At 48.4% G+C, this 57,671-nt stretch carries 50 protein-coding genes and 2 pseudogenes (1 of these 52 running past the window's edge); 20 read left to right on the top strand and 32 right to left on the bottom strand.

Translation table 11 applies throughout. From position 1 onward, the window contains the following. Window positions 1-562: the 5' end (the start) of a heme anaerobic degradation radical SAM methyltransferase ChuW/HutW gene (gene hutW / locus ACO6UY_RS05680; protein ID WP_422489341.1), read on the bottom strand. It extends 818 nt beyond the left edge of the window; 562 of the gene's 1,380 nt are visible here — the first part of the coding sequence; the start codon lies at window positions 560-562; its stop codon lies off the left edge, out of view. A gap of 273 nt (window positions 563-835) precedes the next feature. Between hutW and ACO6UY_RS05675 the strand changes: the two genes are divergently transcribed. After that, window positions 836-2,386 carry an AAA family ATPase gene (locus ACO6UY_RS05675; RefSeq protein ID WP_422489339.1) on the top strand — a complete coding sequence of 517 codons (1,551 nt, stop codon included), beginning with the start codon at window positions 836-838 and terminating at the stop codon, window positions 2,384-2,386. Between the two features lie 55 nt (window positions 2,387-2,441). Here ACO6UY_RS05675 and ACO6UY_RS05670 read toward each other — a convergent pair whose 3' ends face one another. The 6 genes from ACO6UY_RS05670 to ACO6UY_RS05645 are packed head-to-tail and all read right to left on the bottom strand — an operon-like array spanning window position 2,442 to window position 7,102. Continuing rightward, complete coding sequence (locus ACO6UY_RS05670) at window positions 2,442-3,242, bottom strand: heme ABC transporter ATP-binding protein (protein WP_422443822.1); 801 nt, start codon at window positions 3,240-3,242, stop codon at window positions 2,442-2,444. Between the two features lies 1 nt (window position 3,243). Further along, window positions 3,244-4,290, bottom strand: coding sequence for a FecCD family ABC transporter permease (locus ACO6UY_RS05665; RefSeq protein ID WP_209276391.1), 1,047 nt, complete (start codon window positions 4,288-4,290; stop codon window positions 3,244-3,246). Further along, window positions 4,280-5,194: a heme/hemin ABC transporter substrate-binding protein gene (locus ACO6UY_RS05660; RefSeq protein ID WP_422443819.1), complete on the bottom strand. Its 915-nt coding sequence runs from the start codon at window positions 5,192-5,194 to the stop codon at window positions 4,280-4,282. Before ACO6UY_RS05660 ends, ACO6UY_RS05665 begins: the two co-directional genes overlap by 11 nt. Continuing rightward, on the bottom strand, window positions 5,191-5,631 hold the full coding sequence (locus ACO6UY_RS05655) for an ExbD/TolR family protein (protein WP_422443817.1): 441 nt from the start codon (window positions 5,629-5,631) through the stop codon (window positions 5,191-5,193). Before ACO6UY_RS05655 ends, ACO6UY_RS05660 begins: the two co-directional genes overlap by 4 nt. Continuing rightward, a complete protein-coding gene (locus ACO6UY_RS05650) occupies window positions 5,628-6,383 on the bottom strand; it encodes a MotA/TolQ/ExbB proton channel family protein (protein WP_422443815.1) in 756 nt (251 codons plus the stop codon). Before ACO6UY_RS05650 ends, ACO6UY_RS05655 begins: the two co-directional genes overlap by 4 nt. 35 nt (window positions 6,384-6,418) lie before the next feature. Beyond that, the gene (locus tag ACO6UY_RS05645; RefSeq protein ID WP_422443813.1) at window positions 6,419-7,102 is read right to left on the bottom strand and encodes a TonB family protein; all 684 of its coding nucleotides are present in this window, start codon (window positions 7,100-7,102) and stop codon (window positions 6,419-6,421) included. 229 nt (window positions 7,103-7,331) lie between these two features. Between ACO6UY_RS05645 and ACO6UY_RS05640 the strand changes: the two genes are divergently transcribed. The 3 genes from ACO6UY_RS05640 (at window position 7,332) to ACO6UY_RS05630 (ending at window position 11,950) form a co-directional block, all read left to right on the top strand. Further along, a complete protein-coding gene (locus ACO6UY_RS05640; protein ID WP_422461262.1) occupies window positions 7,332-7,742 on the top strand; it encodes a thiol-disulfide oxidoreductase DCC family protein in 411 nt (136 codons plus the stop codon). A gap of 119 nt (window positions 7,743-7,861) precedes the next feature. Beyond that, window positions 7,862-9,511 carry a hypothetical protein gene (locus ACO6UY_RS05635; RefSeq protein WP_422489337.1) on the top strand — a complete coding sequence of 550 codons (1,650 nt, stop codon included), beginning with the start codon at window positions 7,862-7,864 and terminating at the stop codon, window positions 9,509-9,511. Window positions 9,512-9,601: 90 nt separating this feature from the next. Continuing rightward, entirely contained in the window at window positions 9,602-11,950 is a 2,349-nt protein-coding gene (locus ACO6UY_RS05630; protein WP_422489335.1) for a TonB-dependent hemoglobin/transferrin/lactoferrin family receptor, read from the top strand. A gap of 132 nt (window positions 11,951-12,082) precedes the next feature. Here ACO6UY_RS05630 and ACO6UY_RS05625 read toward each other — a convergent pair whose 3' ends face one another. After that, complete coding sequence (locus ACO6UY_RS05625) at window positions 12,083-12,376, bottom strand: YgjV family protein (protein WP_422489333.1); 294 nt, start codon at window positions 12,374-12,376, stop codon at window positions 12,083-12,085. A gap of 29 nt (window positions 12,377-12,405) precedes the next feature. Between ACO6UY_RS05625 and ACO6UY_RS05620 the strand changes: the two genes are divergently transcribed. Continuing rightward, window positions 12,406-12,711 carry a hypothetical protein gene (locus ACO6UY_RS05620; RefSeq protein WP_422489331.1) on the top strand — a complete coding sequence of 102 codons (306 nt, stop codon included), beginning with the start codon at window positions 12,406-12,408 and terminating at the stop codon, window positions 12,709-12,711. On the opposite strand, the gene ACO6UY_RS05615 is transcribed toward ACO6UY_RS05620, so the two are convergent. Further along, the gene (locus ACO6UY_RS05615) at window positions 12,627-13,139 is read right to left on the bottom strand and encodes a hypothetical protein (protein ID WP_422443800.1); all 513 of its coding nucleotides are present in this window, start codon (window positions 13,137-13,139) and stop codon (window positions 12,627-12,629) included. The two genes, ACO6UY_RS05620 and ACO6UY_RS05615, sit on opposite strands and share 85 nt — an antisense overlap. A 313-nt stretch (window positions 13,140-13,452) precedes the next feature. Between ACO6UY_RS05615 and ACO6UY_RS05610 the strand changes: the two genes are divergently transcribed. The 3 genes from ACO6UY_RS05610 (at window position 13,453) to ACO6UY_RS05600 (ending at window position 17,779) form a co-directional block, all read left to right on the top strand. Then, on the top strand, window positions 13,453-15,291 hold the full coding sequence (locus ACO6UY_RS05610; RefSeq protein WP_422443798.1) for a hypothetical protein: 1,839 nt from the start codon (window positions 13,453-13,455) through the stop codon (window positions 15,289-15,291). A 38-nt stretch (window positions 15,292-15,329) separates the two neighbouring features. Continuing rightward, on the top strand, window positions 15,330-15,827 hold the full coding sequence (locus ACO6UY_RS05605; protein ID WP_422443796.1) for a hypothetical protein: 498 nt from the start codon (window positions 15,330-15,332) through the stop codon (window positions 15,825-15,827). A 107-nt stretch (window positions 15,828-15,934) separates the two neighbouring features. Next, the gene (locus ACO6UY_RS05600) at window positions 15,935-17,779 is read left to right on the top strand and encodes a hypothetical protein (protein ID WP_422489329.1); all 1,845 of its coding nucleotides are present in this window, start codon (window positions 15,935-15,937) and stop codon (window positions 17,777-17,779) included. A 223-nt stretch (window positions 17,780-18,002) separates the two neighbouring features. On the opposite strand, the gene ACO6UY_RS05595 is transcribed toward ACO6UY_RS05600, so the two are convergent. The 4 genes from ACO6UY_RS05595 to ACO6UY_RS05580 form a co-directional block, all read right to left on the bottom strand. Beyond that, window positions 18,003-18,584 (bottom strand): coiled-coil domain-containing protein, encoded by a 582-nt coding sequence (locus tag ACO6UY_RS05595; protein ID WP_146000082.1) that lies wholly within the window; start codon window positions 18,582-18,584, stop codon window positions 18,003-18,005. 424 nt (window positions 18,585-19,008) lie between these two features. Beyond that, complete coding sequence (locus ACO6UY_RS05590) at window positions 19,009-19,332, bottom strand: hypothetical protein (RefSeq protein WP_422443792.1); 324 nt, start codon at window positions 19,330-19,332, stop codon at window positions 19,009-19,011. A gap of 258 nt (window positions 19,333-19,590) precedes the next feature. Next, window positions 19,591-22,644 (bottom strand): hypothetical protein, encoded by a 3,054-nt coding sequence (locus ACO6UY_RS05585; protein WP_422489327.1) that lies wholly within the window; start codon window positions 22,642-22,644, stop codon window positions 19,591-19,593. Between the two features lie 80 nt (window positions 22,645-22,724). After that, window positions 22,725-25,256 (bottom strand): hypothetical protein, encoded by a 2,532-nt coding sequence (locus tag ACO6UY_RS05580; protein ID WP_422463194.1) that lies wholly within the window; start codon window positions 25,254-25,256, stop codon window positions 22,725-22,727. 348 nt (window positions 25,257-25,604) lie between these two features. Between ACO6UY_RS05580 and ACO6UY_RS05575 the strand changes: the two genes are divergently transcribed. Both ACO6UY_RS05575 and ACO6UY_RS05570 read left to right on the top strand, forming a co-directional pair. After that, a complete protein-coding gene (locus ACO6UY_RS05575; protein WP_422443786.1) occupies window positions 25,605-25,967 on the top strand; it encodes a hypothetical protein in 363 nt (120 codons plus the stop codon). A 179-nt stretch (window positions 25,968-26,146) separates the two neighbouring features. After that, on the top strand, window positions 26,147-30,115 hold the full coding sequence (locus ACO6UY_RS05570; RefSeq protein ID WP_422489325.1) for a PEP/pyruvate-binding domain-containing protein: 3,969 nt from the start codon (window positions 26,147-26,149) through the stop codon (window positions 30,113-30,115). Window positions 30,116-30,149: 34 nt separating this feature from the next. On the opposite strand, the gene ACO6UY_RS05565 is transcribed toward ACO6UY_RS05570, so the two are convergent. Then, window positions 30,150-30,377: a hypothetical protein gene (locus ACO6UY_RS05565; RefSeq protein ID WP_422463198.1), complete on the bottom strand. Its 228-nt coding sequence runs from the start codon at window positions 30,375-30,377 to the stop codon at window positions 30,150-30,152. Window positions 30,378-31,422: 1,045 nt separating this feature from the next. Here ACO6UY_RS05565 and ACO6UY_RS05560 point away from each other — a divergent pair. The 3 genes from ACO6UY_RS05560 (at window position 31,423) to ACO6UY_RS05550 (ending at window position 34,487) form a co-directional block, all read left to right on the top strand. After that, window positions 31,423-31,644, top strand: coding sequence for a 2-oxoacid:acceptor oxidoreductase family protein (locus ACO6UY_RS05560; protein WP_422443778.1), 222 nt, complete (start codon window positions 31,423-31,425; stop codon window positions 31,642-31,644). A gap of 14 nt (window positions 31,645-31,658) precedes the next feature. Then, on the top strand, window positions 31,659-33,383 hold the full coding sequence (locus ACO6UY_RS05555; protein ID WP_422489323.1) for a thiamine pyrophosphate-dependent enzyme: 1,725 nt from the start codon (window positions 31,659-31,661) through the stop codon (window positions 33,381-33,383). Between the two features lie 105 nt (window positions 33,384-33,488). Further along, window positions 33,489-34,487, top strand: coding sequence for a dihydroorotate dehydrogenase-like protein (locus ACO6UY_RS05550; RefSeq protein WP_422443774.1), 999 nt, complete (start codon window positions 33,489-33,491; stop codon window positions 34,485-34,487). Between the two features lie 78 nt (window positions 34,488-34,565). Here ACO6UY_RS05550 and ACO6UY_RS05545 read toward each other — a convergent pair whose 3' ends face one another. Then, on the bottom strand, window positions 34,566-35,747 hold the full coding sequence (locus tag ACO6UY_RS05545; protein WP_422489321.1) for a hypothetical protein: 1,182 nt from the start codon (window positions 35,745-35,747) through the stop codon (window positions 34,566-34,568). Between the two features lie 221 nt (window positions 35,748-35,968). Between ACO6UY_RS05545 and ACO6UY_RS05540 the strand changes: the two are divergent. Next, window positions 35,969-36,824, top strand: a pseudogene (locus tag ACO6UY_RS05540) (transposase). A 126-nt stretch (window positions 36,825-36,950) separates the two neighbouring features. Further along, window positions 36,951-37,832, top strand: a complete 882-nt coding sequence (locus ACO6UY_RS05535; RefSeq protein WP_422463512.1) for a hypothetical protein — start codon at window positions 36,951-36,953, stop codon at window positions 37,830-37,832. Here the strand turns inward: ACO6UY_RS05535 and ACO6UY_RS05530 are convergent, their stop codons facing one another. Then, entirely contained in the window at window positions 37,833-38,153 is a 321-nt protein-coding gene (locus ACO6UY_RS05530; RefSeq protein WP_422463510.1) for an HPr family phosphocarrier protein, read from the bottom strand. 206 nt (window positions 38,154-38,359) lie between these two features. Between ACO6UY_RS05530 and ACO6UY_RS05525 the strand changes: the two genes are divergently transcribed. Next, window positions 38,360-38,602, top strand: a complete 243-nt coding sequence (locus tag ACO6UY_RS05525; RefSeq protein ID WP_422443766.1) for a hypothetical protein — start codon at window positions 38,360-38,362, stop codon at window positions 38,600-38,602. 136 nt (window positions 38,603-38,738) lie between these two features. Here ACO6UY_RS05525 and ACO6UY_RS05520 read toward each other — a convergent pair whose 3' ends face one another. From ACO6UY_RS05520 to gspC, 13 genes are all read right to left on the bottom strand, one after another. Then, window positions 38,739-39,929, bottom strand: coding sequence for a protein kinase domain-containing protein (locus tag ACO6UY_RS05520; protein ID WP_422463508.1), 1,191 nt, complete (start codon window positions 39,927-39,929; stop codon window positions 38,739-38,741). Window positions 39,930-40,177: 248 nt separating this feature from the next. Continuing rightward, a complete protein-coding gene (locus tag ACO6UY_RS05515; RefSeq protein ID WP_422489319.1) occupies window positions 40,178-40,963 on the bottom strand; it encodes a type II secretion system protein N in 786 nt (261 codons plus the stop codon). A gap of 22 nt (window positions 40,964-40,985) precedes the next feature. After that, window positions 40,986-41,522, bottom strand: coding sequence for a type II secretion system protein GspM (gspM, locus tag ACO6UY_RS05510; RefSeq protein WP_422489317.1), 537 nt, complete (start codon window positions 41,520-41,522; stop codon window positions 40,986-40,988). Beyond that, window positions 41,522-42,781 (bottom strand): type II secretion system protein GspL, encoded by a 1,260-nt coding sequence (gene gspL / locus ACO6UY_RS05505; protein WP_422489315.1) that lies wholly within the window; start codon window positions 42,779-42,781, stop codon window positions 41,522-41,524. Before gspL ends, gspM begins: the two co-directional genes overlap by 1 nt. Continuing rightward, complete coding sequence (gene gspK, locus ACO6UY_RS05500; RefSeq protein WP_422489313.1) at window positions 42,781-43,875, bottom strand: type II secretion system minor pseudopilin GspK; 1,095 nt, start codon at window positions 43,873-43,875, stop codon at window positions 42,781-42,783. Before gspK ends, gspL begins: the two co-directional genes overlap by 1 nt. Next, entirely contained in the window at window positions 43,872-44,501 is a 630-nt protein-coding gene (gene gspJ / locus ACO6UY_RS05495) for a type II secretion system minor pseudopilin GspJ (RefSeq protein ID WP_422443754.1), read from the bottom strand. Before gspJ ends, gspK begins: the two co-directional genes overlap by 4 nt. Next, window positions 44,498-44,884: a type II secretion system minor pseudopilin GspI gene (gspI, locus tag ACO6UY_RS05490; RefSeq protein WP_422489311.1), complete on the bottom strand. Its 387-nt coding sequence runs from the start codon at window positions 44,882-44,884 to the stop codon at window positions 44,498-44,500. Before gspI ends, gspJ begins: the two co-directional genes overlap by 4 nt. Continuing rightward, entirely contained in the window at window positions 44,881-45,477 is a 597-nt protein-coding gene (gene gspH, locus ACO6UY_RS05485; protein WP_422489309.1) for a type II secretion system minor pseudopilin GspH, read from the bottom strand. Before gspH ends, gspI begins: the two co-directional genes overlap by 4 nt. 9 nt (window positions 45,478-45,486) lie before the next feature. Continuing rightward, window positions 45,487-45,924, bottom strand: a complete 438-nt coding sequence (gene gspG / locus ACO6UY_RS05480; RefSeq protein ID WP_163372384.1) for a type II secretion system major pseudopilin GspG — start codon at window positions 45,922-45,924, stop codon at window positions 45,487-45,489. Window positions 45,925-46,037: 113 nt separating this feature from the next. Next, window positions 46,038-47,291, bottom strand: a complete 1,254-nt coding sequence (gene gspF, locus ACO6UY_RS05475; protein WP_422489307.1) for a type II secretion system inner membrane protein GspF — start codon at window positions 47,289-47,291, stop codon at window positions 46,038-46,040. Between the two features lie 6 nt (window positions 47,292-47,297). Continuing rightward, complete coding sequence (gene gspE / locus ACO6UY_RS05470) at window positions 47,298-48,803, bottom strand: type II secretion system ATPase GspE (protein WP_422489371.1); 1,506 nt, start codon at window positions 48,801-48,803, stop codon at window positions 47,298-47,300. Between the two features lie 122 nt (window positions 48,804-48,925). After that, window positions 48,926-51,154, bottom strand: a complete 2,229-nt coding sequence (gene gspD / locus ACO6UY_RS05465; protein WP_422489305.1) for a type II secretion system secretin GspD — start codon at window positions 51,152-51,154, stop codon at window positions 48,926-48,928. A gap of 26 nt (window positions 51,155-51,180) precedes the next feature. Then, on the bottom strand, window positions 51,181-52,074 hold the full coding sequence (gene gspC / locus ACO6UY_RS05460; RefSeq protein WP_422489303.1) for a type II secretion system protein GspC: 894 nt from the start codon (window positions 52,072-52,074) through the stop codon (window positions 51,181-51,183). Between the two features lie 313 nt (window positions 52,075-52,387). On the opposite strand from gspC, the gene ACO6UY_RS05455 reads away from it, so the two are divergent. Then, entirely contained in the window at window positions 52,388-53,761 is a 1,374-nt protein-coding gene (locus ACO6UY_RS05455; RefSeq protein ID WP_422443744.1) for a hypothetical protein, read from the top strand. A gap of 54 nt (window positions 53,762-53,815) precedes the next feature. On the opposite strand, the pseudogene ACO6UY_RS05450 reads toward ACO6UY_RS05455, so the two are convergent. The 3 genes and pseudogenes from ACO6UY_RS05450 to ACO6UY_RS05440 all read right to left on the bottom strand — a co-directional run. Beyond that, window positions 53,816-54,028, bottom strand: a pseudogene (locus tag ACO6UY_RS05450) (autotransporter outer membrane beta-barrel domain-containing protein); the annotation flags it as partial. Between the two features lie 156 nt (window positions 54,029-54,184). Continuing rightward, window positions 54,185-55,027, bottom strand: coding sequence for an IS66 family transposase (tnpC, locus tag ACO6UY_RS05445; protein ID WP_422489369.1), 843 nt, complete (start codon window positions 55,025-55,027; stop codon window positions 54,185-54,187). A gap of 129 nt (window positions 55,028-55,156) precedes the next feature. Then, on the bottom strand, window positions 55,157-55,597 hold the full coding sequence (locus ACO6UY_RS05440) for a DUF6444 domain-containing protein (protein WP_422443742.1): 441 nt from the start codon (window positions 55,595-55,597) through the stop codon (window positions 55,157-55,159). Window positions 55,598-55,881: 284 nt separating this feature from the next. Between ACO6UY_RS05440 and ACO6UY_RS05435 the strand changes: the two genes are divergently transcribed. The 3 genes from ACO6UY_RS05435 (at window position 55,882) to ACO6UY_RS05425 (ending at window position 57,521) form a co-directional block, all read left to right on the top strand. After that, window positions 55,882-56,220: a hypothetical protein gene (locus ACO6UY_RS05435; protein ID WP_422443740.1), complete on the top strand. Its 339-nt coding sequence runs from the start codon at window positions 55,882-55,884 to the stop codon at window positions 56,218-56,220. A gap of 101 nt (window positions 56,221-56,321) precedes the next feature. Next, window positions 56,322-57,302, top strand: a complete 981-nt coding sequence (locus tag ACO6UY_RS05430) for a hypothetical protein (protein WP_422489301.1) — start codon at window positions 56,322-56,324, stop codon at window positions 57,300-57,302. 9 nt (window positions 57,303-57,311) lie between these two features. After that, window positions 57,312-57,521: a hypothetical protein gene (locus tag ACO6UY_RS05425; protein ID WP_422443736.1), complete on the top strand. Its 210-nt coding sequence runs from the start codon at window positions 57,312-57,314 to the stop codon at window positions 57,519-57,521. The last annotated feature ends 150 nt before the right edge of the window (window positions 57,522-57,671 follow it).

Raw genomic sequence — 57,671 nt, 5'->3', positions numbered from 1 at the left:
AACTCTGTGTCCCCAGGGAGAAGCGGTTAAACCCGGATTCCAGGCAGGCCGCAATTTTGTCGTTATCAAAGCCATGAAAACGGCCTTCAAAGGTCATCTCAACATCGTTGGCCAGTGGCAGGTACTCACGTACTGCATTGCCAAGGCGAATAATCTGCTCCGGGGTCAGGTCGGTGGGTGTCCCGCCGCCAAAATAGACGCCATGGAACAGGCCTCCCTGAGTCCAGGCATCCTGTGCCGACAGGCGAATTTCCCGTTCCAGATAGTCGACATAGCGGGCAATTTCATCTTTTTTGGTGGTGTTTTGAAAGAAACCACAGTAAGAGCAATGGGTTCTGCAAAAAGGAATATGGATATAGGCCAGTCGCTTACTGTCCGTCAGCTGCTGTGGGTTAGCAGGGCTATCCATCAGTTGCCGGTACATAGCCTGAGTCTGCCCGGCGGGAACCGGAATGGAGCCGCTTTGGGTGTGGGCTGACTTCTTGCCGGTAAAGGCAAACTTCAGTGGATCAGGGGATGATATCCCGGTCAGCTCGGGACCCAGGGTGTGTCTGGCAACCATAATCGGATCATTCTAACTTACAAAATGAGAATTATTATTATTTTGATTTGTGAGGTGGTGTGCAATTGATACAGATCAACAGATTTCAAGTGGAAAACTTCGGTTTACCACAGCGGGATTGTTGTGGTTACGTGACGGCCATGCAGGCCATTTCCGGGATGTGAGTGGTCACCGGAATTACCGCAATCATTGGATTAGTTCATGCCTGTGAACCTTGATCAGGAAAATATTGTCTAAGTGCGCAAATCGAACAAAGTTAATAAGGTTAAATTGATGAAGCAGTTCAGGCAGTTTTGTATTTTCTTTTTAGTCTCCTTTATTTTGTGTCCCATTGCTCTGGCAGATGAGACTGCGGTAACACCGGATAAATTACATATCAGCTATGTCAGGCAATATATGGCAAACAACCGTTTCTTTGATCGTCTGAATGCCCCCGGATATGGGGGACAACCCATTGAAGCTCAGGTAAGGGCAGGCTGGGCTGAAGCAAAACGGCAGTACAACTGGGTACTGAAGGAGTATTCTCTCTATGAGTCGTTACCCTATCTGGCGTTTTATGTTCCTGCTTTTGCTATTGCTGGAACAGCATTTTCGTACAAAGGAGCCATTTACCAATTTGTGAGGACCAGCTCGGATTTTACTAACCTGTTAGCTTACGTGTCTTTTACGATGGTCGGCACATTAATAGTGGCGACATCTGTTCCATTTACCATGAATGTTTATTACGGAATATTTGCGCCCAAGCTGGCCGAGGAGAATTTGATTCTGGCCTATGGTGCCAAGAAAGCATTGCTGGACAAACGCACACAACATTACATCGAGGATGAGCTGTTTTACAGTTTCTGGCGAAGCCCTGGCGGCGAAGCACTCAACCGGTTGCAGAAAATTCTGGATAAAGCATTAAGGCTTCCGTTTTACTCCAAAGCACTGGTGTACGATGAAGAGAAAATTGAGGAAGCCTTGCAGGACTACCCAACCCACGTAGGCGAACGGTTAAAACGGTTTGTCCATTCCGAGCTGATTTACCAGCAGACCGATTCCTCAATCCATGATAGCCATTACCCGATTTATTTCCTGGGCGCACCCGGAACCGGCAAGACCCATGCAGCCAAACAGCTGGCGGAAGCGATGGGGACTAACCTTGCCATTGTCAATCTCGATGGTGCCTCCATTGATGATATTGTCGGAACCCCGTTTGAAAGTGCCAATGCCAGGGCTGGCAGAATTCTGGATGCGATTGTTGCCCGTACCGATTCAAGCCAGGATATTAATCACCATAATCAGGTTCTGCTGATTGATGAGTTTGATCGGCTCTTCATCTCCGGAAACGAGAAAAGCAAAGATGTACTGTCGTTTATGTTGAAGTTGCTCGATCCGTCCAATCGTTCTTACTACAGTCCTTATTTGAAAACAGAAGTACGTTTGCCTGAGACCATCATTCTTGCCGGTAACCGTGATATTCATGAATTAAGCACCCACGATCCTGAGCTTGAGGCCATTGCCTCCAGACTGGATAAAGTCGTATTTGACGGTTTCGATACCAGCGCGAAACAGAGAATTGCCTTTGAAACCATGATTCCCAATAAGGAAAGGCGTTATCAGTCGGCGGGTAAGCTTTTTGCCGATTTCACCTTACCACAGAGCGGTCATGACATGATTCATGACTTTATTGAAACGGATCAAGACCCGGGACTGCGCTCCCTGGAAAAATATATATCCCAGGTATTTGAGACGTTTGCCCATGGCCTTGCGGCAAAGAGCCGGATTTCTTCCGGGAATAAGGTCGAACAATGGAACGGAGAGCCGGTGCTGGCAGGAGGGTAGCGCTGGTTGTTTGGGGCCTGACGCTGCATCGTCAGGCCATCACTTAAACGGCCAATTAATGGTTCACAACCAGCGGGCAGTGATAGGCCGGGTGCTCAGATACACTGACCTCAATATCGAACACTTGTCCAATCGTTTCCGGGGTCAGAACCTGATGGGGTGTGCCTTCTGCAGCTATCCTGCCATTTCTGAGGATCACAATCCGGTCAGAATAGCGCGCGGCCAGATTCAGGTCGTGCATGATAACCATCACGCCGATGCCCTGGTCTGCTTCCTGCCTGGCCATTTTCAGGGTCAGCTGTTGATGGGCCGGGTCCAGTGCCGATGTAGGCTCATCAAGCAACAGGTAGCGCTGACCATAAGGGCTTTCATCCCAGATCTGAGCCAATACCCGCGCCATATGCACACGCTGGCGTTCACCACCGGAGAGGGTGGTGTAATGACGATCCTGCAAATGTAAGCCATCAACCTTGTTAAGCGCTTCCCGGGTAATCATCAGGTTTTCATCATGGTGACTGGCACAGGGAATGCGGCCCAGCAGAACGACTTCTTCCGCCGTAAAGGGAAAGCTCAACGAGGATGACTGCGGCAACACACCGAGCATCAATGCCTGATGGTTCAATGGCCAGTCACTGCGACCATTAAGCAGCACTTCGCCGCTGGAAGGTTTTCTCTCGCCACTGATCACTTTCATCAAGGTGCTTTTACCGGCACCGTTTGGGCCAAGCACCGAGACCACTTCCCGGGGCTTCAGGGTCAGATTAATGTCCTGAAGCAGGTGCCTGTCTCCGATCTGCACCGATACGCCCCGAACTTCCAGCGTGTTTACCGCTGCGCTTTCCTTACCAGAGGCCATATCAGACAATCCTTTTACGTTGCTGCCACAACAGTGACAGGAAGAAAGGGGCACCCATCAGGGCAGTGACAATACCGATGGGAAGTTCTGCCGGGGCGACAATGGTGCGGGACAGCATATCCGCTACCAGTAACAGAATACCGCCCAGCATGGCCGAGGCTGGCAACAGAATACGATGGTCCGGGCCAACCGCCAGGCGAATCAGATGAGGAACCACAAGTCCCACAAAACCGATAAAACCACTGACGGAAACGGAAACCCCCACGGCCAGGGCTGTCAGGAAAATCAGGGTCAGCTTGACCTTCTGGACATCAATGCCCAGGTGGCGAGCTTCCGACTCACCCAGCAGCAGCGCGTTCAGCACCAGGCCATAACGGCCAAGAATCAGGACCACCGGGATTAATAGCGTGGCACAGATAATCACCAGATCCCACGTAGCGCCCCCCAGGCTGCCCATCTGCCAGAAGGTCAGGTTGCGCAGCATGGTATCGTCCGCAACGTAGTTCAACATCCCCATCCCGGCACCGGCCAGGGCATTGATCGCCACACCGGCCAGCAGCATTGTTGCCACCGACGTGCCGTTGCTGGTGGTACCGACTTTATACACCAGCCAGGTGGACAGTACCCCGCCAACAAAAGCCAGAATGGAAACGCTGTAGCTTTGCACCAGGGATGGAGCACCGGCAAACAGCAGACCACCCAGGACAATGGCAATACCCGCACCCAGGGCCGCACCGCTGGAGACACCGACAATACTGGGGTCCGCCAGCGGGTTTCGGAACAGGCCCTGCATGGAGGCACCGGCGACCGCCAGCGAGCCACCGACAATCAGCCCCAGCAGTGTTCTGGGTAAACGAATGGACTCAATAATCAGCGCAGACTGGTTGCTGATGGTGCTGTCGGACAAACCCAGCCGGTCAAACAGTATGGTCAGAATATCACCTGCGGGAATGGGCACAGCGCCCACGCCAATGGACACAATCACCACGACTGGCAGCAGGATTGCCAGCGCGGTTAACAGCAGTGCCCCCTGATGGTTACGACTCATTGGAGGATGGATTACCTTGGTCTAAGTAAAAAGATTTCGCCAGGGACAGTGCAACATCCCCCGTTCTTGGGCCGAGGCCGCCTAGCAGCATATTGCCATCAATGGCGACCACCCGGCCGTTTTGGCCAGCAGGCGTCTGCTTCAGGATGGGCATCTGTTCCAGCAGTTTTGCCGGTGTCATATCCGGGTTACTGGTTGAGCCCGGAAAAATGATGACCTCGGGTGCCAGCAGCAGCATGGCTTCATTGGACAGTGCCTTGTACCCTTTAAACTGCTCTGCTGCGGGGTTGTATCCCCCTGCCAGACCAATGATCGCATTAGCCGCAGTGCCGGTACCGGCGATGGTTGGGGAGCGCCCGCCCATGGTCAGGACAAACAGGACCGGTACGTTCTTTTCATGCTGTTGTTGATAAGCACTGGCCATGGCTTGCGCCTCATCCAGGGAGTCTTCGATGTCGTCCCACAGCGCTTCGCCCTGTTCCTCTTTACCAAGAATACCGGCCAGTGACTTGATCTGATGTTCAATGCTGTCAGCGGTATGCTCCAGGGGCAGGGCTGCCACCGCAACACCGGCACTTTTCAACTGGGTCAGGGTTGCCGTTGGGCCCATGTCTTCAGTGCCGATCAGCAGGGTAGGCCCAAGCGCCAGAATCCCCTCAGCAGACAGCTGTTTATGATAGCCGAGCCTGGGCAACTGGTTGACTTCCAGGGGCCAGGTGCTGGTCTGGTCAACGGCAATCACCTGATCACCGGCACCCAGGGCATAGATAATCTCGGTTACCCCGTTGCCAGCAGAGACAATACGTTGATTGTCGTGTGATCCGTGCGCCAGTGCAGCGTTGCCACCCATGGCAGCAGAAACAGCCACCAGGGCGGCCAACAGTGGTTTAAACGTTTTCTTCATGGTTCGCCTTTACCATCTTCCTGTTCCATCAGCACCTGCGCAGCGTCAATCTTGTGCTGGCTGAAAAACATCATCAGCTTGACCAGATTGCCCAGGGGGGCATCTTTATCACCGGCAATCAGTACAGTGGTACCGGGAGCTTCTTTCACCTGTTTCAACAAAGTGGTAGCGAACACTTCCCACTGCTCAAACTTCTGTTCACCAATAGCCCAGGGCTCACCCTGTTCCAGAATACTGACGGTCAGCGTTTTTGGGGCCGTGGTGACCGACGCCTCCTGCCGGGTTGCCTGAGGCAGTTCCACCGGCAGGCTCAGGGTCTGTACATTGGCGGTGAACAGTAGAAACACCATGACGATAAACACCACATCCAGCAGCGGCGTCAGATCCGCCATGGAGAGTGATGCACTGGTTTCATCAATATCGTTGATGCGAATCATGCCGCTACCGCTCCGGCACGGAGGACGTCTGGCTGGCCAGTCTCTGAGCTGGCACTACCCTTTTCCGTCAAACTCTTAACAGCAGGTGCTGAAGGCGAAGTGGCTAAACCGTCGTCGTCCATCGTCAGGCCTTCCAGCAGCAGGTTAGTGTGATTCAGGGCAAACTCCAGCTTGGAGAGATAATGGTTAGCCCAGACACCAAAACCGTGAGCCGCCGCCAGGGCTGGAATTGCGATGATCAAACCGAATGCGGTGGTGAACATCGCCTGCCACAGACCCGCAGCCAGAATATCCGGAGTGACCGGACCGGCCACGGCGGCAATATCACGGAACATATCGATCATACCCAATACGGTACCCAGCAGACCCAGCATAGGGGCCAGCACACCAATCAGCATCAATGGCTTCAGCCAGGCATTCAGGCTACGCTTCTGCTTCAGCAGCCACAGGCCAGCCACTTCCTCACGCATCGACTTTTCCCAGGTGCTGTGGCTCAGAAGCACTGCAACCCCCTGACGAATGCCTTTGCCCTGGCTAAGATCCTGGCAAAGATTGTCCTTGCTTTGTGCCTGCTTATCGCTGCCACAGCATTGACGCACTTCATTAAACAGTGCGGTCATCCCCTTGCGGTTCATGGAGGGCAGCAGGGCATAGGTCACCAGCCGCTCAAGAATCATGGCCAGTCCAAGGCAAGAGGTGATCAGTAATGGCCAGGCCATGATCCCCAGTGATGCAAGGTGTTCTGTCAACATGGCGTTACCTGCTCAGTAGTAAATGGTTTGCTGAATCAACTGATTTCAAATGCGACGGGAATATGCACCCGGGATTTCACAAATTGGCTATTACGTTGCTCGGGCTTGAATGACCAGCGCTTAACGGCATCAATGGCTGCCCTGTCCAGCACGGGGTAGCCGGATGACTCAAGAATATCGATGGTGATCGGGTGACCCCGTTCATCAACAATTACATCGAGCATCACCACGCCCTGCTGATTTCTCCGTTGCGCCAGTTTCGGGTAGCGGGGTTGAACCCAGTCACGGATTTCCGGTTCACTCACCATCACGGGCTCGTTGCTCAGTCCGGGGGACGGGCTTCTCTCAGTCACGGTTTTTGCCATCACCGGCTCAGTCACTTCAGGCCTGGTCTTCTCAACGGGTTTGGACTTTTCGGTGATTTTTTCCGGTTTTTTCTTTACCGGCTCTGGCTTGGGTGCTTTCTTTTCAAGAACGGGCCTGGCGTTCTCTATCGGTTTCTGGACTACCTTTGGTTCAGGCTCAGGTTCTTCCTGAACAACCGGCTCTTTGACCGGCGGTTCCGGCTGGCTGACCGTGGCAAAGCTCACGGAAACCGGTGCCTGGATAGAACCCATATAAATGGTTCTGGGCTCAGATTCCTGGTGGTCCAGCGCAACCACCACCGCCACATGGGCCGCAACGGATATCAGCAATGTGAAGAAAGCTTTTTTAGGCATGACCAGGAGCGATAATAGTGTTGAATGACCTAACAGCAGCGTAGGTTACTCGAAGCATAAAAGGTGTTCAATAACATGAATGATAATAATTCGCATTGTTTGTGCTAATAAGTAATATCCGCCAATTGTTTGATCTGGAGCACTGCCCGGGCCGTAAAATTGGCAAAAAAACGTTTATTAAAGGTTGCTTACATTCTCGAAAAATCATTTACCTTCGGTGATTGCAGTTATGGTGCTAAAAAGAAAAGAAATATCCCTGCCTGTTACGCTTTTCTACGATGGAGAATGCCCGCTGTGCATGCGTGAAGTCGATCATCTGGCGAAAAAGAACCGCAAAGGTTTACTGAAGCTGGTTGATATCAGACAGGATGGTTTTCAGGAAAAATACCCGGAATTTGACCTGGCAGAACTGGATCGGGTTATTCACGCGAAGCTGGCTGATGGCCGTGTAGTAAAGGGGGTGGATGCAACTCTGGCGGCCTGGGAAGCTGTAGGCATGGGGTGCCTGGTTGCCCCTTTACGATGGCCGGGTGTTGCCTGTATTGCTGATTTTGGCTACGAACTGTTTGCGAAGAACCGTCATGGCTTATCCCGCCGCCTGGGGCCGATACTGGGTAAAAATGAGTGTAATAAATCCTAGTACTCGGGAACTATTTTTCCAACCGGGTATCTAACAGGAAAGATCCATCTCAAGCCATAAACAGGAACTGAACCAGCGTATGGGCTTGTATCTCAACAGTTAATAATGGAAGTATCTGTATGCTAGATATGAACCTGCCTTTGGTTTCCAAATTCAGCGTTGGCGTTTCAGATTCTACTGCCCCTTCGGCCCGCCTGGCGGAGATTCGAAAGGAAGTGACCGCCTTCTTCAGGCAATGCTGCCTGGCTGACGTGCCCGGCTCCGGCTATTGCCAGACCAAAACCAACCAGCATCAATGTGACCTGTCCTCATTCACCCATTGGGATCACTTCGTCCCCGCACCAGTGAATGCCACACTTTTCCACTTCCACCAGCGCGGGGGATCTTCTGGCAGTAGAACCATCACGATAGAGCCACAGAGGAACCCGACACTCGTACTCCGGCCTCCCGTTCTAAGGCTTGGGGATGCGTCTGCGCCAGGCTCTGTACTGAGTCCTCCATCTGCCAGAGATGAACATTCCTTGCCCGTGGAGGGTGCAGTAGGTGGCAGCAGAGCAGCAGAACTGCCAACAGGGAAAATCTTCCTGCTCAACAAGGTTAAAAAGCGGGCTTTAGAGTTAGAGCAAGTGGCTGACCAGCTGACTAAAGTCGATAAGGGCTCCAGTACAGGTGCTCAGCTGGAAGCAAGGCAGGAGCGCATCAATGCCCAAATAAACGCCATTACAAGCGCCTATCAGAAACGTTACGGACCGGCATTGATAAAGCAGTTTGCGCTGTGGCAAGCAGCAGTGCGCAGTGCTCTGTGCAACGAAGCTTCAACAAGCCCACAGACGTTTGATCAGCTGCAAAATCAGATAAGTGTCCATCTCGAAGAGATAAAACACTTTTTGATCAAGGGCTATCACGACGAGTGCAATCACCTCTTGCAACAATTGCACAAGGCAAGAACCGCAAAGGACGTCAATGATCGCGCCAACTTTTTGCGGGGTTTGATCAATGCCAACAAGCCGGTGATGCCCAATCAGTTACAGGGGGGCGACGACGACCATCTGTACGGTTACTTTGACGCACTGAGAGAACAACTGGTAAGCCTGCAATTCATTTTGAAAATGCCCGATATCAGTGCTGCGGATCAGCAAAAGACACGACAAAACATCATGATCATCACGGGAAAAGTGGAAAGAATCACTGAAAGTTTCGAAGCAATTTCCCGTTACGACCGCCTGAGTGACTCAAGCCATTTGTATCCCGCGCAGCTTGCTGAAATGCAACAGACCATCAGAAAAGGCAAGCGCCTGAGCACCACAACCCCCTCACCCCAGGATCAGGAGCGCCGGGCACTGGTGGCAAAACTGAAACAGGATCACCCTGAAGTCACCATTGATGAAGATGCGATTCTGGACATGGCAGAGGAGGATTTCCAGCTGGTGCTGGCACTGCAAGGGAAACAAACATTGACCAAAGCCCAGCGGCAAACCCTGCAAAGAAATGAGTGGCAACAAACTGACCGTAACAATCTGGTGGTTAACCGGGGCACTGAAAGGGTCCGCCTCCATATTTATGAAGACCGGTATCAGTTAGTAAATAACATAACCGGTGACATCATTGGCTCACTGACCCCTGATCGCTGGGAGCGAGTCAAGCAGCGCCTGAAAGATGAGGGAAAGAGCCTGGGCGAGGTTACCCGTCAGATGGTTGTTGATGATTTCAAAAAATTCAAAACATCACCCTATCAGAATCAACGGTGTCATGATGTTCCCAAAGACTAGTTCAGGAAAGCGCTAATACCCATATAGCCTCGCTCTGCGTGAAATACAACCGTAGTCGTCTGTGATCATATCAAACTTAATGATAATGATTTGCATTTGATATTTTTTATAATTATTATCCCGCCGTTGTTTATTCTCATTGCGTATTTTTTTCAGCATGAGAATCAGAAGAAGCAGGCGGTCATTGGCGACTGTCAGAAGGCAATTGGTGGCTGTCACAGCCCACACTGGTACAGATTGAAATTCATGAGGTTTTCAAAAAATACGCTGGCGCTGGCTGTGATGGCGGCCACCGTTTCTCTTGCGCACACCTCGCCTGTTTTGGCTGAAACTGCCACAGAAAGCACCGATAAAAAATATCAGCCGACGCTGATGAATCAGGTTACGGTAACCGCTGCACGTTCTGAGAAGCAGTTGAAAGATATTGCTGGAACGATCGTAGTTATGGACGAAGAACAGCTGGAAAAACAGCTGGCTACCGATATCAGAGACTTGGTTCGTTACGAGCCGGGCATCAGTGTTGGTTCCGATGGTCGTACCGGGTCTGAAGGTTTTAATATCCGGGGTATGGAAGGCAACCGGGTTAAAATTATGGTGGATGGCATAGACCAGCCGCAGCAGTTTGACTCTGGTTTTACTTACCAGCGTTCACAAAGAAACTTTATTGATATTGATGCCATTAAAGCTGTGGAAGTTGTTAAAGGGCCTGCATCAAGCCTTTATGGAAGTGATGCTATTGGGGGTATTGTTGCTTATCAGACAAAAGATCCCTCTGATTACCTGAAGTCTGATGGTGATGATACTACTGCTTCGGTAAAGGGTAGTTATACCAGTGCAGATCATGGCTTTGCAGAAACTTTCACCCTGGCAAATCGTACAGGTGATCTTGAAAGTATGCTGATCTATACCCGAAGAGATGTTGAAGAACTGGAAACTCATAGTGGTGCAGATATTGAAGGTAATGCAAGAGGCGCTGCTGATCCTCTGGATACTGGCAGCAATAACTTTCTGGGTAAATTACAGTATCAGGTGAACGATGATCATCGAGTTGGTCTGACTGGTGAATACCTGGACGCTAAGACTAAGGTTAAGCTGAAGTCAGGAGAAAAACTGCTGCCAGGCGGTACAACAGGCGAAGATATTGCCAGCCGTAAGCGCATTGGTGCCTTTCATGAATGGGAGGCAGGTCTCACTGCTTTTGATAGTCTGAGAACCCAGCTGGACTGGCAAGATTCAAAGATGGACCAGACGACCTGGATCCCGGCCACAAGTAGATACAATGACCGTAAGAAAGTTTACTTCTATGGAGAAAAAAGCATTCAGCTGGCGACTCAGTTTGATAAACAGGTTCAGTTAGGTAATACCGAACATAGCTTTGTTTATGGTTTTGATGTCAATGATGTAAAAACAGAAAACAGAAATATCAGTTACGAGACCGGGAAAGATCCTGCTGACAAAACGTACATTCCAAGTGTTGATAAGCTGACATATGGCCTTTTTGTTCAGGATGAAATTACTTTAACTGACCGATTGGTGTTAACCCCCGGGGTGCGATTTGACAGCTATAAGTATTCTCCAGGAGGGGATAAGCTGGAAAAAAGTACAGGGAATAAGCTGACTAGCCGACTTGGTGCTGTTTATAACTTGAGCGATGAGCTTTCCGTTTTTGGTCAGTATAGCCAAGGGTTTAAAGCGCCCGATTTATACGATATGTACTATACCCATAAGGGTATAGGCTTTGATGGTAAACCCTATAAAACCATCTCAAACCCGGATCTGAAGCCAGAGGAGAGCCAGTCTGTTGAGTTTGGTTTAAGAGGTGATGATCATAGAGGTAGTTTTGAAGTTGTAGCTTTTTATAATCGCTACTCAAACTTCATTGATACATTCACTGATATGAGTGACCCAACATACACCGGAGGAATCACTCAAGCACAGAATATTGGTAAAGCGGAAATTCAAGGTGTTGAACTCAGGGGTCAATTATGGCTTGACGAAACAATCGGTGCCCCTATGGGAACAACACTACGAGGGTCTCTTGCGTATGCTGATGGTGAAGATAAAGAAAATAATCAAAAGCTGAACAGTGTTGCGCCCATAACTGCTGTGATCGGTCTTGGCTATGATGACCTTTCCGGAAACTACGGTGGTGAGCTTGCCTGGACGTTGGTTAAAGGTAAAAGTGACTCTGATGTCAGTGACTCCGAAGTGCCAACAGGTAAAACCCAGTTTAATCCGGCAGGTTATGGGCTTGTAGATCTAACGGCTTATTACAGTCCTGTGGAGGATGTTACGTTAAGAGCCGGGTTGTTTAACATCACTGATAAAAAGTACTGGTTACTGGAAGATGTCCGTGGTCGTAGTTTTGGCGATCCTGAACTTAACCGCTACACTCAGCCAGGCCGTAACTTCTCTGTCAGCGTGAAGTGGGATATTTAAGCATTCTGACCTCACTCCCACGGTCCCTCGTGGGAGTATACCCAAACTTTTGCATTTTCATGGGAAGTGAAAAACCGCTTGGTGCAGGTATGCATTAGCCACGGAGTGTGGGAACGAGGAAAGCCGAGTTCCCTATAGCTTAACTTCCTGAATTACCGGTACTGATACAACAGCTGCCTTATAAAGCTTATAAATGGTAATGCTATTAGTAACCACAAACGTTGCCTCAATCAGACTGCCACCAACAGACCCGGTCAACAGGTTGTGCACCAGCCAGCAGCAGGAGTTCAAAAGGATCAGTGATCGTAATGGAATGCCACGGGTGGAAAACAGGGCCCAGGTGGCAATGACCCGAATCTGACCATCACCCTCTTCACGCTTGATGAAGATGTGTATGTCCGGGAACTGGCACCACTGGCTGGTCATTACCCGGCACAGAAGCTGGGACCCGCCGGATGGTGACTGAAGCCACTGGTTTCTATGGCAAACGTGCCCGGGCAGCGGTCATTCAGATGGCAGAGGCGATGGATCAAGAGCTGGCCGCCTGGATTCGTGAACACGTGGCCTTCCCATGCACCATGGTTGATCGCATCGTACCGGCCATGACGGAAGAGAGCTTTGCCGATGTCCAGTCTTACCTGGGCTTTGCTGACAAAGGTGCCATTGTCACCGAAGCCTATTCAACAGACGTCGACTTCATCTTTTCTAACGTTCTAATATACGATTGCAGTGTATTCAGTAACGTTGATGACTCCAGATAGAGGGCATGGCTGTCAGAAGTCCCGTTCTGCTGTCCTGTCTCTGTCTGGCTATGTGCGTTGAACAGATCTTTTGTCTCTTTCTCAAGGGCTTTTTGCATACCTTCCAGCAAGTGAATGGTGTCTGTGATGCGGTTTGCGTGTTGCCGCCTGTCATCTTGCGCAGAAGGTTGAGTATTTTGCAGGCGGTGAATAAGGTCAGAGGCGTAATCGACACCCTGTTTCAGTGGCTGCAATGCTTCTGTCAGATTGGCTGGCTTCTGGCTGACCAGCCTCTCTGCCAGAGGCTTTACTTTCGGACGGGTGAAATCTGCACTGGACAGTAACGTCCGCTTTACCTCCTGCTGAGAGATGATGCTTCGCTTCTTTATCCCGGACATGGCCTGATCGTTTTGTCGGGTAGAGCCGTTGCCGGGGCTGTCCTTGTCCATGATGTGTTCATCCTGAATCTGATAAAGGTATTTGGCTACCGTGTTATCGGCTACTTGTGGAATAACCAGAATTTACAGGATATGGCCAGCTACTTATAGAATTCGATAGTACTACCGCCTGATTCTGAAGGGCACAAAACTGTCATTGTCAGGTATAAGTCAGAAGTCACGTTTTATATATATAAAAACTTGTGCTTTTGTTTGTTATAGCTATTTTCACACTGTGGGATTTTGGCTTCTGGGATCTTTGGTCGCTATTCCTGTCTTAAAAATAAATTGAGATGTTATCGGTATGATAGAATCAGGGTTTCCTTTGAGCCTTAAAACTCAGTTACCAGACAATGCTGTTTCATTAACACCAATTGAACAGTTAAATGGTGTAGAGCGTGTCTTGCAGCAGTTTGTTGATAAACTACCCCATCAAATTGCGGTTGAACTCAGACAGAAAGATACCCTGCGCGGAATGGAAATGAAAGACAGGCCAGGAAGCAAGATTGAAAGCATGGCAGAAAAATTAAAAGAAGGTCCGGTCAGCTTTGTTATTCAATCAAAAGACCAAAATAATACCTCTGATAAATTAATGATCACCTGTTTTTTAAATAAGCCAAAACCGGGTTGCTTTATCTGCAGAAATGATGAAAACATCATGGTTAATGTAAAAAACACGTCAGGTGACATTTATCAAAGTGTGGCGAATGGTTTCTGGATAAGTGGTGAGGGGGAAGATGGGACGGGAAACATTCACTGTCTTCTTGATTTCGGGCAGCGGCGGGTTATGGATTATCAACTGATAACATCAGAATCCACCGGTTCACCGGCTGGCAACTATCAGGTGGTTGATTCAACACTGCAGGTAAACGACTTTATTATTCCGGCAGTGACCCATCTGGAACGTGCCAGTCATGATGGTGGTCGATATGGTACACACAATGCTGTTTTTGCCAACGGAGCCGCTATCCCGGCAGCACTGTTTGAACACGACTTTGACCATTGGAACAGCCCGCCGGAAGCCTACCGCATGTTGTTCAGAAGTTTGTGGGGGGCTCTGAGCCATGCCTCGAAAAATCCGGAGCTTGACCTGCGAACCTTTTTGCATGTCTTTATCACTACCTGTATTGGCTCCGGACTGATTCTGGGCGGGGATGAAGCCGCGGCGGCAATACAAACAGCCAGGGGGTTCCCCAGTACCAGTGTTATCGGAACACCGTCGGATAACCCGGTATTGGAAAGGTACAAATATGCCGGTATCACCCTCAGTCTGGCCAGTTTCTTCGGTTTTCAGACCACTAAGAATGCCTTGGGAGTCAGTAGCCAATTTATTGAAAATCCCACTGAGAAACGCTGCTTAAGTGCGAAAATGTGGGCGATGGAGGTGTTTGGCAGTCAAATTCTGTCGATGCTTATCATTGCTACCGCCATTGCCGGGGGAGAGTATTTTATTACCGGTAGTGCCGAACAAAGTAATCCTCGAAAGCTGTTTACTGACCTGCTTTTAGCACAGACGGTTGTTCTTGGTCTGGGGGCTGGCGTGCAATCCAGGATGATTGACAAAGGTGTGTCTCCGGCCAAGACATGGTTGTTTTTTGTCCTCTTTCGGTTAGCCATATTCAGGAGTGCGGCCCTGGGGGTTCAGGTGATGACCGATCATCTGTTTGCCGATGGCGTTAAACCGGGGAAAATTCAGAGCATTGTGATAGCCAATGTGATTAATGAGCTGATGATCACGATTTTGAGTGGAATGTCTTATCTTTCCGGAAGATCAAAAGCCACGGATGGTTCAGAAGAGCAGCTGATGGCCTATGAACAGGGTATCCGGGAGTCGGCAACTGAGTCCGAATCAGCCAGTGGTCTTGACACTTACGCTGATGAACATCAAATTTCTGTCCATCCATTAAACCGGTTCCGGTTATATTTAAGCCGATCCATTGATGCTGCGCCGAAAACGCTCTGGGGTAAAGTGGCTCATTACTGTTTGCATCGGGATCCGCAGGGTGTGCTGTCCCAAGTGGTCACCAGTCCATTTATCAGTGCACTCTCTGGTCAGTCAGACGCTGAATACCGCGATGTTTTGAAGTTGCATCAAGCGTTATTAAAAGATCGTTCAGTGTCCTTGCCAGTCAATAAACCTGAAGCCAGGGGGCTACCGGTATAATCCTTATTGGCAGCTGCTAACAGAGGCGATGATTGATCATGGATTACGATGATTATTTTCAGGAAAAGTATTTTTCCCTGTTCCGGGAAAGCCCTGGTCTTACCGAGGATGATCTTGCTGTATCAGAAACCGATACCGTTAAAGAAAGAGAGCTTAAGCAGTTTATTAAAGACAATTACCTGAACTCAGAAGCAGGACCCATATCAGGCAAAAAGAATCCCTGCGATATTGATGAAGAGATAAGTCAGGTGAAGCGACTGTTAACAGGATTGCTTGAGTCGGGGGAGATTGACCGGGAGATTGTTCTTGAGGCGCTCAGTTATGGGCTGACAGAAATGGTCGATTTCCTTCACCACGAACCTGATCATCATTATTCGTTCAGTGATCAGGAGAAGGATGAGCTGCACAGTATGATGAAGACGGTTCTGAAAAAGACAGAAACAGAGGAGCATCAGGCCATTTGTGAATCCCTGTTCCCGGATATGGTCAACTATCTTGAGTCGGTGGTGGCTAAAATCAGGACACCAAGGTTCTGACAAGACGCAGAGCCCTCATATGATTTCATTTTTGCTTTCTTTGATCGCTACTCTTATCTTTAAAAATAAATTGAGATGTTATTGGTATGATTGAATCAGGGTCTTCTTTGAGTCTGAGAACTCAGTTCCAGCACAATGATTTTTCATTAACACCGATCAATACTTCCGATGAAGTAGAGTCCATCCCTCAGCAGTTTGCTGACCAACTGCCCCATCAAATTGCGGTCGAGCTCAGACAGAAAGATACTCTGCCCGGGATGGAAATGATAGAGAGGTCTGGAAGTAAGGTTGAAAGCATGGCCGAAAAATTAAAAGAAGGTCCAGTCAGCTTTATTATTCAATCAAAGGGCCAAAATAGTACCCCCAATGAATTAATGATTACCTGTTCCTTAAATGTGCCAAAACCGGGTTGCTTTATCTGTAAAGATGATAAAACCATCATGGTTCATGTGAAAAACAGTTCAGGTGTTACTGATGCAACGGCGATGAGTGGTTTTTGGGTGAGCGATGATCAGGAGTGTGAGGCGGAGAATATTCACTGTCTTCTTGATTTCGGGGAGCGGCGGGTTATGGATTATCGACTGGCGAAATCAGCATCAGTCGATTCCCGGCCTGACAGCTATCAGGTGGTTGATTCAACACTGCAGGTAAACGACTTTATTATTCCGGCAGTGACCCATCTGGAACCTGCCATTCATGATGATGGTCGTTATGGTACACACAATGCTGTTTTTGCCAATGGAGCCGCGATTCCGGCGGCACTGTTTGAACACGACTTTGAACATTGGAACAGCCCGCCGGAAGCCTACAGAATGTTGTTCAGAAGTTTGGGTGGTGCCTTGAGCCATGCCTCGAAAAATCCGGAGCCAGACCTCAGAACATTTTTGCATGCCTATATCACTACCTGTATTGGCTCCGGACTGTTTCTGGGAGGGGATGAAGTGGCTGCGGCAGTACAGACAGCCTTGGGTTACCCCAGTACCAGTTTTCTCGGAACCCCGTCGGACAACCCGGTATTGGAAAGGTTTAAATATGCCGGTGTCATTCTCAGTCTGGTCAGTTTTTTCGGTTTTCAGAGCACTAAGAATGCCTTGGGAATCAGTAGTCAATTTATTGAAAACCCCGCTGAGAAACGCTGCTTAAGTGTGAAAATGTGGGTGATTGAACTTTTTGGCAGCCAGGTTTTAACAATGCTTACCGTTGCCGCCTCCATTGCCGGGGGAGAGTATTTTGCTACCGGCAGTACTGAACAAAGTAACCCACGCAAACTGTTTACTGACTTGCTTTTAGCGCATACCGTTGTTCTTGGTTTGGGCGCTGCCGTACAGTCCAGGCTGATTGACAAAGGCTTGTCTCCAACAAAGGCATGGCTATTTTTTGTTCTATTTCGATTAGCTATCTTCAGGGGCGCTACCCTGGGAGTACAGCTGATGACCGATCATCTGTTTGCCGATGGCGTTAAACCGGGGAAAATTCAGAGTATCGTGATAGCCAGTGTCATTAATGAACTGGTGATCACGATTTTGAGTGGGATGTCTTATCTTTCCGGAAGATCGAAACCCACTGATGGTTCAGAAGAGCAGTTGATGGCCTATGAGCAGGATATTAGTAGACCTGTACCTGAATCCGGATCAGTCTGTTTTCTTGGACTGGAAACTTACGCCCATGATCAGCAAATTTCCGTCCATCCATTAAACCGGTTCCGGTTGAATTTCAGTCGATCCATTGATGCTGCGCCGAAAACGCTCTGGGGTAAAGTGGCTTATTACTGTTTGCATCGGAGTCCCGTGAGTGTGCTGTCCAAAGTGTTCACCAGTCCGTTTATCAGTGCACTCTCTGGTCAGTCAGACGCTGAGTACCGGGATATTTTGAAGTTGCATCAGGCGTTATTAAGAGATCGTGCAGTGACCTTGCCAGTCAATCAACCTGAAGTCAGGGAGCTACTGGTATAATCTGATGCTTATTGGCAGCGGCTAACGGAGGTGAGATTGATCATGTATTACGATCATTATTTTCAGGAAAAGTATTTATCAGTTCCGGGCTAACCTGTCGCTTTGTTCCCAAGGGAGATCGGGGTCTTGCGGGTATATCAGTGATTGGCTGCACTCATGTTGAACGAGGCAGGCGTTACCAAACCTGCCAGACGTTTATACAAGGAGGGGTTTCACAAGAGAATCACTTCTCTGGTAGACGGTGCTTGATCATCTGCCCAAGGGTGAGAATATCTTTTCGAACCTCTTTTACCTGACTCTCCACACCTTCAAGACGCTGATTGATGCCACCAAGCCACTCATTGGTACTGCTGAGACGCTCATTGTTTTCATCCAGCCGTTCATTGGCTTCATCAAGGCGTTCGCTGTTTTCACCGAGGCGTTCATTGGTCTCGTTTAATCGCTCATAGGTTTCATCAACACGCTCATGGGTTCCATCAACCAGTTTGTTGGTTTCATCCAGCCGACCATTAATGGTGTCCAGATGCTCACTGATATCATCCAGAATTTTGTGGGTATTCGTCATTAACTCACTGGTGCGTTCAAAACCGGACAGCGTGGCCTGGGCCAGTTCGGAGACATCCTCTTTAACGCTGGTAACTTCTGCCTGAATACCGGACATATTGACCTTGACGCCAATGATCTCATGCTGGTTTTTCAATGCGATGTGTTTGATATCCGCCATCGCTTTTACCAGTCCATGAATTGTGTTGTAGAGGGACTGGTGTTGCTTCTCCAGCATCTCAACTCTTGTTTCTAGCGACATACAGCTACCTGTCTTTTGTTGTTACAAAGCCTTGTGTTAAACCATTTTGTAGTTAGACAGCCATGCAGCACCCATATTAGAAATTATGGGAAAAAAAAGTGCTATTTATCAACCCGGGATTCAGGCGATGGCTGCTCTAAAGCTATGCACTGACTGCATGATCAGCATAGCAGAGCTTCAGAGAGTCATCGGTTTTATTGATGAGAGAAATAAAAAGAGGGGTTTATAGTGGAATGGTGGTTTGGATTAAATCGGACATGATGCGCCATTAAATCTGAATAATCAGGAAGCGGTTAATCTGACAACAATGAAGGTAAGCAGTGTGTGGCAGATGCACAGGTGTCAGGCATTGCCACACTTTATGATTGAAGAGGGGTGATCTTGACAATAAAGTAAGTAAATTTTTAAAGCGTGTAGAAGATACTCAAGTTTCCGGAGCAGGTAGCATCGTCATTATCTGTTCAATGCTATTAACTATTTCAGGAGCCAGATGTTTAAATACCTCTGCATGGTCCCTTGCTGATGTCTTCTGGATAGCAATCAATATTGAGTTACAAAGCATATCTTTTTCACTCTGAGTAAAAGAGAATGGTTGCTTTTTATTGTCACTCATGTGTGCAACCGTTTTGGTAATAACATCCGAGAGACTGCTAAGCAGTTCCTTTGTTTCAGCATCCTCAGGGTTTGCCTGTTTCGCAAACACCTGGTTTAATCGATTTACTTTTTCGGGTAAATCTGAAGAGTTCATCTTTTGACCTTTCTCCCTGTTAAGATTGCTGGTTTATTTTGCATAATTCAATAGCTCACGTTCATTGGTATGGAAAAAACTGCCCGCCTTGAAATTTATAAGGTAGTACCGGTTTTATCAGTCGCTAAATACGTTTTTTTTATTTGGGTAATATGTTTTATCTCTGATAAATTATTGGACAGTTTTAATGATTTGGTTAACTATTTATGTCCAGCATCACTGGGTACGAACAATCTTTTGTACTTTTTCTGGAGATCGTTAATCTTTTTTACTTTCATTGGGGACATAAGGGTAATTTGCTTCCATGGCCATGATTAGAGAAAAGGCATTTCGTGTGGCTTCCTGCCTTGCCTCTTTGCATTCTTTATGGACAGGCATTCCAGAACGGTAGACAAAACCCTCTTTTTCTCGTTTCATTTTAACCTCGTTTTTCGTTTGATAAAGCTGTTTATTGGTCGTATAAGGACCACCGCAGTTATGGCAATTATGCTCAAACTTTATGAACCCTTCTTTTTCTACCTCGACATTTTTACGCAATTTAAATCTCTCCAGTTGCTCACTGAATTTCGTATCCAGACGTTCATACTCTTTGTCATCCAGAACAGCGAATGCCTTACCCGGTATCGTTCTATTGTTGTCCACTTCCATTGGCAGTTCTGAATCCTCACTGGCTTGTGATGGTTCTGGCTGTCGGGTTCTTTGATGAAATTTTTCCAGCACTGTATTGATGATGGTTTGCTGATGTTCTTTGGAGGTAAAGTCAACAGGCTTTATCCATTTGTTTTTATCAGGAAGCAGTCGTTGCATCAGCTGAGCATACTGGTCTTTCTGGTTGCTGGAAATAAATCGTTGGACCTCTTTGATTCGTGATTGTAACTGTTCCCGCTCAGGCTCTGCCAGCTTGCTTAAAGAGTCCTGGCGGCATAATAAAAAAACAAGCAGGGTCAGCTGATGGGCAACCACACTGAAGCCAGTCTTTGAGGCGTTAATGATCTTTTCCAGCGTGAGTTCCGCTTCATTATCCAAACCCTGTGCTGCATATTTCTCAGGATCTTTGGATTCACGCTCCATTACCCTGACCAGGTATTCTATAAAAGCATTAATGATTAGCCTTGGCTTTAATGCATCGCGTTCCTGGCTACTGATACCGTCCAGCTGGTTCCAGGCAGACACCAGATAGTTGATTAAAAATGCAAAGTCTTTCAGGTTATTCTTAGCCAGTGTTCCTGAAAATGCATGTACCATTAACCTCAGGTTTCGATACTTTCTATCGGCATATAACTCACCGATTTCGTGGTGCGTATTGATAGCATTCACCATTAAATCCAGGAAGCATTGAGATGGGAGCCAGTCCTCGCCATTTTTCAGTGCATCGACCATGGTCATGGTCATGGACTTCATGATGATGTTATTGGCATCACAGGCGGTGAGAGCGGCCCTATTGTAAGGCAGTTTCAATGTTTTGTGGGCAAAATCAATCAGCTGTTTAATAACCGTGATTTTTTCATAAACTTGCATCTCCTTGTCCATAACCGGTAGCCAGGCATTGGCTTTAATTCCCCACTGCATGCCATCCCGATAACGCTGGGTGGTTTCAGGCGTCTCCGGAGAAATGGTTAGATCGAACTGTAATGCCAGATTACTGGCTTTAGCGATGGTTTTCGTCGGTTTTAATGATGCTTTCCACTCCCTGCGATTATACCATTCCCATTCTTTAGATGGTTCTTTAATAAAAATAACCCCCAGTCTTTTTGTGTGTTTCCTGTTACGATTTTTATTTTTGATGTCTTGTTTTAAACGGGTAATTGCTTCGTTCAAATCATCATCGTTTTCAATCTTTTTTTGACCATAATACACATCGGTTAACTCATGTGAGTCACTTGTTATATGACGAAGCTTCATGCTCAATACTTCTTTTAACTCACTTAAGGTGAAGGCTTGGAACGGTTCAACTTTTACTTTTTTTGATCCAGTTCTCAATTCAGTACCAGAATAATTATATCCGGGAGGATATGATAGTAATTTGCCTTTAGCATCACGATAGGTGATGAAAAATCGGTTTTTAGGGGTAGTATGAAATTCGGCGACCCTTCCTTGTGGATCAAGCTGTATCGGGTAAAAGTAGTCTGCTTTGTGTGGAGTGATCAACGTTTTTCCATTGCGTTCGAGCCTCATCATCACCTGATTTTTTACTGACAACTGCTCTTCCCATTGGCCACTGGGTTCGATAACAATGGGTTCCACCGGTACGCAGCCTGACACATCCTCGGGGGAGTAGATCATTACCCGTTCAAATATTTCGCCATAGGAGCCTGCTGCAGGAAAGTCGTACGCTGTGGGCTCGATGAGGGAAAATTGCAGACGGTCAAACTTTTTCTGGTAGATCATTTCCGGGTCAACATCGAATGACAGTGAACTGTTGCTACCTTTGGCCCGTTGGTTGACGGACGCGATCTCCTTTGCAATATGACGCTTCAGACGTTCAAGCCCTTCGGACCCTGAAAACATTTTTATCTTGTCCCGATGAAACTGATTGGAATAAATCATGGGTAGATGAAGGGTTTTGGGATCTGGATAGTTCAGTGCGTAACCTGTTCCTTCATCCCAGAAGTCGGTGTCCATAATAAGAAAATTCATCACATTCATCATTTGTTGCACCCGGTCAAAATTATAGCTGCTGTATTTTGCAGCATCTTCTCCTTTCCAATAATCCGGACAGGCAGAGTGCGGAATGATCTGGGCAAGGCACAATTCTCCATCAAACAGATGAGCAACCGGCGGAGCCAATAGGACTTTGACCGATGGCCCTTCATTGTGCTTATCAGTATTGTTGAAATCGAATTCAACCTTGTAGCAAGCGCCTTCCCACCAGCCAAAAGGGGCAACAAATTCAGCGCTCACTTTCATGGCATTGTCATCGGGAATGGTCAGGGCAAATTTTCCGGGATAGTGCTGGTCCATAAAGGACTGTATATGATCCCTGGCAAGGCCTATCTCCAGTTGCAATCTTGCGCCATTCACACCTGGATTGAATCGCTTGAACGAAGCTTCAGGGTAATCATAAGAAGGGGCTTTTGCTGTCGGGGTTAGCTCTCTTTGCAGGGTATTGACAACCTCACAATTATTGACAGAGTAATCATTCAGGGAGAGTCTCTGATCAGACGGCCCTTGCTCCAACTGATCCATCGGCTCATGGGTTGGCGGTATTCTGCGGATATTGCTGCCATTTCTGCTGGCAGGTGAGCCGACGGACTCGTCGTCAGAAAAAGAATCAATGGTACGTTTAGTCGCCGGGGAATTAATGGAATCCATGTTTACTTCCTTATTCTGTTGGTTAGAGTTATGAAGTTTATTGGTTAAAAGTTAACTGAAATGACATAGTTAAATAATTATTACAACCAGGCCACAAATGGTTTATAGGACTCTTGTGTCTTATGGTCAGTTAAAACCATTTCCAGAGAATGAATCATTGTGTCTACCTGTTCTTTCTTTTTCTTCAGTCTGTCTAGCCGCTGTTTCTTTTTCAAAAGTTCGCGATCATGTTCACCCGCTGCCATCATTTCAATAACATTCATATCATCAAAGCTGACAAGCTCTGGTGTTTCAATATAGAGATCAGTAATTTTACGTGCCAGATTTTGAGGGATGACTTTTAATTTTTCCAATACGGATAATTGAGCATCGTGGGGTTGAAAAGACAGAAAAAATATCATCTGACGAAAAGCGTAGGCAATATTTTTATGTTCCTGCAACCTTATCTTATCAGGATTGGCCGGGTTATAGCGTACACATTTGATCACTATCCAGCGGGCAATCTTGTGGTTCAATGTCTTACCACTCTCACTGCTAAACAGTTCAGGCAAGTCTAAAGCATTGGTCAATGCAGTCAACGTGGCCAGGTTATGCGTGGTGATTATCTGTTGCCATTCAATGATCTTGCCATTTTCAAAAGTTGCGTAATCCCTCCACCCGCGGCTTTCTTTGGTTACACCACTTTTTTGCTTGCACAGATAATAAAGGGCATCCGGCGTTTTAAGGTTGGCAATGCTCCTGTAATCAAGTCCGTAATATGTTTCATAAAGGGTTCCCTGCATCAGGCTGGCTGCCTGTTTGGCAGCCATGAGGAATTTATCAGAGAATCTATGCATGAATATATCGGCTGCAAGCTCTTCAGTGAGCGGAGGCTCTAAAGAGAGTTCTGGAAGTTCTTCGATCATTTGACCCAGGGATTTGATAAATCTATTGGGCAAAATGGTCTGGGGAAAATAGGTAAAGACTTGAGTCACCATATCAGTTAAAAGCTTTTCTGCGTTCTTGACTCTTTTGTCCTGCTCAAAGGGGGTGATTGCCTGTAAATGTTTTACCCAGGGCAGTTCATCCATCCGGACCTGATGTTGAAGATTCAGCAGAAGGACAGATCGTCGTTTGAAGAAAGCCTGTGTCACTTGTGCGAACAAGGCGGCCAGGCTGGGGTCAAGTATGCTGTCACTTTTGACAATGGCGGCGATGTTCAGGTATTTGCTGGCCAGTACTTCAGCAGAGGTGATATCGCCCCGTTCAAGCAGCTCAATCACTGGTTTTGACTGAATTGCTGCCAGTAATTTCTTTATCGGTTTGGGCAATCCTGCTGTGTCCATGTTCAGGTCCTGTGGTTTTACCTGAACACAGTCTTTTAACGGCTGTAGCTGATGGATCAGGGAATGACCTGTGTGATATCTCTTTTGATAGTGTTCAAGCCAGCCCTGGCGTTGGTTCAGTGCTTGCTGATACCGTTCAGTGTCAGGTAATCCCTGCTTGCGATGGATATCTGCCAGGGTTTTTCTCAGTGTGAACTGGATTTTTTGAAAACCTTCCATATCGGAGGGGCACCGATGTTCTGGCGGGTACGCCAGTAATATTTCCAGTGAACGTTGCAGAATCCGCTCACTGCCACGTTTACGGGTAGTACGATACATCAATTCGGGGTGTTGCTCTGTTATCTGCTTTCTATCCGCCAGGTACTGTGAGGCTTTTTCAAACCACTCTGTTGTGACCCTGGCCAGAGGCATGCCGCCGCACAGCTCCCCTTCAGTGTTGTAATAAGGTAAATCCCCTTCTACTGTGCCCTGAATCAGTGCCACAAGCCGATCCTTCAGTGGCAGCCACTGATCAAATACCAGGGCATTTTGATCCAGCCGCAGCCGGTTATTGGATTTGTGTTCAGGGGCAGGGCCAAAGCGGTTGTCCAGTTGAGTCAGTACATCTGCCACGCTTCTCATGGCCTCGTCCGTGTTTAATGGCAGGGGCTGTTCGGCCGACTCCGGGAAAAACCTGACCCTTCCCAGATATGGGGAAATGGTTTCAATCAGTTGTTCAGCCTCGTCATCGTGTCCTGACCGGTGAAGCGCCATCAGAATTAACATAACCCCTTCTTCGGGGGTGTTTACACGGTATTTGCCGTTTAGAAGCATGGTCTCGAGGTGGCAGGAATACGGTTCAGTAAACCAGATCTGGTTAAGTGCTGACCTGATGTTTGCAAGATCATCGGGTAGATTGCTGGTTACTGATAGTCCTAACTGACTGGCCAGCTCTATTTCATAGTGACTCAGTGGCCCTCCGGCTGCCAGCTGCCCGGTGATAAAACCCCCGGTCATTACCACGGGTGTTAACCAAACCGGGGTATCAGCAATCGGCGCTCTTGAGCCCGGCTTCAGGGTTCCGTTGATTGTGCCCTGGATAGTTTGCAGTAATTGCTCGATTTTAGATCTGGCACGGCTGCGGTCAACCGGGTCAGCATGTTCTGATGTGGCCGTCTTTCCCGCTTTTAATAACAGACCGGAAAGGTAAGGAATGCCGAAGGTACTTGAGATACTGTCGTATTGATTGAGGCTGGAGGTCTGTTGAGCCGCTGTATTATCTGGCGGGATTAATTGTCTTGAGGCCATGTCAGCATTGCTTATGGAGCTGCCATTAAAGGAGCCTTGGGATGTGATGAAATCGTCAACAATCTGGTCAGGATTTTGGTTTGAACAAGTAAATAATTCCGCAGGATTCATACAGGCTCCGACTTAGACAGATAGTACCAGTAAGCAATTTCGATTCGATCTACCGTTCTTTCTCAGGGATTCGATTGAACGTACACAATTAAGTTCCCTGATTTGGTTAACAACTTAAACACCCTTCAAAAAGCGCAACGATAAAGCAATGAGTGTTTTCGCTCTCGTTGGGAATTAAATCGATAAGGGTGAACTGAAAAGCTATCCTGACGAAAAGCCTCAGCGGGTGTAAATCTGATGAATCGTTTATCAGAAACGGGTAGCTTTTCAGGTTCTGGTCACTGTGCTGATCGGGGAACAGCGATAGCAGTCAATCAGAAAGGTATCCTTTCAAAGTTTAAAGTTTCAAATGCAGGAAAAGATATTCTCGATGCCATTTTGCATTTCAAGTATAACAAGGCGGATATTCCAGCAGTTGCTGCTGTAGATGCCTATAAATCACTGAGTGATCGAGAAGTTGGGTTATTTGAAAATGTATTAGACAACTACCTGCCCCACTTTTTAAGCCAGCAAGACAATACCGCGACTCAACATCAACAGGATTTTTTTGTGAATTTTTCCCAGTATCAGTTGCTTTTGAAGTTAGAAAACATGTTGTAGATAACCATTACCGACTGACCGAGCGTGGAAATGCTTTTGGACTCGATCCCCCGGACAGTCTTAAGTCCGACAGCCTCCTTCAGACTCTTGGGTAGATATTCCGGGAGGTCGGTAAAATTGAACTAATTCTGGTCTGACTGGTCAAAACAAAAAAACTAATTAATTAAAAGGATTTTAATATGATCCCGTCTACCTCCGTCCAGCTGAGCTGGCTGGAAAATATTCAGTACAACTACAAAACTGCTGGATTGGGTAAAGCCCTGTTCGCTGTCTTCTGCTTTTCCGGCAAATCCAGAACCATCTCAGTCGCCGCAGCCCGGATTTACATCAACACTTATCCTGATTCCGGGCTGACAACGGCTCTTTTCAAAAAAATTGACAGCAGGACGGTGACTTATGGGCCACCGGGCAACTTGCAGGTTCAGACTGCAACACCCGGGCCTGCAGCCCCGGATGACACCAAGACACCGGCCACTACTCAGGAAACAAACCGGTTTTCATCCCCTGAACCGGTTGCCCCTGTACCCAAAGAAGACCGGTTTTTACTCAGCCATCGAATTCAACCACCGAATATTGTTCCAGTAAAATCACAGCCAGAGCATTTGGTAACCAATTCCCATAACCCGGGAAATGAGGATGCATTTGTGCAGCCCGCTGTTCAGAACAGTCCTGAAAGCAGCTCGGCAGGTACTGAGAGCCAACACAGTGTTTCTGCACAGCCTGATACCAACAATACCGATAATGCTTCTGCCGCTCGGGCGGAAAGTGTCGTGGGCAGGCAAAGCCAACCTGAGCCTGATTACCGGGCGAGGTACGGTGGCAAAGGCATGTTCCTGAAACATATGCAGGAACACGGTATTCCGGTACCTGACTTCCGTTGTCTGGAGATTGCACAGACACAGGCTTTGGAAAACCTGCCTGTCAGTGTTGCCACTGTGGCCCGGGCAATACCGGGTATTCAGTCACTCTGTTCCGGCAGTACCACCAGCTTGCATGAGCTGAAAACGCGGGTTAATGCCACCGCTGATCAACAACTCCGCGAGCAACAACTGGCGGCATTATCGGCGTTTATCGCCGGGGAAACCTTTTATCAGCTGGTTAAGGATCACCCGACTGCCAGGGCCATAAACCAACTCTTTGAAGAGCTGTGCCAGGGTCAGCCGGATCAGAAAATCATCGTACGCAGCTCCGGTGCCAGAGAGGATGGCTACGGTGACGCCCAGGCCGGCAAGTACGAATCACTGGTGCACGGTGAGGATGATATTGTTCGCACCTGCCTGAAGGTGCTGGCTTCCGGTTATCGCCCGGAGGTTTGCGCCTCGACCATGCCCGCCCCGATGGCCCTGGTCATGCAACACTGTGTGGACTGCCGGTTTGGCGGTGTGGCAATGAGCTATACCGGCTTTAAAGATAACAGAGTACAAATTGAGTTTGTGCCCGGACAACCCAAAGGGGCGGTTGCCGGTCAATTTGGTATTACCCCGCACCGATACACCATATCCCGTGGCCATAACATCACCCCTGTTTACACGGCAGGCAATGTTACCAGTACGTTTGTACTTGACCCGCAGGGCAACAACAGTGCTGCAGAAAAACTGGTGCCCATTGCTGACGGGCAGTCGCAAACACTGCCAGAGTCTTCAGTTAGGCAGCTTTATAACTATATTGAACAGCTGGAAAACCTGCTCGGTTGTCCGGTGGACGTTGAGTTTGCCATTAACCACCAGGGCGAAGTGGTCATCCTTCAGGTTCGCCCAATGACACGCCTTTGCGGGGGCAGGCAATTTTCCGCCGCCAGGCCTACGGAATTTATCTGTTCTGGCAGGCTGGTGAGTGAAGGGCTGTGCCAGGGGCCGTTGATCCGATTACAGCCCGGTGAGTTCAGCCGTCACATCCCCCAGGGGGCCATTATTATGGCACCACACTGTGAACTGTGGATGCTGGCACCGGAGGTTCTGGCTAAGGCAGGTGGCTTTGTTTTCCAGCAGGGAGGCAGTGGCGACCATGTGGCCATTACCCTGCTCCAGGCCGGTAAACCCTGTGTTATTACCGGTACTGATGAGGCAGCGGGTGAAGGTCTTGAGGGACAGCAAGTGACTCTGGTTTGTGGCCAGTTTGACCAACAGCCCGGTGCTTTTTTACTGGCCGGCAGCCAGTATGAACAGTTTGCAGAGAGTATGTTGCCGGCAGTCAGCGGTGATTTCAGTACCGCTATCGCCTATACCGACCAATGGCAGCCTGCAGAGCACAGTCCAATGAGGGTTGATGAGCAATTCCGGGAGTTGAACCGGTTAAATGGCCTGTTACTCCACTATTTCAGCCGTGATCGTCTATTGAACCAGTGTCTGTCACCGGATAATAATCTGCTGTTAAGCATGTCGCCCCAGCGGGCAGAGGTATTGCTGAAGCTGGAAGAAGAGATTGCCCATCTACTGGCAGATACTGACGCGTTGTTGCTCAGTTATGAACAATATCTGCTCACCGGCGCAAAAGGGAAAGAAACCACCAATAAAATTACTACTGCCCTGGCCAGGCTGGAGGTATTGAAAGGTCGGGTTAACCAGATACAGCAACGTGTGGCAACACAGCTGGTAGCAGTAACCGCGGGGCTGACTACCGCGCAGGAACTGCTGCCTGACCCGGTCTGTTTCCGTCAGTGGCGAATGGACTGCCTGGCATTACGGGATTCGTTGCTGCAGCTGAGTTTGCCAAGGCAAGCGGATGAAGTGGATTCCATTCACGATATCGTCTTTCTGATTCACCAATGGTTTGTGGATATGCTCGGTGATATTGCCGTAGCTTCCGGGCAGGGAGAAACAATTAAAAAATCCAAAAAGTTGACCATGGTTAATTTCCCGTCACCGAACAGCGTTGACATATTCACAGATGAATGTGCAGCAGCTCTTGAGGGATTTGGCTTGGACAATACTGTGTTGAATATGGACGGTGTGTGCATTATCAATACCCAAATTAATTATCACAAAGGCGTCATTGAGGTAATGGAGGATGGACCCGGTGGCAAAGGTAGAACCCTGAAGGTCAGGATGATTGATGACTTCAACTCCAGGTGGCTAGGATGCACGAAACCTGAAGGGTTGGATGGGAAATGCAAGCGTTTTTTTAAGCTGGCGTTACTGATGAATGCAGTGGCAAGCTCCCATCCCGGGCAAAGCTGCAATATTGCAATTAATGAATCAATTGGAGAAATCGTCTGTGAAATTAGCAGGGTACACTCTACTAGACGGCTCCGGGATCAATTACTCATAGCAATAAATCTGTTAATTAAAAGCCGTAGTGAAGATTTATATTTTTCCGAACTAACGCCTGGCATGCCATCTTTTGATAACTTTAACGGGCTAAGGTTGCATATAGACAGTTTGGATAAAGACGATAACCAGTGGATATTAAAGTCCGTACTTTTTGACATCGGTTCCAACGATTCATGCAAGGAACTGCAAAATCTATTGTGTACTCTTTTTGGTGAGGGGCCACAAAGCAAACTCATCAGGTTTGCTGCCACCCGCGTGCCTAAGTTTAATGATGAGTTGCCTGAACTTTCAGATGATGATTTCACCCATAATCAGGAATGCATCAAGCTTCTTCTTATTTTACGTCCGCAAGTGATGATTCCACTGGTCAAAGCAAAAACGGACTGGCTGAGTGATAAGCAACTGATGTTACCACTGGTCAAATTAAATGGACTGTTGCTTGAATATTTGCCCAGTGAATTAAAGCAGGACAGAGAGGTTGTCTTGAATGCTGCAGCCCACACCCCGAAGGCATTACTGCATGCCGATGAGAAGTTCTGGGATGATCCTGAAGTGCTCAGGGCCGCGGCTAACGCCCACCAGAATCAATTTTTCGACACGGTTCAGGTCATGAGCAACAAAAAAACAGTCAGAAATGCCATGTTACAAGTATTGGATTTAAACATGCGTTACCTTTCGTTTTTATATTGGCGGCCTTACGGTGATGACCCGACAATAATGCTTGGGTTGGTAAAATGTGGTGAATCTTATTACATGTCTCAAGCTCTCTCTGAAACCCTGAAAGATGACACAGCTTTTTTTAAAATGGCGATGGATATTGATCCGAAAGTTATCAAATATGCTTCTGAGCGGATACGTAAGGAGCATGGGATGGTGTAGCTTCAGTAGTAACCCGAATGAGACCCTTGCCCTATCAAACTGGAAAACTCTCCGGATTACTCCGGTCCGGGGAGTCCAGCAGTTCAACATCAGCCCGTCTGTCGGTAGCTTGCTGTTGATGTGTATGAAAGTACATTGGATTGGCAAGCGCCCTGCCAATCAGTTGGCAAGTTGATGACTCGTCATCGTTGCGCCTCAGTACCCGGTAACTTTGATAGCTGCTAACACAATAGAGTGCGGTCAAGGCACCTAGAATAATCATCGCGCCAATAACCACCGCAGAGACTGTTTCGGGCGTATTGCCAGAGGTAGGCGAGCTGGTGTCGTTTGTCCGTAAAGGGGATGTTTTGGTTGAGTTGGTTGTCTGATTAAAGAACGATGTCGGGGGTTCAAAAATCCGGACGGAAGATGGGGTAAAGCTGGTATTTATGGAAGATAATGTTGGCCCAGTAGTAGTCTTAGGGGAAGGAGTTGAGCATGGGGTGTTACTGCATGTTGAGTTGCCACACAGATACCTGCGCCCCAAGTCTTCGCAAGTTCGTTGAGTGCATCCTCTTTCATCTATGTTATATGGTGGACATTCTTTTCTGCCATTGCATCGGATCGCTAAGGGACGACAATTATAACGATACCCACACGGAAAACAGAATCGAAGATCACAACCAAAATGGTGATCTGGTCTGCATTTCCTTAACACTTGGGCCGCCCCGGCCGTCTGCACTAGAGTGGATAATGTCGCCAAAGCCACCAGGCTCTGTTTTAATTCTGGACATAGCCAGTCAATGTCATCGGAACCCATCACCTGTCCTGCGGCAAATTCTGCGGCATTGTGCATCAGGTTGCCACTGGCCTGAATCGCTGTGAGGACAAAGGAGCACAGCCTATTACCGGGCAGAAGACTGCTTCCGTTACCAGCACAAATAAATGTCCCGGAGTTGGCAGGGCAAGCCTGCCTTTCGGCGTTCCTGCCATGAAAGGAAATTATCTGGCTGTTGAATGTATCCCTGGTGTCGTCGGTGCCAGGGATTTGTGGGCAGGGCTGTGATGGGGTTTGCAACGAGTTTGTCAACATGGTGATTACTCCTGCTGGAAATAACATGTTTCAGCTTTGCAATTCCGGGAGTTGGTCCGAAAATGGCCACCGTAGTACGGATTGCGAGAAACTGAGGTTGAAATTTCTGACTCTCACGAGAGTAGCAGGGCTATTTGATGAAGGAGAGATTTTTGACCAACTTATCGAAACTGGACGCATTAAGAAGCCGGAAGGCTGAATTAGTGTTTTGAAATTGAGGTAATCAGCGCTTCCCATGACCTTGATCATTGCTGTGCAGAAATGCTCTGGTATGGGCAACCGAACCAATACCATAATGCAGACCTGCTTCTTTGCCCTGTCCGGTGTTCTGCCCAGGGATGAGGCCATTGCCCGTATCAAGCAGGCGATTGACAAGACCTACCGACGCAAAGGTACAGATGTTGTTGAGCGAAACTTCCGGGCGGTGATCAGACTCTGGAACATCTCTACGCCGTAGAAATCCCTTCAGATATGGCGCATGCCGATTTACCCGGTGAAACGTTTGTAGAGAAGCCGGTAGTTTCTGAGCAGGCACCTGACTTTGTTAAAGAAGTCATCAGTCGTATGATTAGTGGACAGGGTGACCTGATCCCGGTCAGTCAGATACCCGTGGATGGTACCTGGCCAAGCGGCACAACCCGCTGGGAAAAACGCAATATTGCCCTGCAGATTCCGGTCTGGGATGAAGAGGCCTGTATCCAGTGCGGCAACTGCAGTATGGTCTGCCCTCATGCGGCTATCCGTGCGAAGTTCTACCATCAGGCCAGCCTGGTGAATGCACCGGAGGAGTTTAAGTCAGCAGCCATCAGCGCTCGTGGGTTCCCGGAAACCCGCTACACCCTGCAGTGCTACCCGGAGGATTGCACCGGTTGTGGTCTCTGTGTGGCAGCGTGCCCGGTTCGTAATCCCAAAAAGAGTGGTGATCGCGCCATCAATATGATGGACAAGGAGCCGGTACTGGCGCAGGAAAAACAGAATCTGTCGTTTTTTGAGCAGTTGCCTGTAAATGATCGCCGTCAGGTGGATTTCTCCACCGTGCGGGGTATCCAGTTCCTTGAACCTTTATTTGAGTTCTCCGGTGCCTGTGGTGGCTGCGGTGAAACGCTCTACCTGAAACTGCTGACCCAGCTGTTTGGTGATCGTCTGCTGGTGGCCAATGCCACCGGTTGCTCTTCCATTTATGGTGGTAACCTGCCAACCACGCCATGGTCAAAAAATGCTGAAGGGCGTGGACCTGCCTGGGCCAGCTCGCTTTTTGAAGACAATGCCGAGTTTGGCTTTGGCTTCCGTCTGTCCAGTGACCATCAGGCGGAGCAGGCGATGCTGGAGCTGGAGGCTTTCCGGGAACTGCTGGGTGCTGATCTTGTGGATGCCATCATCCATGCACCTCAGTTGAATGACGCTGATGTACAAAATCAGCGAGAGCGACTGCAGCAGGTGCAGGAAAAACTTGCACAGGTAGAAACACCAGCAGCACAAAGCCTCAAGGTTGTGCTGGACCGTTTGTTGAAACGTGTCGTCTGGATTGTTGGCGGTGACGGCTGGGCTTACGACATTGGCTCTGGCGGCCTTGATCATGTGCTGGCCAGTGGCCGTAACGTCAATGTGCTGGTCATGGACACCGAAGTCTATTCCAATACCGGCGGCCAGGCGTCAAAATCCACGCCGATGGGTGCGGTGGCAAAATTTGCGGTGGCAGGTAAACGGTCCGCCAAAAAAGATGTTGCGCTGCAGGCCATTGCCTATGGCAATGTTTATGTGGCCCGGATTGCCATGGGGGCCAGCCCGCAGCAGACACTGCAGGCCATTCGTGAGGCTGAAGCCTGGCCCGGACCTTCACTGGTGATCGCCTATTCGCACTGTATTGCCCATGGCATTAACATGACCCACGGTATGGAGCAGCAGCGACTGGCTGTGCGTTCCGGCCATTGGCCTCTGTTCCGGTACAACCCTGGTCGTACAGAGCACCATGAGAACCCGTTTGAACTGGACTCGCTCAGACCCAGTGTGCCTCTGACGGAGTATATCCGTGGTGAAGTTCGCTACCGGGCCCTGAATATTGCCTGTCCGGATGAAGCGGAGGCGATTCTTGACGAGGCCCAGAAAGTGATCAACCGGAAGTGGGGCGTCTATGAGGAAATGGCAACACACAATGCCATGGACTTTGTCCCTGAGAAGGCGTCGGCTGTTCATTAATAAAGTGACCACAGAGACACAGAGTTAATCCATCGTTCCCCCGGGAACGAGGCCCAGGGTGCAGAAATAGCACTCTGATGTCTCTGTGGTGATTGAGGAGTAAAGATGATGGATTTGACCACCAACTATATGGGGTTAAGCCTTAAAAATCCGTTAATAGCGGCAGCCAGTCCATTGACGTCTACATTGAAAAGTATCCAGCGTCTGGAAAAGGCCGGTATCGCAGCTGTGGTTCTGCCTTCCCTGTTTGAAGAGCAGATTCGCCGGGAGCAGGAAGAGGAAGAACGGATTGCCCTGTCCAGAGATGACCTGTTTCCGGAGGCCACCTCTTTTCTGCCTGCCGGCCTGACCCTGGAACGTGGTTCGCAGGCATATCTGGACACCATTCATAAAGTTAAGGCAGCCGTGGGTATCCCGGTGATTGCCAGCCTGAATGGTTGCTCGGAGGGTGGTTGGATGGATTATGCCCGACAGATTGAGCAGGCTGGAGCGGATGGTATCGAGCTGCATATTTATTACAATCCACCCTCGCTGGAAATTACCGGACGTCAGGTTGAGGACGTCTATCTGGACGTCGTAAGAAGTGTAAAAAACAGTGTCACCATTCCGATTGCCCTGAAAATTGATCCATTCTTCAGTGCCTTCGGCAATATGGCCAGACAGTTTGATGAGATGGGCGTTGATGCCCTGGTGATGTTCAACCGGATGCTGCAGCCGGACTTTAATCTCAACAATATGCAAGTTGAAACCAACTGGCCAATCAGTAAAGCCGGTGAGATCGGCATTCCACTGCGCTGGATCAGTGTGCTGCACGGCAAGATCCATGCCTCTCTGGCGGCCACATCAGGGGCCTATGACCATGAAGACATTATCAAATATTTGCTCGGTGGTGCGGATACGGTGATGCTGGCTTCTGCACTGATCCGCAATGGCGCGGACTATGTGTCCGTGCTGTTAAAAGGCCTGGAAGTGTGGCTGAAACAGCGGGATTTTGTCGGGCTGAATGACATGCGCGGGCTGATGAGCCAGCGCTCTGTGGCCAACCCGGAAGCCTTTGAACGGGCCAACTACATTTGTACCGTGGATGGAGCGAGGAAGCACTGACCTGTTGCTTCGTTCCCATGCTTCGATGGTGTTGCAATAGGTTTATAAGCTCTGAACCACGAAGGCAAAAGGGTGCCTCTATTGAGTTGCCTGACATTGCTCAGGCAAGCTCAGAAAAAATCTTGAGCCTTTGTGGTTCCTTTCTTTATTAAGCCTTTTGTTGTTTAAAAAATTTTTACTGGAACTCGGGGTCGTTTCAGCTGATTTAGAAGTCGGTGGTAAATTAACTGAGTTTTTAGCTGAATTGGCTGACTGACGATACTGCTTTTTGCGCTCCCTTTCGCGCTGGGTGTAAGCGGGATCTTTGCGAAGTTCCCTTTGGCGCTCCCTTTGGCGCTCGACGTAAGCGGGATCTTTGCGAAGCTTCCTTTGGCGGTCCCTTTGGAGCGCCCTTTGGCGCTCGGCATAAGCGGGATCTGTCTGGTAGCGCTCCCTTTTGCGCTCCCTTTGGAGCTCCCTTTGGCGCTCGACGTAAACGGGATCTTTGCGAAGCTTCCTTTGGCGCTCCTTTTGGCGCTCCTTTTGGCGCTCGACGTAAACGGGATCTGTCCGGTAGCGCTTCCTTTGGCACTTCCTTTTTCGCTCCCTTTCACGCTCAGCGTAAGCGGGGTCTGCCTGGTAGCGCTCCCTTTGGCGTTGCCTTTGGCGCTCCCTTCTGCGCTCGGCGTAAGTGGGAGCTTTGCGAAGCTCCCTTTGGCATTCAATTTGTGAAGAACTTTCATCAATAGCTTCTTCGGCTTGAGTTGCAGGCGATGTATACTGTTGAAGATATTCACTTTTCAATTGTGGGGTAATAATCGCAATCGGCGATGTAGATTTAGAAAAATTACCAATGTCCTCTTGATTAGGAATTTGAATAGGTGGATTAAGTTTGGTATCAACATCTGTCGAGTTTTGTGAGGTTGATTGAATACCCTTTGTGAAGGAGTATATCAAAAAAGTATTATTTTCAGGGTCATATTCTGCAACCTGATAATTTTCCAGTGGTATAGCTACTGCAATTGCAGGTGATTCTTTGTAGTTAGTTTGATTTTGTACAGCGAAATCTTCCAACCATTTTTTTTTAGGATTTAAATATCCTTGATTATCTGAACTTGTAGATTGGTCAGTCATGTCATGGTTAGTTACAGGTTGTCGAACTTCAGTAACCAACCGGGAAAAAGCCTGACCTGTTGCACCAGATTCAGCTAAAGGCGTGCCTTGAATATTAGAAGGGCCATTAGGGGCTGGACTTAATTGAGAAGAAGTTGGTTTATCCATTGAATTATCGAATCATTGGATTGCAGCTTAAGACCACGCTTTCTTATAAAAGTTCCTCCCTTTCACTACTCATTCACCATTTGTTTATTTCAACCAAACATAAAAACAGGCTCTTCAGGGATAACTGTGGGTAGAAATCAAAAAATTTGAAGAAAAAAGCACCAGCGGCCGATTTCAGGTATGTCTTTATTTGCAGACAAAAACAAGAAGAAACGCCGCTGATGCTGATAAAAACTATCCTCAATAAAGTTCATAAACTCAAGTCATTTGTTTATCAGGATGTAAAACTCGGTCTCTATCAAGGCTCTGAAGTATTCAATGTCATCGTGGTCCCAAGCAAGAACGGCCATGCTATTTGCTCAGGATGTCAGCAACCAGCTCCGGGCTATGACCGTCTTACTGAACGTCGCTTCGAGTTTGTCCCTCTCTGGGGAATCAGGGTTTTTCTCCTCTACAAAATGCGTAGGGTTGAATGCAAGACATGCGGCGTAAAGGTTGAACAGGTTCCATGGGCTGAAGGCAAGAAGGAACATATTCTGGATCGCTTTCATATCGTTGCCATGCTGAATAAGGCCATTGATGAAGTCAGGGCCACGGAACACAAACAGCTTCAGGCAGATGGATGAACCGGTGCTGAAAAAGACACGTTGGTGTCAGCTCAAGCGAAAAGAGAACCTGACCGAGAAAGAAGAGATCAAGCTGAACACAGTGCTTCAGTACAACCTGAAAAGTGTCAGAGCCTATCTTCTCAGAGATGAGTTCCAAGTGTTCTGGGACTACATCTCACCACACTGGGCAGGAAAATACCTGGACCGGTGGTGTACAAGGGTGATGCGATCAAAGATAGAACCAATGAAGAAAGCTGCTAAAACTGTTCGACGACACAAGCCACTTATCCTGAACTGGTTCAAGGCGAAAAAGGCGTATTCCAGCGGTATCGTTGAGGGTCTGAACACCAGGATAAAACTCACTACGAGAAAATCATACGGTTTCAGAACCTACAGATGTGCGGAAATCGCGTTATATCATACGCTTGGCAAGTTACCGGAACCGGAAATGACCCACAGATTTTACTGACGAGGCCTTTATTAAGCCTTTTGTTTATCTGTTGTTTAAAAAATTAAAATAGGCAGATAATCCACAGGCTAAATGCTGGATATAACATATACTGATCAGATCTCAATGCTCAATAGGTTGTAGTTTATGATCTGGAAGACTCTGTTTCCCATATTCATAATGAGCTGTGTACTGTTGGATGTTAATTGTTTGGCTGCTGCGCCAAACGATGAAAATAAATCAGATGATTGCTTTTTAAAAAACAGGATCTTTAACGTTGTTGTTGGTGAAGAGTACAGTGCACCCATTCGGTTCGGAACATTGGAAGCTAACAGTATTAAGAGAGACTCTGTACATTTCGGAATGAAGGGCAACGATTTGCACTATGCCTTCACTCTTACCCTTAATCTGACAGATCCTGAACACTCAAAAAGGCTGTACTATGAGGTAAAAAACCTGATTCCCGCCGTCAGGAAAACGCTGCCTGAACCCAGGTTCACCAGAAATAGTGTTGATATCATTGGGGCCTGTGACCAAGAGCATTTTGTGATTGTAATGCCCCAGGCGGGCAATGAATTTTCTTTTCTCAGGAAAGCGCAGGATATGAGTATGCCTCATGGTTCTGGGCTTATGGTGGAAGGGCATCTTGTTTCATCGCACGTTCCCGACGATTCTTCTGGATCTCCAGATAAAAAATTAAGAGTAAGCTTCAGCTCTTTTGCTGACAAGCTGATGGAAAAAAAGCTGAGTCACCTGGAAGAGCAGCCTGAGGTTCCTGCAGTTATTGTTGAGCTCGAGGAGGGTGAGTTGGCTCAGGAATTATTGGATATGAAAAGTGATGAATATTATCACTCCGCAAAAATGTATGAAGAGACCTATGCAAAAGTCACCAGGAAAGATCATCAAGGGTTAAAGGGTATTGACAGGCAAATTGACGATTTGGAAAAGGCGCATATCGCCCTTTACAAACAGATTGAAGATATATTGAGGGATTTTCAAAACCAGATAGAGCAGATCAGGTTAAGATGATCAACCGGGCGCTTCATGGCATGGTGGCATGGATAGATAGCGACAATCGCTGGTCTTTCCTTCGCCAATCAGGCTTTCGATAATGACTTTCAGTTGTTCCATTGCCGCTGCTTCATCGCTCCCTTCAATGGTCAAAGTGATCATGTCGTTTTTGGTGATACCGGCAGACATGAGCTTCATCAGGCTTTTGGCATCGGCCTTATGTCCCTTGTTATCAACGGTGACCGTACTGACAAACCCTTGGCACGCTTTGACAAATACAGCGCCAGGGCGAGTGTGCAGGCCGTTTTCATTAGTTACTATGATTTGCGCAGTTTGCATGGTTTCCGGCAAAAATATCAGCTTGAGTGAGTTTGACCCAATGGAGCTATCGAGAGGGTTGGCTGCTTAATCCTCCCACAAAAGAGTTTCCATGTTAATGATCCCTGTCATTTTTGATGAATATGCTGGTAGTAAAAACTGAGTGTTGTGTGGCAAGCTCAAAACCATCTGCTACGCTATTTATTCCAATAACAACAGGTGGACATATGGCTCATAACAGACATAGTGATGATCCTATGGAACGCATGGAAATCAGTATCAGGAATACACAAGACGGCATTCAAAGACTGTTCCTGCACAGCGCTAAACATGAACAAGCTATTGAATCGCTTCAGCAAGATGTCAGCTCACTTCAGCAAGATGTTGGGAGGTTGCGCCATGAAACCCGTGAACGCTTTGACAAGATAGAAGACACTCTTGCCATCATTGTGAACCACCTGCAGAAGTAACAGACACATAGCGATGGCTTCCACAGGACTCTGCCTGTGATGAATGCTCCCGACATGGAGGTCTCTACCATCGTCGTTAACTGAGAGTAGTGTCCTTGAAGGAATTGCCCCGTAATAAGTGCAGCATTAACAGTTCCTAAGCTCCAAATGCTGCCAGATCAACTTCCTCCAGGAACGGGCTTTTCAGTGCTTCTGCCACAGTCATCCGTTGACTTGGGTTTTGATGCAAAAGAGCTTTCGCCAGTTGGATCGCTTCCTTGTTAACGCCCATACGTTCCATTTCGGCAATGGCCTTATCCCGTCCATCGAGTTTGTATTCGATCGTCTCCACAGCGTCTGACAGGTCTGATCGATAGAAGTAACGCTTCCCGGTAAACATCTCTGTCAGCAATACACCCAAAGACCAGGCATCTTCAGCCTTTAAGTTGGCATTTTGGAAAATCAGATCATCGGGTGACCTGTAGCCAGGGGGGCAAAGAGCGATATGCAGCACAAAGTCTGTCGGGTTGTAAACCTTGGGGGTTAAATCAATCTCCGGGTCGCCCGCAGTTCTGGCTAAGCCAAAATCGATCAGCTTCAGGCGAGCTTCGCCATCAATCACAAAATTTTGCGGCTTTATATCCCGATGGACATAACCTTTTTCGTGTAATGAAGCAACCGCTAAAGTAGCTTGTTTGAATAAGTGGGCAAGCAGTTTTTCATCCTTGTGGGAGATGGCATTAACTGTTGCAGGATCGTTCCCGGGCTGGGTGCCTGTGTTGTGCAATGCTTCGATTAAGGAACCCATACTTGTGCCATGAAGTGGCGTATGGATCACGCCGTCAATTAATTCATGGGGTATTACATAATCACCGGCGCATCTCAAGGCCACTTCACACTCTTTTTCGGGGGAATTGATTTCTTCGAGCAGTGGGTCCACCTTATCTTGTGCCTCAACCATTTGCTCAATAGTGATAATGTTATTGAAACAGCGTTGGGATAATGCATCAACTATGTTGCTACGCATAACTTCAGTGACTGTTCTCCCATCTGCATGGGGCTTTTTGGCCACCATGAAACGGTGTCCATGGCGGCATAGTTTCGCACGGCCAAAGGTACCCTCACCCAGATCTTCCATAGGCTGGCCATGTCGATTCGTTAACGAAACAGGACGTTCAGACACCCGGCGGAAATCTTTGTACCGCATATAAGCATACACTCGCTGGAGCTTTTTCTTGCAAGCCAGAGCCAGTTCTTTCAAGTTTCGTCCTTGCCAACTGCCTTGTTTCTCTGGAGTGGGCTCTTTGATACGGTGGGGATGATCTATCATGGATTTTGTTATTTTCATGGTGCTATTCCCTGTGAGTGTTAGATTTCCCTATTACCTGAAAATTCCTTACAAGTAGTTAACCATTTTTTTTCATATAGATGCCTGACAGGCTGGTCAGCCAGGGTAACAGCTTGATTTTCGTGGAAAAGAAGAAGTGCAAAGAGTCAGACAATGACCGAAGCCTGAATAAAGCTCCGGTTTTTTACAGGGCTCCTAGACCCCGGTATTACGCCATTGCATCACCGGGGAATTGACTGGTATCGAGCTTATTTGATCGAGCTTTTGAAACTAAAGGCGTAGGCACCATTGCTGTCCGGCTGCCCCAGAAAAGCCAGCCCTTGTTTCATCGGAGCAGGTAGCGACGCATCGGGCGTCATTTTTCCGGTAAAGGTATAACGGCCACTGGTGCTCAGCTGAAAATCGCCATAGCTGTTTATGATGGATGATGTCTGTGTCACCCTGGCGATCAGGCTTCGGTTCTGACAGTTTAATTGTGCAGTTGAATTCCCCAGATCAAACTGGCCGAAGGGTGAGGTTAATCCACTGTTTGTGAGTGCTGCATTACCATTAATATTCAAACACCCTTTGTCGTTTAAAATAAGCTCATCCAGTTCCAGCAGGACATTACCTTGTACTTCACCGGGAATGTTGCCGCCTGTCGTGTCTTGTAAAGATGCGAGTAACCACGGCGCGGTGGTATCCAGTTCGACATTATTCAGTGTCAGCGTCTGTCGGTTAATCACCACCGTTCCCTGGCCTTCAACAGGGGATGCTGCATTGCCCAGCTCCACCGAAACCTGAACCTCACCCTTCAGGAGCGAGGCGGGTTCAATCTGCCAGCGGATGGCTGGTAGCGCCAGCGGTTTTCGTGACACCGTCAGCGTGACGCTTTCGGCGGCTCCAGACCATAGAGTGCCGGTAATTCCAGACATGTTGACGGGTAATTGCCGGGTTGGCAGGTATTGCCAAACGGTTGCCGCCGACATATTGGCTATCAGAAAACCGCTGTAGCTGACCAGACCAAGCGTCGAAAGCAGTATAACCTTACCCATTTTTCCCTGTGTCATATTCTGATCAACCACGTTCAAGCTGCAGGCGACGTACTTCAACAAAACCACTGGTATCCGTGGCTTCCAGTTGTATGTTGGCCACCTTGATCCGATGCTGTTGTTCCAATGTTGTCAGCCAGCCTATCAGTTTATCGAAGCGGGCATTGGCCAGATCAATATCCAGCGTTTCGCCCTGGCCGTTGGCTCGCTGAACCCGCTGGATTACCAGCTGATATCTGCCCGCCAGCTGGTGGATGGTCTGGTCCATAGGCGTATTGCTGACAGGGCGGGCAGTGGCACCTGAAGCTCTCAAACTGAGGACCTGCTCCGCCTGCTGTTGTATCTGCGTCAGCTGTGCGCGGCTGGCAGCCACTTTCTTCTCTGCCAGTGCCTGTTGTTCAGTAAGCGGTGTCATCAGGCCCTGCCAGATCAGCCAGATAAACAATGTGACCAGTGCCGTGGCAGTGAGCCACTGCTCCCGCCGGGAAAGCTGCCGCCAGCGACCAATCATGCTTTGCCAGAAAGGGCTGGTGCTGTTTATGGTATTGGTAAGGAAGCTCATCAGGACACACCTCCTGAAATCACCAGCATGCCAGTCACTGTATCTCCGGTACGTTCAAGGGCTTCTATGGCAATGGTCAGCCCTTCGCCCCGGTTAAGATCTTGTTCAAACTGTTCCCGGAAACGGGTGAACACCTCGAAGTCACTGGCTTGTGCCTGAATACGCAGACTTTGTCGTGCACCTTCTCTGGTGTTGACAGTGAAAGCCATGGAACTGGCTTGCAGCTCGGGGAATGCATTCAGCACCGGGGTAATTTGGGCCAGCATGGCCAGCATACTCTGTGAGGTTTCTTCTGGTTGCTGTAACGCGGCCAACTTCTGCCGCATCTGGGATTGCAGCCTGACAACCCGTTCACCCGGAAACAGCTGCCGGTAAATATTGTTGGCCTGCTGTTGATAAGATGCCGCAGTCTGTTCCAGTTGACGGGTTTTCAGCACCGAGTGAGCGGTTACCAGTATCAGCAGCAGGCAGGCCATCAGGGCGGTGGAACACCAGGGCAGTAGTCGTTGGCGCCAGGGTGAGGCAGGCTGCCATTGTCCCTGCAGCAGGTTGAGTTGTGTATTACCGGCCTGGGGGGCCAGCAGTGTTAATGGTGCCGAGGCATGTTGCTCTGTTTCCAAAAACGTCAGTTCAGGATGCTCCTTTTTCAGGCCATCCATAAACAGCGTTAACCACTGTGACTCACAGACGGCTGTCTGCCACTGGCCATATCGGGCAATGGTCAAATCATCAATCTGCAATAAACGGCACTGGTTTTCTTCGATGGGGAGCATCAGGGCATCGGGTACCCAGCGTTTGGTTATCACTCGGGCATTGGTCAGCCAGCCTTGCCACTGTGCCATATCGGCCTGTTTGATGACGGCCAGATGAGCCTGACTGTCCCCATGCTGGAGAACGGCAACGTGCAGGTCTTCAACATCATCACCCAGCTCTTCTTCCAGACGCCAGGGAAGGGACTGGCGAACAGCGGGGGTCAGTCGTCCCTGAATAGTCAGAGTATGCAGTGTCACCCGGGCTGATGGCACCAGAATGGTAACGGCCATCGTAGCAATTGGCTGACCGGACAATGTCCCGCTGCTGACGGTTGTGTCGGCATATTGTGCAATAAAATCCGATACTGTTGGCCAGAAACCATGGGCAATAGCGTGTTCTCCATGGTTGTCCTGCAGCGTTTCAGTGGCGATATCCGCCGGGCAAAGCTGCCAATAAACCGGTTGGTCGTGATGCTCCGGTAACCTCAATAGCAGGTGAGGATTCATTAAACTCCTCCAAATTTACGGCGAATGACCGTTAATTGGTTGTCTTTGGAGCGAGCCAGGAGAGTGTTCAGTCTGACTTCGCTTGCGCCGTAATTGGCTGTTGCATGCATTTCAAAATAGTAGCTGACGATGGTCAGACGTTTGCCTGCGCCAGTACTGCTGAAGTTGGCCAGCAATGGCTGGCTGGTGAAATCGGCCACCGCATCCCATCCTTCCCGTGGCCGGGTTTCCAGAATATTGCGTGCCTGATCAACGGGCAGCTGATCAATATAGAGCGCGGCCAGTATTTCCGGTTGGTCAACAGGAATGGTATTCACATTGATGGCCAGCTCGGTACTGGGCAGGGCACAGAGGTAAGGCATAACTTTTTGGGCGACGGACGTTGATACTCCCGCCACGGCACGCCATTCACTGATATCGCGCATCAGGGTTTTGCTGCTTAAATAAGGGAGTGGCCGGGTGAGGTAATCCAGGTCACTTTCGCCTTCCCGAAGAGCTTCACTGCTGACCCAGTTTCGGGTTGCCCGGGTAATGCTGTCTGACTCCCACTGTGGTATTTCCAGGTATTGCAGCAGGGCAGAAAATACCTGACTTTCAGGTGACTGCTGTAATGTGTCGTTCGCTTCTGTAAGCGGCTTGGCCAGGGCATTGATATTAAAACAGGATTGTGAGTCTTTCAGTTGACCGGCAATCTGGCCGCCTTCAACCGGTAATACTACATTGTTGGTGGCCCAGTACTGCCCGAGATGGGTGATGTCCGGATCATCTTCAAAGTTCTGTTTCAGTGTTTTGATCGCCAGGCTTTCCCCGGAAAAGGCATACCAGCGCGCCTGCTCCCGTTGCTGCATGGATTGGGTTCTGGTCAACTGGGTGCGGAAGGAGAGCGTTAACTCATTGGCCAGTAAAACCAGCAGTGTCAGCATCAGCAATACGCTCAGCAGGGCAATGCCTTGCTGGCGATCAGGGTAATGGGCTTTGCTACTGCCTTTGTGTCTGGAACAGCAATTACCACGGAGGCACAGAGACACGGAGACAAGAAAACCTTTCTCTGTATCTCTGTGTCTCTGTGGTGAATCATTATTTAAACCGGTCATAATGCAGGCTGCCAGGATGCTGGCAGTATATAGCGTCGCTCTATACGTCCAAAGTCGCTCATATCAAACTCAATTTTCAGTCCTTCCGGTAAAGAGCCTTCAGCCAATAACAGAGAGTCCCGCCACTGACCATTGATGTAAAAACTGAATTTCAATGAGTTGATATCGGTTAATAAGATCTGGGTAACCGGCTCGACATTGATGGATGCAGGATCGAGGACATGATGATACTGGCGCTCCAGACGGTTATCACGGAGCCGATAAAAGACCCGCTGCAATTCCGGCCTGGGTAACCGGTAGTCCGGGTTGTGCCAGCCATGGCGCACCAGTGCCAGTGCTTCATCGTCACTGTCCAGCATCTGGGAGTCGCTGAACAGGCTTTGCGCCGTGACCCGGTTATCTACCCGGGTTCCCCGGTCGGCAATTTGTTGCAGGTCCTGGTCTATCAGCAACAGCGTGTATTGCAGTTGTCGCAGGCGCTCATTTTTAGTCAGCACAACATCATGGGCGGTCATCACGCCCTGAAAAATCTGCCAGGCACTCAGGCTGATAATGCTGAAAATAGCGATGGCCGCCAGCATTTCCAACAGGGTAAAGCCCTTTAGCTGTCGTTTGATCTGCATCATCCCTGTTTGACCATATAGCTTCTCAGTGTCGCCAGTACCGGACTTTGTTCGCCCTGTTCACCGCGTACTTCAACATCAATCGCCCGGAAATCGTTATCAGCGGTTTTGATACTGCGAAAACGGACAAACCATTGCTGTCCAGCCAGTTCATACTCTGACCGTTGCCAGCTGAGTGTTGGCCACTGCTGTGTCAGATGAATGTCTGTCATCTGATTATCCGCCACCAGTCTTGCCAGGGTGCGTTGTTCCAGTATCGGCGTGTTGCGCACACTTTCGCCGCTCATGGACAGTACCGACATCCCGGCAATGGCCAGCAGTGCAAGGGCCAGCAGTACTTCCAGTAAAGTAAAACCCTGTGCCGCAGAGACTCTGGAAGGCATCATCGTTGAACTCCTTCCATCAGGGCGATTTCGCCATGTACTTCGATATTGATGGACAGGGCGTGCCTGGGGTCATCTGCAGAAAAAAGCCTTAACTCTGCCGGTGAAATCTCTCCGGAGGCCCAGAAGAACAGATCTGGTTCAGCCTTAGGTTCGGAGTCTGATAAAGACGCTTTATCGTCAGTGTCAAAGGTAAAACCTTTATCCTGTTCCAGTGTTTCTCGCCAAACCGACTCACCAGGCAAAATGGCCAACCGCAGGGCCTTATTCAATGCGACCGGTGAGAGGGTCCGGTCCTCGCTGACTGGCTGCCATTTCCCCTGCTTATAAATCAGAAACTGATAGCCTTCGGTCGTCTGTTGCAGCCCCATATCCATACCATGGAGCAGTGCTTTTTCCTGCGAGGTGTGAGCCAGCATGATCAGACGTCGGGCCTCTTTCTGCATAAGTGCACCACTGTCGTCAGGTATCAATGATGGAAGAATGGCGGATATGGCTAACCCCAGGAGTACCATCACCAGCATGATTTCCAGCAGTGTGAAACCGTGCTGGTTTACTCGCTGTCCTGTTTCGGAGTGTGTAACGTCGTTAGCCATTGGGCGTGGTTAGCTATCCAGGTTCCAGTTACCGGTATCATCATCGGTGCCTGGCTGACCATCCGGGCCAGCGGAGAAAATATCCACAGGACCGTGTTCCCCCGGACTCAGCATCAGATAATCGTTACCCCACGGGTCTTTTGGCAGACGACGAATGTAGCCATTGTCACGGTACGATCTGGGCTCCGGGCTGCCAGACGGTTTGCTGACCAGCGCTGCCAGTCCCTGCTGGGTGGAGGGGTAGTTGTTATTTTCCAGCTTGTACATATCCAGTGCATTTTCCAGGGCAACGATATCACTCACCGCTTTTTGCAGATCGGCCTTATCTTTATTGCCGATAATATTAGGGGCAACCATACTGGCCAGTACGCCAAGAATGACAATCACCACCATGATTTCCAGCAGGGTAAAACCTGACTGCTTCTGTCTTTTATTAAGAGGGTTCATTGGTTTTTCCTAATGGTCTGATACTGGTTTTTACCACAAAGTTTATTCTGAAGTCTGGCTCCAGAATGTAAGTACGATATGCATTCCCACCGGACCCTGAAGGTACACAAACATCAACCGCCCACCAGTGAGTTCAGGTCCAGCATTGGCGTCAAAATGGCCATAACGATAAACAGTACGACACCGGCCATGGAAACAATCAGCAATGGGCCGAAAATGCCCAGTGCGATATTTACCTGGGATTCAAATTGCTGATCCTGATTATCTGCCGCCCTGGCCAGCATGCCGGTCAGTTCACCGGACTTTTCACCGCTGGCAATGATGTAAAGCATCATGGGGGAGAACAGTTCGGTCTGCTCCAGTGACTGCCAGAGGGAAGACCCCTCCCTGACCCGCTCAGCGGCGTTAAGCAGCGACGCCTGCATGTGTTGATTCACCAACACCTTTGCTGCAATCCCCATTCCTTCCAGTAATGGCACGGTACTGCTGGTCAGTATGCTCAGGGTTCTGGCAAAACGGGCACCATCGACTCCGCTGAGAACACTGCCAATCAGTGGCAATTTTAGTAGCCAGCGGTCGTGTACCAGTCGGCAGGTTCGGCTTCGCTGCAGGATCTGTTGGCGTATTACCAGGGTGACAAGTAGCGCCATGGCAATGCCCGGTCCATAGGCACGAACAAAGTCACTGATGCTGATCAGAGTGAGCGTCATGGCGGGCAGCTGTTGCCCCATATGGGCAAACTGTTCGACCACTGTGGGGACTACGGTCACCAACAACGCCGCCACAACACCAATGGCCACCAGTGTCAGGATGGCCGGGTAGATCATGGCCTGAATCAGTTGCCCTTTGATTTTCTGGCGGTGCTCGGTGAAGTCGGCCAGCCTTTCCAGCACGCCATCCAGGTGGCCTGATTTTTCACCAGCCGCCACCATGGAACGGTAAAGCCGGTCAAAGGTTTTCGGGTAGCAGGCCAGGCTGTCCGCCAGCGATTGCCCTTCAAGAATTTTTGAACGAACCGTGGTGACAATGGATTTCAGGTGCGGTTTGCGCAGCTGTCTTACCAGTGCCTGCAGACACTCTTCCAGGGGGATGCCCGCAGCAACCAGCGTCGCCAGTTGCCGTGTCAGCAGTGCGACTTCCGCATCGGTTGCCTGTCTTTGCAACAAGGAGCGAAACAGGCTGCTCGATGATGAACGTTTATTTTGGGTCGTATCCGACGTTTCCTGGCCAGTGGCTGCACTGACGGCGATGGCATTGAGCCCGGAAACCCGCAGCTTTTGCCGCACCTGACGAGGTGAGTCGGCTTCTATGACGCCTTTACTTTTTTTCCCTTTGGCATCCAGGGCTTCGTAAGCAAATACGCTCATAGGCTGTTATTCCCTGGTGACACGCATCACCTCTTCCAGAGTGGTGATGCCGCTGAGAATTTTTCTGAAACCATCCGTTTGAATACTATTCGACGAATGACGTATTTCCTGTTCAATGACTTGTTCACCGGTACCATCATGAATCAGCTGGCGAACCCGGTCATTGACCAGAAACAGTTCATGGATGCCGGTTCGGCCACGGTAACCCGTGTTATGACACGCCTCACAACCGGTGGATTGCCACAGCAAATGGTTTGCCGAAAGCCCCATCAGGCTGATTTCAAGGTCGGTGGCAGGGCGTTGTTGTCGGCAGTCCGGGCAGAGTGTTCTGACCAGACGCTGGGCCAGTACTCCCAGCAGGCTTGAGGCCAGCAGGAAGGGCTCAACCCCCATATCCCGGAGGCGGGTGACGGCACCGACGGCGGTATTGGTGTGCAGTGTGCTGAGTACCAGGTGTCCGGTTAACGACGCCTGTACGGCAATTTCGGCGGTTTCCAGGTCACGGATCTCACCGATCATGACCACATCCGGGTCCTGTCGTAGAATTGCCCGCAGCCCCCGGGCAAAGGTCATATCCACCTTTGGATTAACCTGGGTCTGGCCAATCCCCTCCAGTTCGTACTCCACAGGGTCTTCAACCGTGAGAATGTTGCGCTCACTGTTGTTAATAACACTCAGCCCCGCATAGAGCGTGGTACTCTTGCCGGAACCGGTAGGGCCGGTGACCAGAAGGATGCCATGGGGTTTGTGCAACTGCTCCCGAAACTGTTGGCAAAGTGTGCCTTCCATGCCAAGACTGGCCAGGTCCAGCCGGACACTGTTGCGATCCAGCAGACGCATAACGATCCGTTCACCGTGGCGAGAAGGCAGGGTTGAGACACGAACATCGACGGCACGGCCACCAAGACGAAGGGATATACGACCATCCTGGGGAATACGCTTCTCCGCGATGTTCAGCCTGGCCATGACTTTTACCCGGGACACCAGCACGGCTGCCAGCTTGCGCTGGGGACGGAGGATCTCCCGTAAAACACCATCAACACGAAAACGAACGGTCAGGTTTCGCTCAAAGGTTTCAATATGGATGTCAGAGGCACCTTCCTTGATGGCCTCGCTGAGCATGGCATTGATCAGGCGGATAATCGGTGCACCGTCGTCGGCTTCCAGCAGGTCTTCATCTTCTGGCAGTTCTTCTGCCAGGGCCTGAAGACCTTCATCATTGCCGATGTCGTTCATGAGTTGTCGTGCAACGGAGGAGTCCTGTTGATAATGATTGGCCAGTTTCTGCTCAAACTCATCATCGTCCAGGGCTGTCAGGGTCAGTGATACGCCTGCGAAACGTCTGACCTCCTGCAGTGCTGCAGTAGACGGCAGCCCTTTGTACCAGACCTGAGCATTGCCCTGGTGATTGTATGTGAGCAGCAAGTTAAAGCGACGGGCGAAAGAGAACGGCAAGTTGCGTTTTCTTTCCGGGCTGACAGAGTCTGGCCCGGGGGTTACCGAATCCCTCATCCGTTTCTCAATGGTCAGGGCCAGCGCTTCACTCAGGGCTTGCTCTTCCCATTGTGATGTTCCATGGCTTAAAGCTGTATCAGGGCTCAGGGCTGTATCAGGGTTCAGGGCTGCTTCGGTCATTACCTTTCCCCGCCGGTACGACGAACTGGTTTTATGGATGCCTGAGTTGAGGCTTTTTCCAGCTCGACAGCCTTTTCAGCTTCGGCAGACTCTTCATCCATCTGACGTCTGAGTTCATCAAGGAAATCCCGGGCCGTTGGCTGTTCCGGGAGCACCGGGGTGTCGAAACCGGGCATCAATGAAATACCCCGGGCCTGCCTGTCCAGCTGGTAAGCACGGATAAGGTCGTACTTCTGGCCACTGATGGCGTTCATGGTCAGATCATCCCGAATAATGGTCGGACGAAGGAAGACCATCAGGTTCTTCTTCACCTTTTTGCTGGAGGTCGAACGGAACAGATGACCAAGGACGGGTATATCACCCAGCAGCGGTACTTTTGAAACACTTTCCTGGACGTTTTCATCCAGCAGTCCGCCTATAACAACGGTATCCCCGGTTTTCACCATCACCGATGTTTTTACCTTGCGGGTGGCAAAGGTCACATCAACGGGAGTGCGGCCATTAACGCTGGAAACCTCCTGCTCAATGGTCAGTTTAACGGCATCTCCGGCATTGATCTGTGGCGTGACGGTCAGTTTGACACCCACTTCTTTACGCTCAATGGTCTGGTAAGGGTTATCGTTACCGGAGCTGGGCGTGGAGCCAGTGAGTGTGGGCACTTCATCACCGACAATAAAGGAGGCTTCTTCATTATCCAGAGTCAGCAGGCTTGGTGTCGCCAGCACATTGGACTGGCTGGATGTGGTGACGGCCTGAAGCAGTGCGGTCCAGTCACCGGAGGTGATACTGAAGGCTGCGCCGGAGACCTTTGCCAGTGCTGCGGCAAGGGCGGTGTAATCCCCATCTTTATCCGGGTTTGTGGTAGTGATTAATTGGCCTGTATTGGGATCAGTCGTAACTACGGTTGATCCTTTCTCACCTTCAGCCTCTTTCATCCCCATCAGAATTTCCCCGATAGGAACGCTTGAACCATCCTGGAACTGCATCAGACTGGTGCCATCTGCGTTGGCCAGCTGGAATGACAGGTTAATGCCATCCCCATCCGCCACTTCAACAATAATGGCTTCCACCATCACCTGGGCACGGCGGATATCCAGCTGCTCAATCACAGATTCCATGGCCTGCATCACATCAGGGCGTGCGGTGACCACCAGCGCGTTGGTCTGCTCATGGACTTCAATGCTGTAATCACCGGACGCGCTTTTACTGCGGTTACCAGAGGCAATCAGCATTTTACCAACGCCGTCCAGTACCTTTTTCAGGTCTTCTGCTTTGGCATAGTGGAGATAGAAGACACGGATATTACCAGTGGACTTACGCTCGGCATCCATCTGCTGCAACAGGCTTTTCATGCGTTGCAGGGTCTGGGTATCGGCAGAGAGAATGATCTGGTTGCTGGCCTCGTTGCTGACAATGACGGGGGGCATACCGTTGGCTTTCTGACCCTGTCCGGCGTAGATCGACATAAGAATCCGTTCCATCTCACTGGCGGAGGCATGGAACAGCTGGACAATCTGAATATTGCGCATGCCTGCCTGATCAACACGACGAACCACCTCGGCAACACGCTCAAGGTTATTGGCCCGGCCACTGAGAATCAGAATATTCGACGGATCGTAATGTACGACACTGCCTGAATTATCAACCAGTTGTCGGAGAATAGGTGACAACTCACGGACAGGCACATGGTTTACCGGCAGAACCCAGGTGACCATCTCATCACCACCATGGGCGACCTGTTCGCCCAGCTTTTTACCGGCCACCACTGGTATGGACGAGGTGCGGGCATTTTTGTCCGGTATGATTTTGACCAGGCCATTTGCATCTTCAACCGCCGCGAACCCATGAACGGACAGTACCGACAGAAACATCTGATAGTACTGTTGCCGGTTCAGTTGCTCATAAGCCCGGATAGTCACCTCACCCCGAACGCCGGGATCAATAATGATGGTGCGGTTCAGGTTGGCACTGACCGTGCGGATAAACTCTTTAATATCCGCCTTGTCAAAACTGGCGGAATACAGGGAATGGGCGGATGCATAACTGCCCGTTCCCAGAGAGTTATAGTTCGGTGCAGAAGAACTGCTGGCCAGTACAGCGGGTGATAAAGGCAACGCCAGCGCAAACGGTATGGCTGTTAATAGCGCCTGCGGCCAACGCAGGGATAAAAAACGCGTCCTGGATATCAGTGCACGGATTTCCCCTGCGCACACCGACGATGAAAACATAGCGGCACCTTTGTATATCTTAATAATCAGGAAGACAGGTCAATCTCAAAACGCTGGCCATCCCTCTCAATGGTTAATAAGAGCTGAGTCATTGAAGACAGTTGTCCAATGACTTTCATGGCTTCACTGGTGTTTGTCAGGTCATAACCGTTGATAGCCACAGCCATATCGTTGGCTTTAAGGCCAAGCTGAGAAAAATAGTCCGGATATTTGGCCGGATTGACCCGGTATCCCTGCAATTTCCCGTCTCTGCGCACGGGTGAAATGGTCACGATCTCTGTCCAGGAGTCCGGTTTATCCTGAAGCTTTCGGCGAATATCGGCAACAGCACGGCTTTTGGGACGGTTTGCTGAGGTTGTTTGAATAGCGGGGCCTTTTCTGGCTTCATCCGGGTACATCAGCAGTGATTCGTACCGCTCACCATTACGAATGATGACCCGGTCAGCATAAATCCTGTCCACTTTTGCCCGTGTCCCTTTCAGCGTGTCGCCGGGCCGATAGGTGGCATCAGAAGACCCGGAACGAATAATGACCAGAGATTCATCCGGGTTACTGCTGGCAACCAGGCCGGTGATGCGCACCGCCAGGCGTGACACGGGGACATCTTCCGGAACAGGAGTTTGCTGTGGGGCGGGTGGTTTACCAAACAGCTGCAGGTTTTCCAGCGCAGAAAGCGGATTGTTGTTGGCCGTAGTTCGGGCTGTCGGGATCTGTGCCTTGATACTTTGGACTGTTGAGTGCCCGGTCGGGTTATCTGGCAGAAGCTGCCATGTGATCATAGCCAGCTGTCTGGCAAGCAGGATAATCAGAATAACCTGACAGAGTGTTCTGAGGTGATTGAGCCTGAAAAATCCGGAGGACGTCAGTTGACGTGCAATAACGCTTCCATGGCTAATTATTGTGTTATTCAGTGACGTCACAGCTTGCTCTCGTTTACATCAACTCAGTCCGAGTCGTTTACCAGGTTGTGCTGGTCTTTGGTTTGTTTAATGGTTTGACAATATAACAAAAAAGATTGTCAGCGTCTTTTAGGTATAAAATCTAAGTTTTCTGTTTAATTCTCAGCCGTTGATTTTTTTTAGTTCCTGCAACTGGATTTGGATATTTTATAACCTGAACGATTAGCTTTGTCAGCAGTGAAAAAAATTGAACTTATGCACGAACACCCAGTCAATAAAAGTTGTAACTCTGTATGTCAATCAAATAACGTGAATGGCAGGAGCGCCGACAACGATGAATCCTTTAGCACCTGATACTCTTGTGTTGGCTCAGACAACATCCCGGAAACATGCACAAACGCCAGGACAGGCGTCAAACAATGGGAAACTGGAGTTTTACTATGATGCATCCTGGCTTGGCTTTGAAGAAGAGAAGTGCCTGGAGGAGTTGCAGGCAAAAGTTGCTACTACTCAATTACATGCCGCAATTATCAACTATGAATTATTTCAGAATGTTCTTTTGAACAAATACGACCTGTCAGATTGTGCTGTTGATGACAGGTCAAAAAAATTCATCATTAACCTGATGATCGCCGATTTGATCAATGTCCGTATGGCAAATGGGCGAACAGGCATAAAAGCGTCCTACGACCGCATTCAAAGTGTGGGAGATTGTATCAAAAGCCTGGAAAAGCTGATTACAGAGGGTTGGGACGACGAGTCAGCAAAAAACCTGGCCAGTAATCTCGCATTTGAACGTCGGGATCTGGCGATTACCATGCCAGAAGGATATGATCACCACCGGGGGATGACGATCAAGGTGGGCACTAAACAACTCTCGTCGTTCAGATGCAGGGCGCGCGACGCCTACATTCGTGAAAACTCAGCATTATTTGCCCACGATGGAGCAGCAGAGAAAATAATCAATGCCCTGACGAAGTTTGGCCAGCAAATAGCTAATGCATACGCTCCGGGATTGTTTCCACTGCAACCACAAAAATTCAACCTCGCTAATCAGAAGACCATTATTGAGATTGAGGCTAACAGAATGCTGCCCGGTGATGAGTACGCACTGTGTGCAGAGCGAGACAGACTGCAACAAAGTATGTTCCGGGCCCTGAAGCAAATGACCTCCCCAGACTCCGGGCTGGTCAACATGATATTGATGTCCCCATGGGCTGCCGGTTTTCTGGCTGAGCCTCAAAAAGAGATTCTCAGAAAAAGCTTGACCAAAGAGGATAAAAACCTGCCAATCCCCTGTTATCAGGCATGTCTTTTGTACTACTTGATCAAAAGAGACTCCCATTTCCGGCGGGGGATGATTCAAGCAGGGATTAACCCCAAGGCATTAGATTCAACAGCAAAGGGATGCATGAATATCCATAATCTGGCAAAAGCCCGGCAGGGTATTGATGGTGCCACAGGACAGTTGCCCACAGAAATAGAAATCAGCAGTGATGCGTTATATGAGGCTCATATGCAAAGCCTGAGTGATGTGAACTGGCTGGCCGCTTTTGTATACTCCTCGGAAGCTGAAGATATACGACACTTTCTCCAGAATAAGTTTATTTTTTTACCCTGGAGCGATTTCCTCTGCATACTCAACCTGCCAGATTACCTTGAAGCGCTTGGCATTAAGCCGGAATATGCTAATCCACTCGAGCGTTGAAGTATAAAAGTACTCAATGGAGCTACGACCCAAAGCTCCATTTACTATCAATGATTAAAAGTCGTATCTCAATTTGGCACTGCTAGTGTCAGCATCAAAACCAGACTTCCAGGTATGATCGTAATTGACAGATGCGGTCAGATTATTGCTAATCATATAATTAGCGCCCAGGCCGATTTGCCAGGTGGTTTTCTCAGGTGCGGCACCAGTGCTGGTGATAATAGTATCGCCCGTCAGAAAGCGGCTCCGTGTCTGTACCTGATCACCGGCAAAATCGTGTCATATATTGAGGGATAAGGCCGTATCAAGTGAGCTTTGGTTAAACTCAAAAGTTTTCATGGCAGGTAACTATTCAGCACCCAGCAAAGGCATATTGCTGTAATTCTGAACAGCTCTAAGTAGTGACTGGTATATATCCATACCCTATTTTCTAGCTGACGACAGATAGCTCCGAATCCGTGCAAAAAAAGCACCTCCGTCCGCAATCCTGAAGCAGCCTGAGATTTTCCGCTTTAACTTGGCCATGCGAATATCCCGTTCACTGCCATTGTTGTCGAAGGGGATTGTAAAATCTGACATGAACCGCAGTGTTTCAGTTTTGAACTCAATGAGTCGTTTGAAGAGGTTGTAGGCTTTGGTATTTTTGACTTTCTTACGGCCGAGCTCTTGCCGCTGTTTCTCCATATAGGCGACTTCTTTCGTTAATGCCCGCTGAAGTAAGCGGTCATAAATCTTCTCAATACGTTCATGGATAACACCCGGCATTTGTAGCATACCTATGGTCTTAAAGCCCTTGCAATAATGCCAGGAAAGCCTGAGCAATTTCATCAGACGTAACGCCAGTTGATTGCCGTCCCGGTCAACAATGCCCAAAAGCTCCCTCAGGTAATGGGCATTGCAAAGAACGTGAACTGCCGCATATGAAAAGTAGGATTTCCAATGATCATGAACCAGAACGCCGACAAACGTAAGTAGTATGCCCATCGCATCCATGGCCTCACGACCCCGCTTTTCAGCCTGGTAGTAAAGTGTCCATTGGTCATCCCGCATAACGTGTAACCAATAAAGAGAGCCTTCGGCCCGCATGCCAGTTTCATCGACTCCGGCAACTGCCGTTTCCTGCAAGGCGTCACGAATGGCATCCTCAGTAGAGGCCAGGTTTTCATGGGTCCTGGCCACAAAATTGGCTACCGTTCCAGCGCTGACACTCATCTTTATAGAGCGTATTAAAATACTCTGACACACGCTTATCCGGTACGAAATCATATTGATTAAGATAGACGGCCACAGCCTGAGTAGCTGGGCCATATTGCACGGCTGCAGTTACACCTTCCGGGAATTTAGCCTGATTTTTGCAACCACATGTGCAGATTTTGACCTCAGCTTTATAGGCAGTTACTTCAAATTCACCAAGCTTTCCTGGCTCAAACACCGTCGCTCAATATATTTGACCGACTCCTTATCAAGGAGAGAAACCTGACATTTATGGCATTCTTTAACCTGAAGGAACTCAATATAATTAGGGTTATCGACCTGCTTGAGGCAAGTTCCCTGATGCCCTTTCTGTCCACCGGATTTATTGTCGGAAGACTGTCTCAGACTTTTTGGATTGGGTTTGTCATTATTTGATGCATCAGCACCTTCATCGGTATCGGCGGGATTATCTCTGGAATCACTGCTTTTACAAGGTTTTTGATAACCATCAGACGATGGTGGCTTACTGCTGTTTTGACTGTTCTTGCTAACCCTTTCTTCCAATTCTCTACATCGTTCTTCCAGACAGGGAACTCTTATGCACAACTGTGCATTCTCTTTCAAGAGCGTCTCAGTCGACATAGTTGTAGGCAGCTCTGGAACCATGTTGGCGAATGTTGGTAAATAAAAGTGCTTAAGAGAATGGTATAAAAATCAGAAAATGCCAGATTTATGTGAGGGGTGCTGAACAGTTACATTTTTTGTATGGGGGGTTCGGCTGGTACGTATAGCGAATCTAGAGTATGTTATGCGAAACATGATTCATGTAAACGACTGTTAGCTGCCAATGGTGCAACCTCAGCATTATTGGTAAAATTGAAAACTTCTTGCTTCATTACCTCTGAGTAGTATTAATGAACAAAATTTTGAACAAAAAAATTCAGAATTATTCTGTTTTTTTGAAAGAAAAAAGTCGCCCTCCAAGTAAGGGTGGAAATACGAAAGCACTACACGCACATTACGTAACTATTGATGATTGCACGTATAGCTTTCTAGCACTTGGATCACAACAATGGATTTATAAATCTGATATTGTCAGTTTCGAGTTTGAAGAAAGTGGTAAATACAAGAATATTGTAAAAGAAACAATAATTACCATTGATAAAAACGGGAAAGAAATTGTAAGAGGAAATCGAGGTTTTAAACATCAACTAAGAACAGCTGATGCTCGGCTTCCAGGAAGTAGAAGAGAGATCAATAGCTAATGGTTAAATGGATTAAAGTTATACCAATAGTTGCAACAATGTTAATAACTGGTTGTGCAATTAGATCGTCCGAGAACTATTCCGCAGTATTGAATAGTTGGTTGGGTAAAGATATAAATACATATTCCAGAATATGGGGTTACCCTGCTCAGATAATGAATCTTCCAAATGGAAATAAGCTATATATTTATTCGAAAAAAAGTAGTGTTCATATTCCTGAAACTTCTAGTAGTAAAACTGAATATAATGTTGTAGGCAGCACACTTTATAGTAATAAAAAAACAACAATATTTGGTGGGTATGACTTAAAAAGTTCATGCACTACAAAGCTTGAAGTTTCTGAAAGTCAAAAAATTGTAAATTGGACTTGGGATGGTAATAGTTGTGAGTATTCAGACGAAATTACAAAGCAATTAACCTATAATTCAGAGCTTGATTATTTATCTAAGGATTATTATACAAAGTTTGATCAAAATACATATTGTGGTATAGGGGCGGCAATAAGTTATGGTGTAATGCTTGATCGGCAGTTTGGTAAGTCTAAAGAAGAAGTATTAAAGAGATTCAACGATATAAATAGAGACTTTGTTGATACTGTTATTCATGTTACTTTTTCTGAAAAAATCAGACTAACAGAAAAAGGACGTTTGTATTCTGCTGCAACATTTTCCGATGGATATTTTAATGGGTGTAGTGAAGATCCAAGCTTAAAAGGAAAGAATCCTATTCTTATTAAAAAGGCTGATAATGTAGAGGAAGTTAATTTGCTTAAAAGCGTTAATAACCTTAGTGCTGATAAGAGTTACTTGAATAGAAAGTATTATAAAAAATATGATAAAACAACTTCATGTGGCTCGTTGGCGAGAACTTCATACATGATAATGATGTTAAGGCAAGTTGGTAAATCTAAGGAAAGTATTTCAAATGATTTTAATAAGCAAAATACAGAGTCTGGAAGAGAATTAATAAATATGATATACGACATCCCAACACAAGATACAATGGATCAGAAGATGAAAATGGCTGCTGATTTCGGAGATGGGATTTTAGAAGGTTGTCAACAAAATCAATATCTAAAGTGATTTTTAATCATGAGCGATTATGAGATAGATAAACTGACAGCGATGCCCAAAGAGTCTGATACTGCTTCCACTCATGTTTCTCTTGCTGTGGACAGGTATGAGTGGCGTGAGAATAAGACGCAATATGTAAAAATAGATGGTGTAAAACTAAAAGAATTTTATAATGAGTATTTAATACTAATCAAAAAACTGAATCAGATAAGAAATATCTTGAAGTGAGTTAATACTGTAAAATTAACGGGCAGGGCTTACGCATGAAGAGAATGGTTCTCATTAATTCATTCACTCGAGCATAAAATGCACAATATTTACTATCAACATCCATGATTAACAGAAGTGAAGATGAACTGTTCAAGTAGTTCAGTCAGG

This window comes from Endozoicomonas sp. ALE010 (assembly GCF_049310165.1).
Taxonomy (GTDB): domain Bacteria; phylum Pseudomonadota; class Gammaproteobacteria; order Pseudomonadales; family Endozoicomonadaceae; genus Endozoicomonas.
Note: the sequence above shows the minus strand (reverse complement) of the source record. Positions and strands in the feature narration are given on the sequence as shown.

Excerpts from the sequence above, each read along its gene's own strand:
- ACO6UY_RS05675 (WP_422489339.1), top strand. The coding sequence starts at position 836 with ATGAAGCAGTTCAGGCAGTTTTGTATTTTCTTTTTAGTCTCCTTTATT.
- ACO6UY_RS05670 (WP_422443822.1), bottom strand. The coding sequence starts at position 3,242 with ATGGCCTCTGGTAAGGAAAGCGCAGCGGTAAACACGCTGGAAGTTCGG.
- ACO6UY_RS05665 (WP_209276391.1), bottom strand. The coding sequence starts at position 4,290 with ATGAGTCGTAACCATCAGGGGGCACTGCTGTTAACCGCGCTGGCAATC.
- ACO6UY_RS05660 (WP_422443819.1), bottom strand. The coding sequence starts at position 5,194 with ATGAAGAAAACGTTTAAACCACTGTTGGCCGCCCTGGTGGCTGTTTCT.
- ACO6UY_RS05655 (WP_422443817.1), bottom strand. The coding sequence starts at position 5,631 with ATGATTCGCATCAACGATATTGATGAAACCAGTGCATCACTCTCCATG.
- ACO6UY_RS05650 (WP_422443815.1), bottom strand. The coding sequence starts at position 6,383 with ATGTTGACAGAACACCTTGCATCACTGGGGATCATGGCCTGGCCATTA.
- ACO6UY_RS05645 (WP_422443813.1), bottom strand. The coding sequence starts at position 7,102 with ATGCCTAAAAAAGCTTTCTTCACATTGCTGATATCCGTTGCGGCCCAT.
- ACO6UY_RS05640 (WP_422461262.1), top strand. The coding sequence starts at position 7,332 with ATGGTGCTAAAAAGAAAAGAAATATCCCTGCCTGTTACGCTTTTCTAC.
- ACO6UY_RS05635 (WP_422489337.1), top strand. The coding sequence starts at position 7,862 with ATGCTAGATATGAACCTGCCTTTGGTTTCCAAATTCAGCGTTGGCGTT.
- ACO6UY_RS05625 (WP_422489333.1), bottom strand. The coding sequence starts at position 12,376 with ATGACCAGCCAGTGGTGCCAGTTCCCGGACATACACATCTTCATCAAG.
- ACO6UY_RS05620 (WP_422489331.1), top strand. The coding sequence starts at position 12,406 with ATGGTGACTGAAGCCACTGGTTTCTATGGCAAACGTGCCCGGGCAGCG.
- ACO6UY_RS05615 (WP_422443800.1), bottom strand. The coding sequence starts at position 13,139 with ATGGACAAGGACAGCCCCGGCAACGGCTCTACCCGACAAAACGATCAG.
- ACO6UY_RS05605 (WP_422443796.1), top strand. The coding sequence starts at position 15,330 with ATGGATTACGATGATTATTTTCAGGAAAAGTATTTTTCCCTGTTCCGG.
- ACO6UY_RS05595 (WP_146000082.1), bottom strand. The coding sequence starts at position 18,584 with ATGTCGCTAGAAACAAGAGTTGAGATGCTGGAGAAGCAACACCAGTCC.
- ACO6UY_RS05590 (WP_422443792.1), bottom strand. The coding sequence starts at position 19,332 with ATGAACTCTTCAGATTTACCCGAAAAAGTAAATCGATTAAACCAGGTG.
- ACO6UY_RS05585 (WP_422489327.1), bottom strand. The coding sequence starts at position 22,644 with ATGGATTCCATTAATTCCCCGGCGACTAAACGTACCATTGATTCTTTT.
- ACO6UY_RS05580 (WP_422463194.1), bottom strand. The coding sequence starts at position 25,256 with ATGGCCTCAAGACAATTAATCCCGCCAGATAATACAGCGGCTCAACAG.
- ACO6UY_RS05575 (WP_422443786.1), top strand. The coding sequence starts at position 25,605 with ATGAATCGTTTATCAGAAACGGGTAGCTTTTCAGGTTCTGGTCACTGT.
- ACO6UY_RS05570 (WP_422489325.1), top strand. The coding sequence starts at position 26,147 with ATGATCCCGTCTACCTCCGTCCAGCTGAGCTGGCTGGAAAATATTCAG.
- ACO6UY_RS05565 (WP_422463198.1), bottom strand. The coding sequence starts at position 30,377 with ATGATTATTCTAGGTGCCTTGACCGCACTCTATTGTGTTAGCAGCTAT.
- ACO6UY_RS05560 (WP_422443778.1), top strand. The coding sequence starts at position 31,423 with ATGACCTTGATCATTGCTGTGCAGAAATGCTCTGGTATGGGCAACCGA.
- ACO6UY_RS05555 (WP_422489323.1), top strand. The coding sequence starts at position 31,659 with ATGGCGCATGCCGATTTACCCGGTGAAACGTTTGTAGAGAAGCCGGTA.
- ACO6UY_RS05550 (WP_422443774.1), top strand. The coding sequence starts at position 33,489 with ATGATGGATTTGACCACCAACTATATGGGGTTAAGCCTTAAAAATCCG.
- ACO6UY_RS05545 (WP_422489321.1), bottom strand. The coding sequence starts at position 35,747 with ATGGATAAACCAACTTCTTCTCAATTAAGTCCAGCCCCTAATGGCCCT.
- ACO6UY_RS05535 (WP_422463512.1), top strand. The coding sequence starts at position 36,951 with ATGATCTGGAAGACTCTGTTTCCCATATTCATAATGAGCTGTGTACTG.
- ACO6UY_RS05530 (WP_422463510.1), bottom strand. The coding sequence starts at position 38,153 with ATGCAAACTGCGCAAATCATAGTAACTAATGAAAACGGCCTGCACACT.
- ACO6UY_RS05525 (WP_422443766.1), top strand. The coding sequence starts at position 38,360 with ATGGCTCATAACAGACATAGTGATGATCCTATGGAACGCATGGAAATC.
- ACO6UY_RS05520 (WP_422463508.1), bottom strand. The coding sequence starts at position 39,929 with ATGAAAATAACAAAATCCATGATAGATCATCCCCACCGTATCAAAGAG.
- ACO6UY_RS05515 (WP_422489319.1), bottom strand. The coding sequence starts at position 40,963 with ATGGGTAAGGTTATACTGCTTTCGACGCTTGGTCTGGTCAGCTACAGC.
- gspM (WP_422489317.1), bottom strand. The coding sequence starts at position 41,522 with ATGAGCTTCCTTACCAATACCATAAACAGCACCAGCCCTTTCTGGCAA.
- gspL (WP_422489315.1), bottom strand. The coding sequence starts at position 42,781 with ATGAATCCTCACCTGCTATTGAGGTTACCGGAGCATCACGACCAACCG.
- gspK (WP_422489313.1), bottom strand. The coding sequence starts at position 43,875 with ATGACCGGTTTAAATAATGATTCACCACAGAGACACAGAGATACAGAG.
- gspJ (WP_422443754.1), bottom strand. The coding sequence starts at position 44,501 with ATGATGCAGATCAAACGACAGCTAAAGGGCTTTACCCTGTTGGAAATG.
- gspI (WP_422489311.1), bottom strand. The coding sequence starts at position 44,884 with ATGATGCCTTCCAGAGTCTCTGCGGCACAGGGTTTTACTTTACTGGAA.
- gspH (WP_422489309.1), bottom strand. The coding sequence starts at position 45,477 with ATGGCTAACGACGTTACACACTCCGAAACAGGACAGCGAGTAAACCAG.
- gspG (WP_163372384.1), bottom strand. The coding sequence starts at position 45,924 with ATGAACCCTCTTAATAAAAGACAGAAGCAGTCAGGTTTTACCCTGCTG.
- gspF (WP_422489307.1), bottom strand. The coding sequence starts at position 47,291 with ATGAGCGTATTTGCTTACGAAGCCCTGGATGCCAAAGGGAAAAAAAGT.
- gspE (WP_422489371.1), bottom strand. The coding sequence starts at position 48,803 with ATGAGGGATTCGGTAACCCCCGGGCCAGACTCTGTCAGCCCGGAAAGA.
- gspD (WP_422489305.1), bottom strand. The coding sequence starts at position 51,154 with ATGTTTTCATCGTCGGTGTGCGCAGGGGAAATCCGTGCACTGATATCC.
- ACO6UY_RS05455 (WP_422443744.1), top strand. The coding sequence starts at position 52,388 with ATGAATCCTTTAGCACCTGATACTCTTGTGTTGGCTCAGACAACATCC.
- tnpC (WP_422489369.1), bottom strand. The coding sequence starts at position 55,027 with ATGATTTCGTACCGGATAAGCGTGTGTCAGAGTATTTTAATACGCTCT.
- ACO6UY_RS05440 (WP_422443742.1), bottom strand. The coding sequence starts at position 55,597 with ATGTCGACTGAGACGCTCTTGAAAGAGAATGCACAGTTGTGCATAAGA.
- ACO6UY_RS05425 (WP_422443736.1), top strand. The coding sequence starts at position 57,312 with ATGAGCGATTATGAGATAGATAAACTGACAGCGATGCCCAAAGAGTCT.